Below are 57,671 nucleotides of genomic sequence, written 5' to 3' on the forward strand. Positions count from 1 at the left end.
ACTTGAACCGGGTATGTTATATGCACCGCAGATGCCTTTTGTCTGGGGACATGTTTTTGGTGGGTACAAAAAACGCGGCGATGACGGGGCGAATTTGGGCTATCGCAGCCGGGTTGGTGGCGTGATCGGCGGATACGAAAAGCCGATTGATGACCACAGTATCGGTGTGTTTGGCGGGGCGTCCCTTGCAGGGATGAAAACCGACGAGGCATCGGTCGAAAGTGACAGCAACGGCTTTTTTGTCGGCGGATATGGTGAATATGTTGTCGGCGACTGGGCTATCGACGGGGCGTTGGTCGTCGGCTATCAACGCCATCAGGATAAACGTCTTGTGGTCGATAACCTGACCGGCGAGGAAACCGCACAATCAGATTACAACAGTGTCTATATCAGTCCGTCACTGGCGGTGATCCGGTCGATTGATATCGGCAGCGGGATTGAATTGCGGCCATCTGCCGAGGTTAATTACACCTATGGCTATTACGGTGAATATACCGAAACCGGCACGACATCATCCAATCTTCGGGTTAAGGGGCATGGTGTGGATGTGATCAACGGGCGTTTGCAATTGGCAGCCCGTCAGGCGCTTGCAGATGGCCGGGGCGAGATGGAACTGCGCGGCGGGATGAAATACAGCTATTTCGGTCGTGACAGCGTTGATGTCGGGCTCGGCAACGGTCCGGTTTTACGCTATCAGGGAACCGGTGATACGTCCTCGTACGGGGGATATGTCGGGGGCAATATGCGCTATGACGTGGACCGGCGGATGACGGTTGTCGCAGACATGGAACTGGGGCTTGCAACTGGCGACGAACGCACTGCTTCAGGCTATCTGGGGCTGGAATACCGGTTCTAAAGCGTTACAGCCGCCGCACCCAGTTTGGCAACCCTGCGGCGTAGCCGGTTGGCGTTGTGGCTTTGCCGTGATGATGCAATTGGGCGTTCACGGCATCGGCACGGGTCTGACTTGGTGTTGAATGGAATTTGGCGCGGAATGCGCGGCTAAAATGGGACTCACTGTTAAAACCGCATTCAAAGGCAATGCTGCCGATATTCTTGTGGCTGTAACGCTGTTGGGACAGCAATTGAAAGCTCCGCTGCAAACGGCGATCCCAAAGATAATTTGCCACCCCGCCATGCGGGGCAAAAATGCGATAGATATGTGTTCTTGACATTCGAAAGGTCAGGGCAAGGCTTGCTGGCGTGATGTTTTCGGCAAGGTTGGCATCAATATAGCGGTAGATGACCTTTGCAAGGGCAACTGTTGTTGGCGCGTCAATTTCCTCGGGAAGCAGGCCTTCGCACAGCAAGCATCCTTGCATCAGGCCGAGAGTTCCTTGCACGGCACTAACAGCTTGTTGAGTTGTCATGTCAGGAATGTTCTTCCAAAGATTCTGAAAACCAGTGGCCATGAAGCGGACCATCGGATTGTCCTTGGAAAGCTTCAGTCCATGCAGTGGCGCGAGAATATCCGATATATCTGGTCGCAATTCCCGTGGCAGAACAAGCGTAAGGTTTTCAAAATCACCCGTGATCATGTCGTGGGGGTAAGAAAGATCGATGATAAGCATGTCGCCCGCGACAATGCGCTCATTCTCTTTGGTAAGGCCGCCGCCCTGCAGAAAAAGCTGAACCAGAATGTGGTCCATATCATCATCGATCACTCGGCGGGGATGCCGTGAAAATTGCTGGGCTTGTGATCTGGTGACACCAAAAACCGTTTCCTGAAGGTCGTAAACATCGATCTGTGCAAAAAAATTCGTGAGATGACATTCATGATCGGACATCGTTACATCAAAAAAGATACCGATATTTTCCTGCCATGCGTCAAAACGATGACGTGGCTCGATATCATTGGTGTCAAAGTTTGATACGGGAACCGGTTTCAGTTTTGTCAATCCGGGGACTCTTTCGCATTAATGGCAGAACGATAAATTGGTACAATTAATCGCCCGCACTTTTGCGCCCGGACTAAATCAATGATTGATGTGATTGTTGTTTTTTCTACATTATGGATATATTTTTTGCAAGTTCTTATGGTTTGACAATAGCTTGCTGTGTCATCCTTTCCGGAAGGTTTCGGTCGCTGGTTATTGGCATTGGGAATTGGTTTTGACGCATCAGGCGCAAGGAATTAACCAAATCGCCTGAAGGGTTTGGTTAACCGGCAACATTCGCGATCACCTTGTTGATCGGTATTCCGAACAGTTCGAAAGCGATACAGCTATTTCGTGCCAGGGATCTATCAACCAGCTGCAACCTGACGGACAAGACCAGAAGCGGGAAATGCCGAAGAAAAAGGCCGCCTTGCGATAAACCGGGCGGCCCTTGGTGTTTCGGGGGCGGGGTCTAGCCGAACTCGACATTGTCGGGTGTCAGGTCGTCCTTGGTGATGTCTTCGATAATCACCCCAAAGGTCCATGGGGCGCCGTTGCTGAAATCGATGTAAAGATCGCCGCCATCGGTTTCGGTGGCATGATCAAGCAGGCTGTTGAAATCGGTAATGCCCGATCTGGCCTGAAGATCAGCGGTGAGGAGCAGGGTATCGCCGTCATTGCCGCTTTCGAAATCAACCACACGATCCCGGCTGGAGGCTTCGGCGTCGAAGACGAAAGTATCGTCGCCGATATTGCCCTGAAGCCAGTCATTGCCGCCGCCACCCGAAAGGATGTTGTCGGAGAAGGCTTCATGGGCGATGGGGCCGGCATCAAGTATGTCATGGCCGTCACCGCCATAAAGCGAGACATCATACCATTCGCCGGTGAGCGTATCATTTCCGGCTTCGCCATGGATGTTTTCGCCGACAATGACGTCGTCGCCATCGCGGCCATAGATGGTATCGCCGCCCTTGTTGCCGATCAGGCGGTTATCGTTTTCATCACCGATGATCAGGTCGCTTTGATTGCTGCCATCGACATTTTCGATACTGACGAAATGATCTCCGGTGCGCCCCGATCCGGTTTCAAGATTGATCACCGGTTGCGGACCATATTCACCATAGGGCGCATCATTGCCCCAACCGGCGATGTAGCTGATGGTGTCAATGCCTTCGCCGCCGATAAAGTAGCTTGCGATATCCTCGGAAAAAGCGGAGCTGTGGGTGGCATAGAAAGTATCGTCTCCGCCGCCGCCCATCATGATGTCGCCTTCGCCAGCACCGTTATAGGTTTGGTAAAAGGTGTTGTTGCCGTCATCCCCGATCAGAATGTCGCCATAGCGTGATGCGCGGATATCTTCGATGTTGCTGTAACGGTCGCCATCCGCATCGCCGCCCACACCAATGCCGGTGGCAAGATTGACGATGACGCCTTCCTTGGCCGAGTCATTTGAATAGGAAAATCGAATTTCATCGCGGCCAGGACCGCCGTCAATGACATCGGCCCCCGGGCCGCCATCAAGTTTGTCATTGCCCGACCCGCCAAGCAGCGTGTCGTCACCGATACTTGCATGAAAATGATCATGACCGGCACCGCCATCAAGCGTATCGTTCCCCGGTCCGATCTCATAGAAGCGGTCATGGCCGCCAAGCCCGCGAATATCATCACTGCCCGCGCGCCCAAAAATATGATCGTCCTGCTCTGTTCCGACAAGCACATCTGCGCCGTCGGTCCCATAGATGAGTTCAACCATGGTCCGTCTCCCGCATTGTTTGCTTTGCCCTTGGGAAAAGCTGCGGGGAGAATTCGGCGACTTGATGGCAGCGGGGCGGGATTGACGTCAAAACAGGGGAGACGCCAGAAGGCGGCGGGTTACGCCACCTTCTGTTCGTATTCTTCCTGCTTTTCCATCCAGCGGGTTTCGATCTCGGCCAGTTCGTTTTCGATCTTGCCAAGGTCTTTTTGCAAGGTGGTCAGTTTGGTGGCGTTATCGGGCTCGTAAAGCGCCGGATCGGCCATTTCTGCCTTGATTTTGTCACGACGCGCGGTCAGTTTTTCCATCTGCTTTTCAAGATTTTCAATCTCGCGCTTGATGGGGGCGGCGGCCTTGCGTTTTTCGGCGGCCTGCTGGCGGAGCGCCTTTCGGTTGCCCTTGTCCTCTGGCCGTGCCGGTTCGCCGTTTTCGTTGGCTTCTGCCTTGTCCGCGCGGCGTTCATCACGTGCGCGGTTCAGCAGATACTGGCGATATTCGGCAACGTCGCCGTCAAAGGCGGTGACCGCACCATCGGCAACCAGAATCAGGCGATCCGCACAGGCTTCGATCAGATAGGGATCGTGGCTGATGATGATCACCGCACCTTCATAGGCGTTAAGCGCATGGTTTAGCGCATCGCGGCTGTCGATATCAAGATGGTTGGTCGGTTCGTCAAGGATCAGCATATGCGGGGCATCAAGCGTCATCAGCGCAAACAGCAGACGCGCCTTTTCCCCACCCGAAAGGTCCTTGACCTTGGTGTCGCCTTTCTGGCCTTCAAACGCAAAGCGGCCAAGCTGGGCCCGGACCTTGTGTTCGATGACATCAGGCATCAGGGCTGCCATATGCTGATAAGGGGTTTCATCGGGGCGAAGCTCGTCGGTCTGATGCTGGGCAAAATAACCGATGCGCAATTTGCCCGATGCAACCTTTTCCCCGGCCATCAGTTCAAGCCGATTGGCAAGAAGTTTGGCCAGTGTCGATTTACCGTTACCGTTGGCACCCAGAAGCGCGATGCGGTCATCCATATCAATGCGCAGGCTGATATTGCGCAAGACCGGTTTGCCGGGTTCATAGCCGACATCGCCGTTATGGATATTGATCAGGGGCGGTGGCAGTTCCTTGGGGCTTGGGAAGTCGAACGAAATGCTGCGGTCTTCGACAACGGCAATTGCCGGTCCCATTTTTTCCAGCATCTTGATACGGCTTTGCGCCTGTTTGGCCTTGCTGGCCTTGGCGCGGAAGCGGTCGATGAAGGACTGGATGTGTTTTTGCTGGGCGACCTGTTTTTCGTAATGCTTGGACGCCAGTTCCATCTGTTCACGGCGCGTTTTGGCAAATTTGTCGTAATTGCCGCCATACATCGTCACCTTGCCATCGGTCAGATGGGCAATATGTTTGACCGCCTTGTTCAGAAGGTCGCGGTCGTGACTGATCAGGATGATCGTGCCGGGATAGTTGATCAGATAGTTTTCAAGCCAGATGGTGGCTTCAAGATCAAGGTGGTTGGTCGGCTCGTCAAGCAGCAGCAGGTCGGGTTGCAGGAACAGGGTTGCCGCCAGTGCCACACGCATCCGCCAGCCGCCGGAAAAATCATCGCACGGGCGTTGCTGGGCTTCGGCATCGAAACCAAGACCCGATAGGATCGATGCCGCGCGGGCTTCTGCGGTGTGGGCGTCGATGTCGGCAAGCCGGGTATAGATATCGGCGATCCGGTTCGGATCAGTAACGTTTTCGGCTTCATGCAGAAGGGCCGCACGTTCGGTATCGGCATCCAGAACCGTATCAAGCAGGGATCGCGACCCCGCCGGGGCTTCCTGTGATACCACACCCATGCGGGTGCGGTTAGACAGCGATACATCGCCGCCATCCGATGCGATTTCGCCGGAAATCAGTTTCAAAAGCGTGGATTTGCCGGCCCCGTTACGCCCGATCAGGCCCAGTTTGTACCCGTCGGGTACGGTCAGGGTCACGTGATCAAGGATCATACGGCCGCCAATGCGGTAGGTCAGGTCGGTAATTTGCAGCATTTCGGGTCCGCGTTCGGGAATCGTTTGAAAATCTGTGCTTTCAATAGGGCAGGGAGGGCCGTGACGCAAGGATTCTTGAAACTGTCATGAACACTCGATCACAGGACCAACAGGACAAAATGCGTGCGTGATGGGACGGCAAGGCGCGCAGTTTCACGGGATTTGGCGGCTTTTCTCACCTGTTCAACCCCCGATGCAAGGGGCGCAGGTCTGAATTGCGCGGACCGAACTATGTGTTGCGTTGCGAACCAAGGGCGTTTATATAGCGCCAACCTTAGGGTCTGCGGATGATAAGGAAGCCTTGTCGTCGGCTTTTTTATCTTCCGCAGTCCCTTCTTGGGGGTAACGAATTTTTACAAGTAGCTAGGTGAAACCAATGGCTATCGAACGCACTCTTTCGATCATCAAGCCGGACGCAACGCGCCGCAACCTGACGGGCAAAATCAATGCCGTCATCGAAGACGCAGGCCTTCGCATCGTCGCGCAGAAGCGTGTCGCTCTGACCCGTGCACAGGCCGAAGGCTTCTATGCTGTTCACAAGGAACGTTCGTTCTTTGGCGAACTCGTGGACTTCATGGTTTCCGGCCCGGTCGTCGTCCAGGCTCTGGAAGGCGAAAATGCTGTTGCCAAATACCGCGAAGTTATGGGCGCTACCAACCCGGCCAATGCCGAGGAAGGCACCATTCGCAAACAGTTTGCAGAATCCATCGAAGCGAACTCGGTCCACGGTTCGGACTCGCTTGAAAATGCTGCAATCGAAATTTCCTATTTCTTCGCCCAGACCGACATCGTCGGTTAAGGCTGTCGCTTCCGACATCGTCGGTTAAGCGATACGAAATACGGTTTCCGGTTCGCCGGATAAGAAGCGCCCCGCATCATGTGCGGGGCGTTTTTTTGTGCCTGAAATATACAGCCGATCAGAGCAGGAATGCCGCCATCAATAACAGCAGGACGGCAATTGAAATGACGCTCCAGAGCATGAATTTGGTCCAGTTTTCCCAGCCATGCTGGTGGACCTCAACCAGATTGTTATCGTAGTCGCTTCCCTGCATTGTTTCCTCCCTGACTTGTTACAGGTGTGGCGTGACCCTTGGCGGGAAATACCAAACGCATCGTAACACATTTCAGGGGTGAATAAAGATCGTCAAAATAACGTCAGGCGTTTGTTTTTAGCCAAGAAAAAAGCTGCCGGTTTCGGCAGCTTTGCATTGTTTACCCCGCGATCAGGCGATCACAGCAGGAAGATGGCCATCAGGATCAGAATGGCGACAACAGAAAGAGTGCCCCACTTCATAAAGACGGTATAGCCGTTATAGATGTCGACGTGGGTCTTGGTCAGTTCGTAGTCTTTACCCTGCAAATTAGCCTCCTGCGTTTAGAATTTCTCCAGTGTATAGACGTGAAGTTGTTGCGACGCAAGACGCAGATTAACTGGCAATATCATTCATTTGGCCAATAAAGCCCGATGCGGATGTCAGTCTGTCGGGGCGCAGGAATAGGGCAGGAAGGAACCCGTGGCGCCTTCATTCATCATTCTCAGGGACATTTTATTGGCGTAATCGAGTTCGGCCTCGGTGGTCGGACAGACATGGATGCGCGCGGTGCATCCCGATGCAACAAAGGCATCTTCGCTTTTTAGAAATTCCTCTCCAAGCTCGTTTTTATCCCGGCTCGGTTGAAGCTGGTCGCGAAACGACTGGTAAAACTGGCACTTGCGTTGGGACCAGCTCGGCTCATCGGCGCGGGCTTCATCGGCACAAAGCAGCATCGGTGCCACCAATACAGCAGCCAGAAGGGATGTATGCACCAGGATGGCTTGGGGAATATTCAGTCGCAGCGCGGATAATTTCATGTTTTTGGGGCTCTGATCCGGTGGACAGGTCGCAGGAGAAAAGACCTGAAAAATGCGAATGAAATATGACCAATATCAGAAGCTGCCAGATCATTTTTCGTGATACCAGCAGGCAAAAAAAGGGACAGGTTTTTACCTGCCCCTGAACCATGTGCGGATCGCCCGCCACGGGCGCAGTCAATTCGGTTCAGGCACCGGATTGATTTGCGCGAAATCCGGGGCATCTGCATCCGCAACTGTCACGATCCCGGCTTCATCGACCGAAACCCGGCCCTCGGCGATCCAGCGGATCACCTGCGGGTAAATACGATGTTCCTGTTTCAGGATGCGCTGCGCCAGCGTACCGGCATCATCACCGGGCAGGACCGGCACCACGGCCTGCGCAATGATCGGGCCGCTGTCGACTTCGGGCACCACATAATGCACCGTGCAGCCGGAATATTTCACCCCGGCATCAAGGGCGGCCTGATGAACGTGCAGGCCCTTGAAGCTTGGCAGAAGGGACGGGTGAATATTGATCAGCCGACCTTCCCAGCGCGTCACGAAGCTTTCACTGACCAGACGCAGATAACCGGCCAGAACCACCAGATCGGCACCGGATTCTTCAATCAGGTTGCTGACCGTGCTGTCATAGGCCTCGCGGCCACCTTCAAAGCCCTTGTGCGATATCGCCTCGGCCCGGATACCGGCACGGCGCGCCCGTTCAAGCCCGCCTGCGTCAAGCTGGTTGGAAAACACCAGAACGATTTCCGCCGGATAATCAGGCGTCTTGCAGGCATCAATGATCGCCTGAAGGTTCGACCCGCCGCCCGAAACCAGAACCGCGAGTTTTAGCGGCGTTACTTTTCCCATGCAGCGGCCATGTTTTTGATGATGACCTGCGGGCCATCACCGGCACGCGGGCCGATCACACCGATCTGGCTGACGGTTTCGCCGTGTTCACGCAAAAGCGCTTCGGCCTCATCGGCCTTGTCGGCCGGAACCACAACGCACATGCCAATGCCGCAATTAAAGGTACGCGCCATTTCAACCGACGGGATGCCGCCCTGTTTGGACAGCCATTTGAAAATCGGAAGGAATTCCCACGTGCTGGCGTCAAACACCGCCGTCAGGTTTTCGGGCAAAACGCGCGGGACGTTTTCGGTTAAACCGCCACCGGTGATATGCGCCAGCGCCTTGACCAGACCGGCTTTGTGCGCCGCCAAACAGCTTTTGACATAGATTTTGGTCGGTTCAAGCAGCGCCTCGCCAACATTCTTGCCCGGTGCAAACGGGGCATCATCGCCGTAACCAAGACCGGCCATGTCGACAACCTTGCGCACCAGCGAATAACCGTTGGAATGAACACCACTGGATGCCAGGCCAAGGATCACATCGCCCTCGGCAACGTTCGAACCGTCAAGCAACTCGCCGCGTTCCGCCGCCCCGACCGCAAAACCGGCCAGATCATATTCGCCGTCGGAATACATGCCCGGCATTTCGGCGGTTTCCCCGCCGATCAACGCGCAGCCCGCCTGTTTGCAACCCTCGGCAATACCGGCAACAACGTCGGTTGCCTTGTCGACGGCAAGCTTGCCGGTGGCAAAGTAATCAAGGAACAGAAGCGGCTCCGCCCCCTGGACCACAAGGTCATTGACGCTCATCGCGACAAGGTCGATGCCGACGGTATCGTGTTTGTCGGCCAGAAAGGCGACTTTCAGCTTGGTGCCGACACCATCGGTGCACGAAACCAGAACCGGGTCGTTATAACCGGCAGCTTTCAGGTCGAACAAAGCGCCGAATCCCCCCAAACCACCGGTAACGCCGGTTCTGCTGGTTGCTTTGGCCAGCGGTTTGATAGCATCGACAAGGGCATTGCCAGCATCGATATCGACACCGGAGTCCTTATAGGTAAGGCCGTTGGAGGCGGTCATTGGGTGATCCTCGGCTTAAGCGCATGGATAAAACAAAGCGGGCAACCCGCGTTTTTCATCAGTACGGGCGATCAGGCCGGGTTTTGGCAACCGGGGCTGGAACTTTCGCCTTGGTTACGCCTTTAATCAGGGCAATAAGAAGCCAAAAGTCATCATACTGATAAAAAACGCGGGCTTGATAATTTCCGCTGGGCCGAAAATACTCAAACGTGGGCAATATGCAATGCTCAGGTGCGCATGGGAGAGTTTTCTTTCCAGAATGCTTCACTCGTGCCACAAGAAGCATCAAACCATCGAAAAATGGGCAAAGAGGCAAACGTGCTTACAAGACTCAAAAGTTTCAGGCTGTTGGCAGGTGTCGTCGGACTTTCGGCGTCCTTATCCTTTCCGGTATTTGCGCAGGACATCTTCTCGGTATCGGGGGTGCATGTTGACGAAAGTGCGGAAACCGCCGCCGCCGCACGTGATCAGGCCCTTGCCATCGGTCAGCGCAAGGCCTTCGATGAGGTTGTGGCACGCCTGACATTGCCCGAAGACCGCAGAGGTCTTGGCACGCCAAACCAGAACGACATCAATAATATGGTGCGCGATTTCGGCGTTTCGAACGAGAAAACATCCTCGGTGCGCTATATCGCCGACATGACGGTGCGCTTCAAGGAAAACGAGCTTCGCAACTATTTGCGTTTCCGCGATATCCCGTTTGCCGAATTGCAATCCAAGCCGGTGATCATTGTGCCGGTCTATCATTCGGGCGGTTACACCAGCCTGTGGGATGACCCCAATCCGTGGCGCGATATCTGGAGCCGCAATTTCGCATCGGGCGGTCTGGTCCCGGTCAAGGCACCGATTGGCGATTTGCAGGATATCGGCATCGTTTCGGCCGAGCAGGCTGAAAATGGTGCGATCGACCGCCTGAACGAGCTTGCCCGCCGCTATGGTGCGAATGTCGCCGTCGTTGCCAGCGCCACGGTCCGTGGTGAAACCGGCGCGGAAACGGTTGATGTGACCGCCACCCGATATGACGCGGGCGGTGCGCCACAGATTTTTGGCGTGACCGAAACCACCCAGCCGGGCGAAAGCCTGAACGAAACGCTGGTGCATGCGGCCAAAGGGGTGCAGGACCAGCTTTCGGACGGCTGGAAACGTGCCAACCTGATCAATTACGGCACCGGCGGGCAGTTGATGGTGTTCATTCCGATCACCGGTCTTGATGACTGGGCCAAGATCGAGGAACGCATTATCGGCTCTCCGGTGGTACGCAACAGCCGGGTCGTCGCAATGTCGCGCCGTGAAGTACAGATTGCTGTGGATTATGTCGGTTCGACCGATCAGCTTCGCACCGCCCTGGCACAACAGAATCTGAGCCTGAGCCAGATGGGGGATATCTGGTTCATCCAGCCTGCCGGGTCGGAGCGTTTGCAGGACCTGTCGATTGGCGGATAATGCCGCCTGAGGCTTAACCGTGCAGGATGTTCGCAAATATTTTGGGGGCGGGCATCATCACGGCGACATGACAGCGAAACAAGGGGAAAAACGGATATGACGTTTCGGCAACAGGCCCGTTTCTGGCTGATTTTCATTGTCGGTTTTTTCGTTCTGATCTGGCTTTTTTCCGGCATCCTGCTGCCGTTTGTGGCCGGGATGGCGATTGCCTATTTCCTTGATCCGCTGGCCGACCGGCTGGAAGCACGCGGGATCAACCGGACGATTGCCACGACGATCATCACGGTTCTGTTTTTTCTGATTTTCATTTTCGTGTTGTTGCTGATCGTGCCGATGATCGGCAGCCAGCTTGCAGGCTTCCTTGAAAGACTGCCCGGTTATATCGACACATTGCGGACGACCGTAGCACCGTATGTGCAGCACATCATCGACCGCATCGCGCCCGAAACGCTTGAAGGCATATCGGATTCGGTCAAAGGCCAGACCGCGAACGCGATCAAATGGGTCGGCAACCTTCTGACCAATGTGCTTTCGGGGGGGCTGGCGTTGCTGAACTTCCTCAGCCTTGTGTTCATTACCCCGGTTGTGGCGTTTTACCTGCTGCGTGACTGGGACAAGATCGTTGCCAAGATCGATGGATATCTGCCGCGCCGTTCGGCCGAGGATATCCGCCAATGCGCGCGCGAAATTGATGAAACCCTGGCTGGCTTCGTGCGCGGGCAGGCCACGGTTTGCATTTTGCTTGGCCTGTTCTACGCGCTGGGCCTGACGGCGGTTGGGCTTGAATTCGGCTTTGTCATTGGCCTGATGACCGGGCTCGTGTCCTTTGTACCCTATTTCGGCATGTTTGCCGGGTTCGCCGTTGGCATGGGCGTGGCATTGGCGCAGTTTGGCGTCAGTGTCGATCTGGCGCTGGTCGCCCTTGTTTTCGGGGCCGGGCAGGTGATGGAAGGCAACTTCCTGACCCCGAAACTGGTCGGCGACAAGGTCGGTCTGCATGCGGTCTGGGTGATGTTTGCCCTGCTGGCCGGGGGTGCTGTTTTCGGATTGCTGGGTGTGATGCTGGCCGTACCGGTGGCTGCGGTGATCGGTGTGCTTGTGCGATATGGCTTAAGGCAGTATCTGGATAGCCGGTTATATGATCACGGCCCTGACAATCCGGCCTATGATCCGTTAAAAGACGCCGAGAATTGAGAACACAGTGACCCGCGCACCCCAAAAGACGGCCCCGGACGAAACGCCCGCTGCACCCGAAAAGGGTGGCGACGGCCATATGCCGGAATTATCGCCGCAACAGTTGCCGCTGGAACTGGAATTGCGCCCGGCATTGGGGCGGGCCGATTTCATGGTCGCCGATTGTAATCGCGAAGCCGTTTCATGGATTGATCACTGGCCGGAATGGCCGGTTCCTGCCCTTTGCCTTTATGGTCCGCGCGGATCGGGCAAAAGCCACCTTGCGGAAGTATGGCGGGCACGGTCGGCCGCGCTAAGCGTTTCGGGGCGTGACCTTGTCGGGGCGAATCCGGACGTGCTTCTGGGCGATGCCACCGGGCTTGTCATCGAGGATGCCGATCTTGGCCTCGACGAGACGGTGTGTTTCCATCTTTATAATATGCTCAAAGAACGCGGCGGGCATTTGCTGATGACCGCACAGCAGCCCCCATCGCGCTGGAAAGTCGATCTGCCGGATTTGAAATCACGGCTGGGGGCGGCACTGGTCTGCGAAATTTCCCCGCCCGATGACGACTTGATGGTCGGACTTCTGATCAAGCTGTTCGCCGACCGGCAGATGGCACCTGGCCCGCAGATCATTGCCTATATCCTGCCACGCATCGAACGCAGCTTTGTCGCGCTTACCGAACTGGTGGCCGCGATTGACCGGCAGGCATTGGCGCAAAAGCGCGCGGTGACATTGCCGCTGGTGCGGGCCGTGATGGATGGTCAACAGGATTGACGTAGCAGTCAGACGCATTTTCGATAGGCGAGGCAAGATGTTGCGCGTTATATTCGCCCGATTGCAAATTACCGGATAGTGCATGTGACCCCGCGCAAGACCAAGGTTAAACCGTCCCTGAAATCCAAGACCGATGCACTGGTCCAGTCCGGACATGTTCTGGGCTGGCGCGAATGGATCGGACTACCGGATTTTGACGTGCCGTTGATGAAGGCCAAGGTCGATACCGGGGCGCGGACATCGTCGCTTCATGCGCTTAATCCCCGCATGATTGAACGCGATAACCAAAAATTCGTAAAATTCATCTTGCCGCATTACCGCGGTGACGGGCATGGTCGTATCGAATGCACGGCACCGCTTGTTGAAACCCGCGAGATTCGCAGTTCCAACGGCGAGGCCGAGGAACGTTATGTGATTTCGACCCATATTGCCGTCGGGCATCATAAAATCCGGGTCGAGATTTCATTGGCAAACCGTTCATTGATGGGCTTTCCCATGCTGCTGGGGCGCACGGCAATGAAGGCAGGAAGATTTTTGGTCCAACCGTCAAAATCTTATCTGGCGGGGAAACCGGAACAGGTTTATACGGCGCTGCAATCCGGCACCGTTTCGGAACAATGATCCGACGCTGTCGTTGAACCTTCGACACATTCTGTAACGCTCGACCACGGGAGTCCATTGCATGAAAATCGCAATGCTTGCGCGCAATCCTAATCTGTACTCCCACAAACGGCTGGTCGAGGCGGCCGAAAGTCGCGGGCACGAGATTGATGTCATCAACACCTTGCGCGTGACGATGAACATCACGTCGCTGAAGCCGGAAATCTATTACGGCGGCAAGAAACTGACCGGGTATGACGCGGTTATTCCGCGTATCGGCGTTTCGGTGACGTTTTTCGGACTGGCGGTGCTGCGTCAGTTTGAAATGATGGGGGTTTATCCGTTAAACGAATCCGTGGCGATTGGCCGGTCACGTGACAAGCTGCGCTCCTTGCAGATCCTGTCGCGGCGTGGTGTCGGCCTGCCGGTGACGGCCTTTGCCCATGATCCGAAAAAAACCGACGAGGTTCTTTCGATTGTCGGCGGTGCGCCGGTTGTGATCAAGCTTCTGGAAGGCACCCAGGGCATTGGTGTGGTTCTTGGCGAAACCGAAAAATCCGCCAAATCCGTGATCGAGGCCTTCCGCGGGGCCAATGTCGATATCATGGTGCAGGAATTCATCAAGGAAGCCGGCAATACCGATATTCGCTGCTTTGTAATTGGCGAGAAAGTCATTGCCAGCATGGAACGCACCGGGGCGGAGGGTGATTTCCGGTCCAACATTCATCGCGGCGGTTCGGCGCGTGCCGTGCGTATTACTCCGCAGGAACGTGCAACAGCAGTTGAAGCCGCCAAGGCGATGGGGCTAAATGTCTGTGGTGTCGATATTCTTCGCTCCAACCACGGTCCGGTGGTGATGGAAGTCAATTCATCGCCTGGGCTGGAAGGCATCGAAGGGGCAACCGGCAAGGACATTGCCGGAATGATTATCGAATTCATGGAAAAGGATCACCGCCCCGGCAAGGTGCGGACCAAAGGCAAGGGATAAACTGTGAACGAGATCGGGAAGAAAGTATCCAACGCCAGATCGGCAAAGGTAGCCAGGACCCCGGACTTCGAGATTGGCGATAAAAGGGTGCCTGCGGGCACCCGCCAGATCGTTGATATTCCGATCTCGCTTTTATCCAATCACACGCCGGTCAATCTGACCGTCAATGTGGTGCATGGCAAACGGCCCGGCCCGGTTCTGTTCGTTAGTGGTGCCGTGCATGGCGATGAAATCGTCGGGGTGGAGGTCATCCGCCGGGTTCTGAAATCGCCCGCCCTTCGCGGGATGCATGGAACCTTGCTGGCGGTTCCGGTCGTCAATGCGTTCGGGTTTCTGAACCATACGCGCTATCTGCCCGACCGCCGCGACCTTAATCGATGCTTCCCCGGTCATTCGGCGGGCTCCCTTGCCGCACAGCTTGCCCATCTTTTCCTGACTGAAATTGTCGAACGGTCCGACTTCGGCATCGATCTGCATTCCGCAGCCGTGAACCGCGTGAATCTGCCCCAGATCAGGGTCAATGAAGATGACGAGGATATCATGGCCTATGCCGAGGCCTTCGGTGCCCCGATCATCCTGACCAGTCCGCTGCGCGAAGGCTCGCTGCGCCAGGCCGGCAAGGAGGCCGAAGTGCCGATCCTGCTCTATGAAGCGGGCGAGGGGCTCCGGTTTGATGAAATGTCGATCCGGGCCGGTGTTTCGGGGGTTTTGCGCGTGATGCGCAAGCTTGGCATGACGTCGGGCCGCTCGATCCGTGATCCGAAAGTCCCCCCTTTCAAATCATCCAGCAGTTATTGGCTGCGTGCGCCGGTCGGCGGGATTTTAAGGACCTTCAAGATCGCGGGCGAGTTCGTCAACGAAGGCGATGTGGTGGCCGCAGTTTCCGATCCGTTTGGCCTTCGCGATGCAGAGGTCGTGGCGAAACATGCCGGATTGATCATCGGGCGGACCAATCTGCCGATTGTCAATCAGGGCGATGCGCTTTTCCATGTGGCGGCGATCAAACGGTCATCGGAATTGCAGGAACGCATGGACGCCATCGAAACCCATCTGCAATCCGATCCGCTGCTCGACGAGGATGAAATCATCTAAGACGTCGTTTTTAAGTGCTTTTTGCGCATGATAGCTGCCATATCGAAGCTACTGGCGGATCACGCCCGGCAATGTTATAGCAAGGTTTATGGAACCAATTACAAATACAGAAGAACTGCGCGCGTTGTGCGAAAAGCTCCGGCAGTTCGAATATGTCACGGTCGATACCGAGTTCATGCGCGATTCGACCTATTGGCCGCAGCTTTGCCTCGTGCAGCTTGCAAGTCCCGAACCGTCGGATAATGGTGCGGCGGTTGATCCGCTGGCCGAGGGCATTGACCTTGCCCCGCTGTTCGACCTGATGCAGGACGAAAGCGTGGTCAAGGTGTTTCACGCCGCCCGTCAGGATATCGAGATTTTCGTCCATCTCAGCGGCAGGGTCCCGCACCCGGTATTTGATACCCAGGTGGCGGCGATGGTGCTTGGCTATGGCGATCAGGTCGGTTACGAGACGCTGGTCAACAAGGTGGTGCGCAAGAATATCGATAAATCGATGCGCTTTACCGACTGGTCGCACCGCCCGCTTTCAACCAAGCAGCTCAGCTATGCGCTGTCGGATGTGACGCATCTTCGCGTGATTTACGAGGCCTTCCACGAACGCCTCGAAGCCAATGGCCGGGCCTATTGGCTGGCCGAGGAAATGGAACGCCTGACCGATCCGTCGATCTATTCGATTGATCCGAAAGAAGCATGGCTTCGGCTTAAAACCCGCTCCAACAGCCCGAAATTCCTGGCGGTGGCGCGCGCGCTTGGCGAATGGCGCGAGACCGAGGCACAGCGCAAGAACCTGCCGCGTAACCGTGTTCTGCGCGATGATACGCTGCTTGATATCGCCGCCCGGCAGCCATTGACCGACAAGGATCTCGACAAGACCCGTGGTGTTGGCCGCAATTTCGGCAGCAGCAAACCCGGTCAGGCGATCATCGAAGCCATTCAGGCCGCGCTTGACAGCCCGCAGGAAGATTGGCCACAACCAAAATTCCGCCCCGACCTTCCATCGGGCATCGGCCCGACGGTGGAACTGCTCAAGGTGCTGCTCAAACTCTGTTCCGAGGAAAAGGGCGTCGCCCAGCGGCTGGTGGCATCCAGCGACGATTTGCAGAATATCGCGGCTGATGACAATGCCGACGTCCCGGCGATGCATGGCTGGCGGCGCGAATTGTTCGGGCAATATGCGCTGCAACTCAAACACGGACAGATCGGGCTCAAGCTCAAGAACGGTGAAGTGGTGTTTGTCGAACTCGACGCCAAGGACTAAGTCCGCGACCCAATCGAAGACATGAAAAAACGAGCCAGCTTTGGCCCGTTTTTCGTTTTTGCAACAGGGGAGGAAGCCCGGTTTTAGAACCCCGGTTTTAGAACATCGTGTTGTCATGCGCCTGTTCGGCCGGGACCGGCTGGGCGACGTCCCAGTGTTCGATGATCTTGCCGGTATCATCAAGTCGGAAGATATCCATTACCGCACTTTCGCCTTCTGCCGAAAGGGACCTGACATGGGTGACCACCAGATTACCCTCGGCGACAGTACGGACGATTTCGGCATGGATCGACGCATCAGAATTCAGCCAGCCGGTAATGCCCTCGCGGAAGCCGTCAATGCCATCGGCAACAAACGGGTTATGCTGAATGTATTCATCGCCGATATATTTCGTGATCGCGCCGTCAACATCGCGCTGATTGAAAACCATGTCATAAAACGCGACGACATTGGCGGTGTTGCGGTCTTCGACCTCGCCCGCATGGGCGGGCAAGGCGAAGCCGATGGCAACCAAGGTGACGACCAGGCTGGCAGCAAGGATTGTTTTGGCGCGGCTCATTTAAGCGCCTCTTTCAGAAAGTCCGCGGTGCTTTGCGGTGCGCGACCAACAACCTTGGCGAAATCATCGCTGGTCTGTTCATAATCGCCATTACGCGTGCCGACATACATGCCGCTTAGCGCCTCAACCAGATGGCCGGGCAGGCCAAAGCTTGCCAGAATGCCGGTATGGACTTCGGGCGGCAGATCGACATAACGGATCTCCTTGCCGATTGCGTCGGCGATGATGGCGGCGATATCGGCAAAGCCGATCGGCGTGCCAGAAAGCTCGTAGGTCTGATTGACGTGATCGGCCGGGTTGGCAAGGACGGCAGCGACGGCTTCGGCAAGGTCGTTACGCGGAATGTAGCTGACCTTGCCATTACCGGCAGGCGCACCAAAATCGCCGGTTTCAAGTGCATGCGGAACACCCGCCATCAGAAGGTCGGTATAGAAGCTGTTGCGCAGCACCGTGAAGGACAGGCCGCTTGCCTTGATGTAGCTTTCGGTGTCGGCATGGATCGCGGCATAGGTAAACGGGCTTTCAGGGCGCGCATCGATAAAGCTGGTATAGACCAGATGGCTGACACCGGCTGCCTTGGCGGCATCAACGGCGGTACGGTGCTGTTTGATGCGGGTTTCAACATCGGTTTCACCCGAAATGATCAGCGCGATATCAATGCCTTTGAACGCATTTGTCATCAGGGCAAGATCATCAAAATCGCCATGGCGGACATCGATGCCTTTGGCGGCCATTTCCTGTGCCTTGGCAACATTGCGGACACTTGCGGCAATCTGATCGGCGGAAACGCGGGTCAGCAGATGTTTGACGACAAGACTTCCGAGCTGGCCGGTTGCGCCGGTAACAAGGATTTTCATGGTTTCATTCTCCGGTAATCGGGGGTGGGCATTGGCCCGTCAATGGAATGAAACTGCACCTGATTTCCCATATGATCAATTCGATCAAGGTGATAGTATTCATGTATGAATATCGATGAATTGGACCTTGATTATCGTTTGCTGCGGCTTTTCCTGACCATCTATGAAGAGGGATCAGTAACAGCCGCCGCCAACCGCCTTGGCGTCGGGCAACCCACCGTCAGCCACGGGCTTGACCGGTTGCGCCAGATTGTCGGCGATCCGCTTTTTGTCCGGTCGGGCCGGGGGATCACGCCAACCGCCCATGCCGATGAAATGGCCGGGCGGGTGCGCATCCTGTTGCAGGATTTGCGCAACCTTGCCCGCGTTGATGCCTTCGATCCGAATGATCCGGCCCAATCAGCCCGCTTTGTAATCGGCACCAACGATTACGAGGTGGCGGTGATCATGCCCGAGCTGTTTCGCATCATCCGCGGTTATGCCGCCGATATCCGGCTTCGGATTTTACCGATCCATGGTGATGTAAACGTGATTGACCGGCTGCGTAGCGGTCAGCTTGATCTGGCGATTGGCCTGCATATGACTGAAAATGTTGGCGATATCGCGCAACAGACCCTGTTTCGCGAACATATGGCGTGCTTTTACGATGCCGATTGCCATGATGTGCCACCCGATACGCTCGATCAATATTGCGCCGTGCCCCATGCGCGCGTGATCATCGGCAATAACGAACATTCGGCGGTGGACGAGATGCTCGATGCCTGCGGACGCAAACGCCGCACGGTTTTGCAGGCATCGACCTTTGCCAGCATCGCCAGCCTGATCCGCGGGACGGACGTGATCGCATCGCTGCCCTCGCGGCTTGAACGCGATGTCATGGCGGGCTTTGCCAAATGCACCTTCCCGCTTGATTTCCCTGAATACAGCTTCGCCCAGTCCTGGCATGTCCGCAACGCCGCCAGCGCCCCGCATAAATGGCTGCGCGGCGAGATTTTCAGGGTAACGCGAAAGCTGGTTTAACCGACCGCGGCTCCCGTAATCCTGATCCCGCCAACCCAACGTTCGCCGGTGTAAAGTTCCATGAAATTCCGGGTGCCGGAAAGGATTTCGTGGCCGGTTTCAGTCAGTGACAATATCTGTTCGGGCCAGGGCGTGTGCGGTTGATTGTCGGCGAAGTCAAAAAGCGGTGAGCTGGTTTGCTTCATATCGGCCAGAATTTCCCGGAACATCAGATCGCCCAGAAACGGTAGCGGTTCGTAAGACAGCATAAGATGACCAAAAACCTTGCCGGCCGGAAGCGGACCGAAATCGGCAAGGATTTGCAGGGTCAGTTCCTGCGTCAGGCCAAGACCGTTTCCGGGATCGGGCAATTCGCGCAGATGGCGGTCAAGGGCTGCGATCATGCAGGGGATCGGCGATTGGCCGTTATCGATTATGGCGCGCAGCGCATCGGGCTTTGAGGCACGGATCGCGGGCCAGACCGTTTGACCGCATTCCAGCATGGCATCCGAAACCGGTGCACGGGCATTTTCCCAGCACCAGATCAGCAATTCGGGCGAAAGCTGACCTAGGCCGATGAAACGCTCGACCCCGGGCACCCGATCAACACAGATCAGATCAAGCCGGGTTTGCGGGCGAAGGTTCGCGATGAAATCAAGCAGGAAGACGAGGATCAGCTGATCGTAGCTGTCATGTTCAAACCACAGCACGACATGATCGTAATCGCCCAGTGTGGCCAAGCCCGCATATTCGCGTTGCAGGCGCGAAAGTGCATCGGGAAAATCGATGCGATAGGATGATGCAATGAAACGCGCACGGGTTTCGATGAAGTCGGGCAGGGGCACATCCGGCACCGGCCCCTGACAGAAGGGATCGGAAAATTCCATGAAAGCACCGGCAAACCCGGCCAGTTTCAGGCAATGCGAAATATCCGAGCCACAGCGCAGATGTAGGGTTTGCGCCGTATCGAGCGTTGGCAGGTGGCCCGATGCGATCTGGCGCTGATGTTCGGTAATCCGGTCGATATGGGATTTCAGTTTCGGCCAGCTGGCAAAACCGTTTTCGCGCGCGATGACAAGCTGGCTATCGGCCAGTTGCAGATCCTCAATGCTTTTGCCGGGCAGGTGGATACTGATGCGGGTTTGGGCATCGCCCTGTTGGGCGCGGGCGGATTTCAGCAGCTCCTTGGCGCGCTTGCGCTGCTGCTCAAGGTTAAGGCGGCCGTCAAAGATTCCGGATTTCGATGTGCGCGAAGCAGACATACGATTCCCCTGTGCTTAAGCCTGTGTCCGCCAGACAGGCAAGGAAACCGTGTGGTTCATATGTCGATTAGACCGGGCGCAGCCCTTTCCGCGGACGGGGTGCTTTGGGAAGCAAGGGCACCATAGCATTGCGGGCTTTCCGGTTCAAAATAAATGAACCGGAAAGCCCTGAATAAACAGAAGGAAACGGGATCAGGGCTGGGGAAGCTGATCGACAATCACGACCCTGCTGTCGCAATCCATCAGTTTGGCAAGCTTCGATAAACGCTGTTCAACGACTTCACCGTTGAGTGCCGCGAAGTCCCTGTGCATCTGAAGTGTAAGCGTCTTGTCTTCATGAACAAGCGCCGTACCGGGAAGGATGCCTTCAACCCCGCCCGAAAGGGTATGGCCAAGGCGGATGGCGTGACCGTAAAGGCGGCCAATCGCGCGTGTGTCTTCGTCAAGCAGACGGTCGCTTGACTCGTCACCCTTGAAATTGCCGGTATAGCGTGACCCGATGGTATAAGCGAGGAACACCCGGTCATGATGGTTCAGGTCAAGATAGGGATGATGCAGAATGCGGTTATAGCTCTGGATCGCGCGGTAATCGGGGTGTTCGCTCCATCCAACGTCGCCGATGATGCAGGCGGCAAGGCGCAGACGGCCAAGATTGCCAGGCTGATCGCGGAAAATCGGTGCCGACCAGCGATACAGTTCTTCCCCATGCTGATGGAACCTCTCGCCGTCTTCGGCAAAGCTGAGACAGGCATCAAGCAACGGATCGCGTTCGCGCAATTCATCGGGCAGGGCTTCGTACATCCAGCCTTCGCGAAGCCCGTGACTGGAAAACACGACCTCCTTGGCCTGCATGCGTTCAAGCAGCAGGTTCATGACAAGCCCCGCATGAGGCAGGCTATCGATACGGCGTTTGGAAACACCGCCCACCTTGTCAAGCGACACGCGGCTCTGCTGTGATATGATATGCGTCAGTTCGGCGATTTCGGCACGTGGCATGGTCAGGTTATGCACTACCGAAATCGGATAGTTTTCCTGGGCGATATAAAGCTTGGCAATCGAACGCCACGAACCGCCAACCGCAATCAATGGTTTGCCCGCCCCTTCATGCAGCCAGTCGATGCTTTCAAGGTGGGTTTTGACTTCGGCTTCCAGACGGGCACGGTCCGAACCAAATACCGCATGCAGGCGCATGGCACCCAACGGAACGCTGACGCGTTTTTTGATCTCGCCTTCATCAAGCAATACCAGTTCCAGCGACCCGCCACCGATATCACCAACAATGCCGGTTGCGCGCCGATCCCCCGAAATCACGCCAAGGGCGGAAAGGCGGGCTTCTTCAAGGCCGTCAATGACCTTGACGGTCAGGCCGGTCTCGGCAAGGACCCGGTCACAAAAAGCCTGTCCGTCGCTGGCAGCACGGACAGCCGCGGTCGCAAGGATGTCGACCCGTGTGACCTTCATCGCGCGGAGCAACCGGGCAAAACGCCGCAGGGCGGCGGTTGCCATTTCAACACCTTCGGGGTTGAGACGGCCGGTGTTTTCGGGGTCGCGCCCCAGACCGCACATCACCTTTTCGTTAAAAATCGGGGCCGGTGCGCGTGTCATGCCATCAAACACAACAAGACGCACCGAGTTCGAGCCAACATCAATGATGGCGATACGGTTGGAAACCCTTTGGTCAGTCAGCATGCGGTTGGTTGAACCTGCCTGTTTTCTTAGTCATCAAGCTGCAGCACGGGGACATTTGGATCTTCCTCGCTAAGCGCGCTGCCACGGCCCGAAAGTGACGGGTTGGTCATGAAATACTGGTGAGAGGAGAAAGCATTTTCATCGGCTTCGCACCGCTCGTAAGTCCCGTCGGGCTGCAGGTACCAAGCCTGCGCCGTATCTTTCAGATTTGCAATCATGATCTGTTCGACAATCTGGCGCTGGCAGGTGGGGTTTTCCACCGGGACCAGTGTTTCGACACGACGGTTAAGGTTGCGCGGCATCCAGTCGGCAGATGAAATAAACGCCTTGGCCTTGCGCGACGGCAGTTTTGCGCCGTTTGCAAAGACGACAATGCGCGAATGTTCAAGGAAACGACCGACGATGGATTTGACCCGAATATTTTCCGATAACCCCGGCACACCCGGCCGCAAACAGCAGATTCCGCGCACGACCAGTTCGATATGAACCCCGGCCTGGCTGGCGCGATAAAGCGCGTCAATCACCACCGGATCAACAAGGCTGTTCATCTTGGCCCAGATGCCCGCCGGTTTGCCCGCCTGACAGTTTTCGATCTCCTGATCGATATGGGCAAGCAGGGTCGGGCGAAGCGTATGCGGCGCGATGGCAATCTTTTCAAGCGACCGCGGGGTCGCATAACCGGTCATGAAATTAAAGATGCTGGCCGCGTCACGACCCAATGCCGGATCGCACGAGAAGAACGAAATATCGGTATAGAATTTCGCGGTGATCGGGTGATAGTTGCCGGTCCCGAAATGGACATAGGTCCGAAGCCCGTGGCTTTCGCGCCTGACCACCAGTGACACCTTGGCATGCGTTTTCCAGTCAAGGAAGCCATAGACCACCTGACAACCGGCACGTTCAAGATCGGCCGCCCAGCGCAGGTTGGCTTCCTCGTCAAAGCGGGCCTTGAGCTCCACCATCGCCGTTACCGATTTGCCCGCTTCGGCAGCCGCAATCAGGGCCTTGACGATCGGGCTGTTTTCCGATGTGCGATAAAGGGTCTGCTTGATGGTGACGACTTCGGGGTCACGCGCAGCCTGCAACAGGAACTGCACGACGACGTCGAAATCCTCGAACGGGTGGTGAACCACCAGATCCTTTTTGCTGATCGCGGCAAAGCAATCGCCGCCAAAGTCGCGCACCCGTTCAGGATAACGCGCGCCATAGGGCGGGAACAGTAGATCATGATGCAGATCGGAATCGATCAGCTGTTTGACATCGACAAGCCCGACAAGCCCGTCGACCTTGACGACTTCTTCGGGGGCGACAGAAAGTTCGTCGACCACGAAATCCAGAAGGTCTTCTGGCATCTCGGCATTGACTTTAAGTCGGATGATGCTGCCGCGGCGCCGACGCTTCAGGGCGGTCTTGAAAACGCGTACCAGATCTTCGGCTTCTTCTTCGATTTCAACGTCCGAGTCACGGATAACGCGAAACAGGCCGTGTTCGATCATGTCGAAACCGGGGAACAGCTTGTTAAGGTAAAGGACAATCGCCTGTTCCAGCGGCAGATACCGTTCGGTCCGGCCCGGCATGCGCAGGAAACGGCCGATTTTCGGCGGTACCGGGATCAGCCCGCGCATGTTGTGACCATCCGCCGGGTCAAACAGCTGCATGACGATCGCAAAGCCAAGGTTCGGAATGAACGGGAAGGGATGGGACGGATCAATCGCAAGCGGCGTTAAGGTCGGGAAGATTTCGCGCATGAAATAGCCGTCAAGCCATTTGCGGTCGGTCTGGGTCAAATCATCCGGTCTGATCACCGAAATCCCGTGCTTGTCCATCTCGCTGCTAAGCTGCTGCCAGATGCGCTGCTGATCCTGCATCAACTGGCTGGCATCATATGTGATGGCGCGCAGCTGCTCGGACGGGCTCATGCCATCCTGGCTGACCTTGGTCATGCCCGCACGCAGTTGCCCGACCAGGCCTGCAACGCGCACCATATAGAATTCGTCAAGGTTGCTGGCGGAAATCGACAGGAACCGCAAGCGTTCCAGCAACGGATGCCGTTTGTTCTGGGCCTCTTCAAGGACGCGGCCGTTAAAGGCCAGCCACGAAAGTTCGCGGTTTATAAAGCGCTTGTCCGAATCAAGTGTGATGGCGCTTGATTGAATAACGGCGGCGTGGGTCACGCTGTGCCTCCTGCGAAAGTGGGTTTGTGTCCTTGAAATAAAGCGACAGGTCCCGGTTGCGATTGGAGTATAGGATAACTGCTTGTCGGGGTGCAATTTTCTTAAATTTTTAAGTCAGTTTTCTTGGTGGCTTCACAGCGCCCGATGTGGCATGCAAAAGTCTGCTTTCCTTAAGATCACCGGATACCCGATTTTATGAAGACATTGCTTCTGCTCAGGCATGCAAAATCAAGCTGGACCGATCCGTCCCGATCCGATCACGACCGGGAACTGAACCGGCGCGGCGAAAAGGCGGCCCCGGTGATGGGGCGCTATTTGCATGAACAGGGGCTGGTGCCCGATCTGATCTGGTGTTCAACCGCCGAACGTGCGGTCCAGACATTAACCCTGCTGGGGCGCGATTTTGCCAGTGCATCCGACGTGATCTACAACGAAGACCTTTATATGGCGACCGAGGCCGTGCTGCTTGAAAGCCTTGGGCACACCCATGACGAGGCCCGCTGTGTAATGATGATCGGCCATAATCCGGGACTTGCCGATTTCGCCGCCCGGCTGTTTGGCGAGGGCGATGGCGAGGCATTGCTGGAAATGAACCGTAAATATCCGACCTGCGGTCTTTGCCAGTATGAATTTGATGTTGATCATTGGGCGGACGTTCGGTTTGAAGCCGGGCGCCTGATTCGCTTTGTCAAGGTCAAGGATTTGCAGGGGGGCGGTGCGCCGCCGACCTGAAATTCCGGCCCGCAATGCAGACCATTGCGACGGGCACTTGACGGCGGGGCTTTGGCAGCGTTTTATACCGCAGAATTTCAAGCGCCGCGTCGCGCAAACAGACAGATCACCCGATTTAAGCCCCCCGAATTGACCGGGGTGGCTGGTTTGCGGTGCTTTTTTGTTTGACAGCGCGGTGCAGCCATGCACCTTTGCGCCAAATTTGTGGCCCAAAATACCAAGCATACAAAGCAACCTGGAAAGACCATGCATCCTTATCGTTCACACAATTGTAATGCGTTGCGCGCCTCTGACGCCGATGCGGAAGTGCGCCTGTCCGGCTGGATCCACCGCAAGCGCGACCACGGCAACCTTTTGTTTGTCGATTTGCGCGACCATTACGGCATCACCCAGATCGTGATCGATATTTCAAGCCCGCTTTTCGCGGTTCTTGAAAAGTCGCGTGCCGAAAGTGTGATCACGGTGGACGGCAAGGTCGTCAAACGTACCGCCGAAACCGTCAACCCGAACCTGCCGACCGGCGAGATCGAGGTTTATGCCTCGAACATCGAAGTCCAGTCGTCGGCCGACGTTCTGCCGATGCCGGTCTTTGGCGATGCCGAATATGGCGAGGAAATCCGCCTGCGTCACCGTTACCTTGATCTGCGCCGCGAAAGTGTTCATTCGAACATCGTTCTGCGCTCGCGCGTGATTTCGGCAATGCGTCAGAAAATGACCGCACAGGGATTTTTGGAAATCCAGACCCCGATCCTGACGGCAAGCTCGCCGGAAGGTGCGCGTGACTTCCTGGTACCGTCGCGCATGCATCCGGGCAAGTTCTATGCCCTGCCGCAGGCTCCCCAGCAGTTCAAACAGCTTCTGATGGTTTCGGGCTTTGACCGTTACTTCCAGATCGCACCGTGCTTCCGCGATGAAGACGCCCGTGCCGACCGTTCGCCGGGGGAATTCTATCAGCTCGATTTCGAGATGGCCTTTGCCACCCAGGACGACGTGTTTGACGCGATCGAGCCGGTTCTTCATGACATCTTTGTCGAGTTCGGCGGTGGTCGTGACGTAACGCCGCTTCCGTTCCCGCGCATTCCGTTTGATGAATCGATGGCGAAATATGGCTCTGACAAGCCCGACCTTCGCAACCCGATCATCCTGTCTGACGTGACCGAAGCCTTCCGTGGTTCGAATTTCGGCATCTTTGCCTCGAACATCGAAAAGGGTTCGGTGGTTCGCGCCATTCCGGCACCGGGGGCCGCAGGCCGCCCGCGCAGCTTCTTTGACAAGCTCAATGCCTGGGCCCGCGAAGAAGGGGCGGCTGGTCTTGGTTACATCGTTTATGATGAAAACGGCGAAGCCAAAGGCCCGATTGCCAAGAACCTTGACGCCGAACGTATCGCAAAGATCAAGGAAGTTACCGGCGTTGCCAATGGCGATGCGGTCTTCTTTGCCTGTGACAGGGAACTGGCAGCCGCCAAATTTGCCGGCAAGTCGCGCGACAAGGTTTGCGATGAACTGGGTCTTCGTGAAGACGGCATGTTCAAATTCTGCTGGATCGTTGATTTCCCGATGTACGAGGAAGACGACGACGGCAAGATCGAATTCAGCCACAACCCGTTCTCGATGCCGCAAGGCGGTCTTGAGGCCCTTGAAAGCATGAACCCGCTTGATATCAAGGCGTGGCAGTATGACATCGTCTGTAACGGTATCGAACTGTCGTCCGGTGCCATTCGTAACCACCGCCCGGACATCATGTACAAGGCGTTCGAGATTGCCGGTTATGGCAAGGACGTCGTTGATGACCGCTTTGGCGGCATGATCAACGCGTTCAAATTCGGCGCCCCGCCGCACGGTGGTTCTGCCCCGGGTGTGGACCGTATTGTGATGCTTCTGGCTGACGAGCCGAACATTCGCGAAGTCATTGCCTTCCCGCTGAACCAGCAGGCGCAGGATCTGATGATGAATGCCCCGGCCGAGGTCGATGACCGCCAGCTTAAAGAACTGCATCTGCGGGTGCAGCTTCCGCCGAAAATCAAAAAAGACTGATTTCAGACTGCTGACAAAGTCCTCGCCAATTGCGGGGACTTTTGATTCAATGGGGCATGCTTAAAAAGAAAGAAGCCCATCAGGAAGAACTTGAGATGGTGACGCTGTCATCTCTGGTGCCTTCGGATCATTTGCTGCGCAATATCGACGCGGTGATCGATTTCAGTTTCATTCATGACCGGGTTGCACATTTGTATTGTGCCGACAACGGACGCCCGGCGCTTGATCCGGTGCTGTTGTTCAAGATGCTGTTTGTCGGCTATCTGTTTGGCATTCGCTCGGAACGGCAATTGCTGCGCGAGATCGAGGTCAATGTGGCCTATCGTTGGTTTTTGCAGCTTCGCCTGACCGACAAGGTGCCCGATGCCAGCACGATCAGTCAGAACCGGCGGCGACGGTTCAATGACAGCGACATCTGTCAGGAGATTTTCGACGAGATTGTCGAACAGGGTATCCGGGCGGGCCTTGTCGATGGCACAGTACTTTATAGCGACAGCACGCACCTCAAGGCCAATGCCAACAAGAACCGCTTCGACCGTCAGGTGGTCGAGAAGTCTCGTGCGGACTATCTTGCCGCCCTTGATGCCGATATTGCGCAGGACCGGGCTGATCATGGCAAGAAGCCGCTCAGGGAGAAAGCGCGTCAGTCTGTCTGTTGCCAAAGAAACAAAGATCAACCGTACCGATCCCGAGAGCGGCTATATGGTGCGCGATGGCAAGCCGAAGGGTTTTTTCTATCTTGATCACCGCACTGTCGACAGTGCCCATGCACTGATCACCGATATCCATGTCACGCCGGGCAATGTCCATGACAGTATGCCCTATCTGTCACGTCTGGACCGGCAGCGCGCCCGGTTCGGCTTCGATGTGCGGGCAGTGGGGCTGGATGCCGGTTACTTTACCGCCGGGATCGCCAAGGGTCTGGAAGACAGGGAAATTGAGGGCGTGATCGGCTATCGCCGTCCGACCCATCGCAAGGGATACCTGCGCAAGAAAGACTTTGAATATCTGCCTGGGATCGATGGCTATCGATGTCCGCAAGGGGAAATCCTCAATTACAGCACCACCAACAGATCCGGATACCGGGAATATAAAAGCAGCCCGAGGGTCTGCAAAAGCTGTCCGCTGCGCGATGCCTGTACGCAAAGCCGCAATCACACCAAGGTTGTGACACGCCATGTCTGGCAGGACAGCCTTGAAAAGATCACAGCCAACCGTCTCAGCCCCTGGGGCAAGCGGATTTATGAGCGACGCAAGGAAACGGTAGAGCGCAGTTTTGCCGATGCCAAGCAATTGCATGGGCACCGATACGCACGCCTGCGCGGGCTTGCCAAGGTGCGTGAGCAATGCCTTCTGGCGGCAACGGCCCAGAACATGAAGAAGATCGCCCTGATCCTGACGCGCAAGGGGGCGTTTTGTGACATGCTTTTATGGATTGTGAGCAATTGGGCCAGAAAACACGGGATTTTGCCTGCCTTTGCCGAATGATCTGGCAAACAGCAAGGCTTTCTCCTTAAAAAGACACTGCCCCATAAAAAAACGAACCCCGACAAAAATGATGGGGTTCGTCAGCAGTCTGGGGAACCAGCAGTGGCCCCCGTTCTTTTTTATCCGCAGTGTGGGGCGTTAGCTGCGCGGTTTGAGGTTTTCCGGGTCGTAAAGCGGCTTGTAGCCGATGCCGACGACTTCGACCGGGTAAATCTCGTCAAAATAGGAGACGGTCAGTTTGCGGCCTTCCTGGCAATAATCCCACGGCAGATAGGCCAAGGCGATGTTTTTGCCGATGCTGGGGCCGAATGCGATGGAGGTCGTATAGGAACGACGGCCCAGTTCATCAATCAGGGTTTTGCCGGTGTCCGGGTCCATGACCGGCAGATTGCCGACCGGGTAGCGGGCGACGCCATTGGCATCCACATTGTCGGTCATGACGAGGGTGCAGAGCATGGCGGGTTGATGGTCGCGTTCGCGATATTCGACATGCTTTGCCTTGCCACGGAAATCGGCCTCTTTGACCTTGGGACGGGCGAGGGCGGCTTCGATCAGGTTATATTGCGTGTGCAGATCGGCGTTTTGCAGGCGCAGTGATTTTTCCAGACGGCGCGAGTTGGCATAGGTTTCAACACCCACGGCCATCACGCCAATGCCGCGCAGCGCATCCCAGACAGCAAGACCGTCTTCGTAGCGCATATGAAGCTCCCACCCCTGTTCCCCGACATAGGAAATGCGGAATGCGGTGACGGTTTTACCCGCAATGCTGATCTGGCGGATGGCGGCAAACGGGAAGTTTTCGATATCGAGTTCTTCGGGGGCTGTGACAACCTTTTTGAGGTTTTCACGGGCGTTCGGGCCCCAGATACCAGTCGTGGTGAATTTTTCGGTGACGTCGGTGATGGTAACGTCCCAACCCTTATCCTGTGCCATGCGGCGCATATAGATCAGGTCACGCGGGCCGGCATCCGCCCCATTGACCAGACGGCAGCGATCAGCCATGCGGAAGACGGTAAAGTCGGCACGGACCATGCCCTCGTCATCGAGCATGTGGGTATAGATGCCCTTGCCGATATTGGCATCCCCGCCGATTTTGGCCGCACAGAGCCATTCCATGAGTTCGACATGATCCGGGCCTTCGATATCGGTCATGTGGAAGTGCGACAGGTTGATGATGCCGCAATCGTCACTCATGGCGAGCTGTTCGGCGTTGGAAACGCGCCAGAAATGGCGGGTATCCCATTCATTTTCGCGCACCGGAACGCGGTCGGCGTATTTTTCCAGCAGATGTTCGTTGGCGGCATAACCGTGCGCACGTTCCCAGCCGCCCAGTTCCATGAAATAGCCGCCAAGTTCGACTTCGCGTTCATAGAAGGGGGAGCGGCGAATGCCGCGGGCTTTTGAAAATGGCTCGCGCGGGTGGACGGGCGGGTTATAGATCTTTTTCGCGGTTTCCCAGCAGCGGTCGTAAATGTATTTCTCGTCAAGCTGGAATTCATTGAAGCGGGCGAAATCAATTGCATGGTGATCGACATGGGTGCGGCCATGGGTCATCCAGTCGGCAATCAGTTTGCCCATGCCCGGCCCGTCCTTGATCCAGATGCCGACCGCATACCAAAGGCCGCGCAGCTTCTGGCTTTCGCCCATCGAAGGGCCGCCATCAGCCGAGGTTTGCAGAAGACCGTTAAAGGAATGGCTTTCGTTAAAGCCAAGTTCGGTCAGGATCGGGGTCAGTTCCATGGCGCGTTCAAGCGGTTCGATGACGTCTTCGAGTTCAAGATCGCGCTGCGAGGGGGACAGGCGGGCCTGATCCTTTTCAAGGATTTCGCGCGGATGGACCAGACGCGGGTTTTCTTCGTAGTAATAGCCCCATTCGATCTGGCCGCCCTCGGTGCTTTTGGGATCGCCGGTATCGCGCATATAGGCGGAATTCCCCTGATCGCGCAAAAGCGGCATGCCGATTTCAACACCGGTTCCGGCAAATTCGTTATAGGGCCCGAAGAAGGTCAGCGGGTGGTCAACCGGCATCACCGGCAGGTCTTCGCCCGCCATTTCGGCAATCAGGCGGCCCCAAAGCCCGGCACAGACGACGACATAATCGGCATGGATCGTGCCGCGTTCGGTTTTGACACCCGTGATGCGGCCATTTTCGGTGATCAGTTCAAGGGCGGAGGTGTTGGCAAAAATCTTGAGCTTGTTGCTTGCCACACCCTGATCGATCAGCTTTCCGGCTACGGTTTGCGAACGCGGGATGACAAGGCCGGCATCCGGGTCCCACATGGCCCCCTGAATCTGGTCTTCTTCGAGAAGGGGGAATTTTTCCTTGGCCTCGGCAGCGGTAATGATTTTGACATTGGTGCCGAATGCCTTGCCGGAATCAACGCGGCGTTTGAGTTCGGCCATGCGGGCATCATCGCCGACGCGCGCAACTTCGATCCCGCCGATGCGGGCGTAATGGCCCATCTTTTCATAGAAGTCTATGGAATACATCGTTGTCCAGCAGGACAGCAGATCATGGCTTGTCGCAAAGCAGAAATCGGACGCATGCGCGGTCGAGCCGATATCGGTCGGGATGCCGGATTTGTCGATGCCGACAATATCGTCCCAGCCATTTTCGATCAGATGGTGCGATACCGATGCACCGACAATACCGCCGACGCCGACGATAACGACTTTTGCCCTGTTCGGAAATGCGGCCATTTCTCTCTTTCCTTCTTATTGCGATGGTTATCTGGTGTCGGCGGCGGCGGAATTTTGGCGGTATTAATTTTGGCGGTATTGCTGGGTGAAGAATTATTGAGTGAAGACTACGGTGCGGTTTTTATTGAGCATCACGCGACCTTCGAGGTGATATTTGACACCACGGGCCAGAACGCGGGCTTCGATATCGCGCCCGGTGGCGACGAAATCCTCGGCCGACATGGCGTGGCTGACGCGTTCGGTTTCCTGTTCGATGATCGGGCCTTCGTCGAGGTCCGGCGTGACATAGTGCGCGGTCGCCCCGATCAGTTTTACCCCGCGTTCATAAGCCTGATGATAGGGTTTGGCCCCCTTGAAGGACGGCAGGAACGAGTGGTGAATATTGATGATCATGCCATAAAACTGGCTTGAAAGATCGTTGGTCAGGACCTGCATATAGCGGGCAAGGACGACCAGTTCGGATTTGGTTTCCTTGATCAGATCGGCAAGTTTGGCTTCCTGTTCGATCTTGTTTTCCTTGTTCACCGGCCAGTAATGGAAGGGGATGCCTTCCTGATCGGAGATTTTGCGCGCATCTTCGTGGTTCGAGACGATGGCGGCGACTTCGGCATCAAGCCAGCCGACCTTGATCTGATAAAGCAGATGCAGCATCGCGTGATCGAATTTGGAGACCATGATGATGATCTTGGGACGGCGGGACAGATCATCGATCTTGAGCTTCATATTGAAGCGGTCAACCGCCGGGTTCAGCATCAGTTCGATTTCGGCCTTGCTGACATTTTCCGGTGTGCTGGTGGCGATGCGCAAAAAGAACTGGTTGGTCTGACGGTCCCAGAACTGGTTGGATTCAATGATATTGGCCCCGCGCGATGCCAGGGCAGAGGCGACGGTTGCGACAATGCCCGGCTGGTCGTCACAGGCGATACGCAGGGTATAGGAATGTTCGCTCACTGGAGTGCTCCGTTTCAAAGGGGTGTTTGGCGTGTCAGAGCTGACGCTTCAGTTCGGGAAGAATGTCGAACAGATCACCCACAATGCCATAATCCGCGACCTGAAAGATCGGTGCATCTTCGTCGGTATTGATTGCAACGATGATTTTGGAATCCTTCATGCCCGCAAGGTGCTGAATGGCACCCGAAATGCCACATGCGATGTAAAGATCGGGGGCGACCACCTTGCCGGTCTGGCCGACCTGCAAATCATTTGACGCATAACCGGCATCGACGGCGGCACGGGATGCACCGATGGCAGCGCCGAGTTTGTCGGCAACCGGTGTCATGACGTCCCTGAACTTTTCGGCGGAGCCAAGGGCACGGCCGCCCGATACGATGATCTTGGCGGAGCCAAGTTCCGGGCGATCATTTTTCGACAGGATATTTTCAAGGAAGGTCGAAAGACCGGTGCCGTCTGATCCGGCATCAATGGTTTTGACCGGGGCCGGGGCGTTATCGCCACTGGCGGCGGCGAAGCTTGTGGTGCGGATCGTGAGGACCTTTATCGCATCGGTCGTCTGCACGGTTTCAATCGCATTGCCGGCATAGATCGGGCGTTTGAAGGTATCGGGCGATACGACTTCGATCACGTCGGAAACCTGCATGACATCAAGAAGGGCGGCAACGCGGGGCAATACGTTTTTGCCCGTGGTGGTGGCTGGCGCGAGGATGGTGTCGTAATCGCCTGAAAGATTGACAATCAGGGCGGCGGTCGGTTCGGCAAGACGCTGTTCAAGCGCGTCGCCTTCGGCAAGCAGAACCTTGCGAATGCCCGAAAGTTTTGCCGCCGCATCGGCCGACGAATTCGCATTTTTTCCGGCGATCAGAATGTCGATATCGCCACCGATCAGGGATGCGGCACTTAATGCCTTGGCGGTCTGATCGGATAGGGATTGATTGTCGTGTTCTGCAAAAAGAAGAATGGCCATTTTTATCTCCGCCCGGTTCAGATGACGCCAGCTTCGGCTTTGAGCTTTTCGATCAGATCGGTCACACCGGCGACCCTGATCCCGGCGGTGCGACCGGCGGGTTCTTCGACCCGGATCAGGCGAAGGCGCGGGGCAACCGTGACGCCAAAATCATCGGGCGTTTTGGTTTCCAGCGGCTTTTTCTTGGCCTTCATGATGTTGGGAAGCGACGCATAGCGCGGTTCGTTCAGGCGAAGATCGGCAGTCACAATGGCGGGCAGGGTGACTTCGATCGCCTGAAGGCCGCCATCGACTTCGCGGGTGACCTTGGCGGTGGCATCGCCAAGGTCAAGTTCGGAGGCAAAGGTTGCCTGCGACCAGCCGAGCAGGGCGGAAAGCATTTGCCCGGTCTGATTGGCGTCATCGTCAATCGCCTGTTTGCCAAGAATGACGAGGTCTGGATTTTCGACCGCAACCACGCCTTTGAGCAGTTTTGCGACAGATAGCGGCTCAACCGGTCCGTCGACCGTGATCAGGATGGCGCGATCCGCCCCCATGGCAAGGGCCGTGCGCAGGGTTTCCTGCGCCTGTGCCGGGCCGATGGAAACGGCGACGACTTCGTTCGCCTTGCCGGATTCTTTCAGGCGCACGGCTTCTTCGATGGCAATTTCGTCAAACGGGTTCATCGACATTTTGACATTGGCAAGATCGACACCAGTGCCGTCTGCCTTGACGCGGATTTTGACGTTGTAATCAACAACCCGCTTTACAGGTACGAGAACCTTCATCTTCGTCCTTCCTGATAAAATCGCGGTTTGGGGATTTCATCCTTTCGCCGCGAAATCGCATTATTGGTATTGTTGAAAAATAGCTTGGCGAATTTTTGCGCCGGAAAATAGAATGTTTGCGTCAAAGCGGGATTATCGCTACGACAGATACAGCAACCTTGTCTGCATCGGAGGGTCTAGGGCCATGTATTCCGGATCTCAAAGCGTCAAAGCGGGGCGTCCTGCGAATGCGTCTGGTGTGGGCAAGTCGAACCACGAAAAGCCGCGGCTTTCGGTCGGGTTCATTCTGGCGAAGCGGTTTACGCTGTGTGCCTTTGCCAATTTTGTCGATGTGCTCAGACTGGCGGCTGATGAAGGGGATCGCAGCCGACCGATCCTGTGTAACTGGACGGTGGTGTCCGACACCATGGACCCGGTGCCGTCAAGCAGCGGTATTATCGTTCAGCCCAAGGAACGGCTGGGCGACCCAAGGCGGTTCAATTATATCGTCGTGGTCGGCGGGCTTATGGAAGAAACGCCCAATCTGGGGGCGGCCTATCACAAGTTTTTGCACGAGGCGGCGGAGGCCGGTATTCCGCTTGTCGGGATATGCACGGGGGCGTTCCTGTTGCACCGGGCGGGGTTGCTTGACGGGTATCGGTGTTGTGTCAGCTGGTTCCATCATTCCGATTTCATCGAACAGTTCGAGGGACTTGATCCGGTTGCCGATCAGATTTTTGTCGTTGACCGGGATCGGCTGACCTGTTCGGGCGGGGTCAGTTCGGCCCACCTTGCAGCCTATCTGGTGGACAAGCATGTCGGGCGGGCACAGGCCAGCAAAAGCCTGCATATCATGATCATTGATGATGCGTTGCAGGCGGAAAAGCCGCAGCCGGGTATTCCGCTTGACCTCAAGACGCAGGACCCGATTGTGCAGCGGGCGTTGCTGATCATGCAGCAGAATATCGACACCCCGATTTCGGTGCAGGAAATTGCGCGCCGGATGGGCAACAGCAAGCGCCAGATCGAACGGCATTTCAGGCTTTCGCTTGATACATCGCCGCAGGTGGCGTTCCTCAATATCCGGCTTGATATGGCCCATTACCTGATGGCGAAAAGTCAGAAGTCGGTGGCACAGGTTGCGGTGGATTGCGGATTTTGTGATTCTTCGCATCTAAGCCGGATGTTCCGGCGGCGCTATGGCTGCACGCCACAGGAATTGCGCCGCCCGGTATCCGATCAAGTATCTGATGCGGTGCCGGTTCTGGAAGAGGCGTAACTTTCGCCTTCATTTCGAAGTTAACATGAAAACGCCGCCCGGAAGATCAGCCTTCCGGACGGCGTTTTTCAGTGATCAAAGACCGTGATCAGCGCGGTTCGCTGGCAAGTCCGCGCCAGATGGCAACGCACATCACAAGCAGAACAATCGTAAACGGCAATCCTGTTGAAATCACCATGGATTGCAATGATTTCAGACCACCCGCCGATAGCAGCAGGACGATTGCGACCAGACCTTCGAACACACACCAGAAGACGCGTTGCGGCATTGGTGCATCGACCTTGCCACCGGCTGCAATCGTATCAATGACCAGCGACCCGGAATCCGAGGAGGTGACAAAGAAAACAATCACAAGCACGATCCCGATGAAGGACGTGATCGATGCCAGCGGCAGTGCATCAAGCATGGTGAAGAGCTGCACCGGAAGGTCGGCTTCCTGAACGGCGGTATAGCCGTCACGAACGACCTGACTGATGGCGGAGCCGCCAAAGATCGACATCCACAGAACGCAGACCAGCGACGGGATCAGCAGAACGCTGATGATGAATTCACGCACGGTACGGCCACGGCTGACACGGGCGATGAACATGCCGACAAACGGTGACCAGGAAATCCACCATGCCCAGTAGAACGAGGTCCAGCCCTGCATGAAGTTGACATCGTCACGACCGACCGGGCTTGAAAGAGCCGGAAGGTATTGAAGATATGCCCCAAGGAAGTCAAAGACATCGGTCACCAGAAGCAGGGTTGGTCCCGCGACAAGCACGAACAGGAACAGCAGGAAGGCGATCCCCATATTGATTTCAGACAGCAGCTTCACCCCGGCTTCGAGACCGCGAACGACCGAGAACAGGGCGATGGAAGTGATGCCGACAATCAGGATCACCTGCCATGTGGTATCGATGGGCATTCCGAACAGCTTGTTAAAGCCGGAATTTGCCTGAACCGCACCAAGACCAAGCGAGGTGGCAAGACCGAAAAGTGTCGCAAAAACAGCAAGAATATCAATGATATGCCCCGGCCATCCCCAGACGCGTTCACCGAAGATCGGATAGAAGGCGGAACGGATGGTCAGCGGCAGACCCTTGTTATAGCTAAACAGCGCAAGGCTGAGTGCGACGATGGCATAGATCGCCCAAGGGTGAAGGGCCCAATGGAAAATCGATGCCGCCATGCCCAGACGAACGGCTTCGTCCTGTGTGGCGGCTGCACCCAGCGGGGCCCAGTCGGTGCGAATGCCATCGGCACCCACGGCAGTCCCGCCCAGAGAAGACGAGAAGTGGCTTAGCGGTTCCGAGACACCATAGAACATAAGCCCGATCCCCATGCCGGCCGCAAACAGCATGGAGAACCAGCTTAGATAGCTGAAATCAGGTGTTGCGTCCTTTCCGCCAAGCCGGACTTTGCCATAGGGGCTGACGACGACGACAAGGCAGAGAATTACGAAAATGTCGGCGGCACCGATGAAGAACCAGTCGAAGCCTTTGGTGACTTCTGAAAACAACAGGCTGAAAACCGAATTTGCCTGTTCTGGCATCAACAGTGTGTAGGCAACGAACGCGATGACGGTCAGGGCGGAGACGGCAAAGACGGGGTTATGGATATCGAACCCGATGGGGCCCAGTTTGCCTTCGATATTGTCCTGACCAATATTGTAGTCTGTATCAATCTGGCCTTCTGGTGGCGTTTCTTCCGCCGATGTTTTTACGTCACTCATGAAGCTTCTCCTGTTATGAACCTGCGAAAAAATTCCGTCAGGAGAGATCCTTTGATTGGACCCTTCTTGTGATTTGGATAAAAGGATGCCGCGCACGCCAATAGGCGAGCTCATTTATGCTGTTGGTAACGTGCGGGGCGTAAGGCAGAGGTCTGGAGTTCTAGAGTTCGACCTCGATGTCCGACAAAGGTGTCGAACAACAAATCAGGACTTTGCCCTGATCTATTTCGCGCTGGCGGATGCCGCCACCGTGTTGCATATCGACTTCACCGGAAATCAGTTTTGACTTGCATGTACCGCAGATGCCGCGCTGGCAGGAGGACATCGGCAATATCCCCGCCTCGCGTGCCGCCGAAAGAACGGTCATGCCCGGACCACATTCGACAACGTGGCCGGTTTTGGTGAAGCTCACCCGGAAGGTCTGGCCGCTGATTTCCGGGGCCGCGACAGGCTCTTCAAATGTTCCGGCTGTTTCCGCGCCGAAGTCGAAGCTTTCCTCGTAATATTTCTCCATGTCGAAACCGGCATCGCGCAACATGTTGCCAACACCTTCCATGAAGGGGGCTGGACCGCAACAGAACACCTTGCGGTCCTTGAAATCGGGCAGCATCAACGACAGCATCTGAATGTTGAAGCGGCCGGTATAGCCGGTCCAACTGTGATGGGCGGCGGCGGTGCTGCAGGTGAAGGCAATTCGGAGGCCCGGGTTCTGGGTGGCAAGAAGCGACAGTTCCTTGTGGAAAATGATGTCGGCCGGGGTTCGTGCCGCGTGGATGAAATACAGATCGGACGGTTCGGACAGATCGCAGGCCGTGCGGGTCATCGACATCATCGGGGTGATGCCGCTGCCTGCCGAAATGAACAGGAGCTTTTCCTCGCCAGTTGCATCGGTGGTGAATTCACCGAACGGGCCGGAAACATTCACTTCCTTGCCGGGCATCATATAGTCATGCAGCCAGTTCGAACCGGGACCGCCGGGCACACGTTTGACCGTGATCTCGATCCGGTAGGGGCGGGCGGCTGACCCCGAAATCGTGTAACTGCGCGTGACCATGCCTTCGACGGGCAGTTCAAACGTCATGTATTGGCCCGGATAGAAGCGGAATGCGCGGGGTTCGCGGGCTGAAAAGACGAATGTTTTTACATCATGGGTTTCCTGCCGCACCTGCCGACAGACCAGAACGTCATCATTTTCCGGGTCCCAAAGCGGGATGCGGGTGGCCTCGGTAAAGTTTTCATCGTCCCCGGACGGGGCGGCTTGCCCGGGTGCCGGTGGATTGGTCTGGGTCATCATTTGGTGGCCGCCCCGGATTTGTCTTTGGCCAGATGTTGATTCATCCGGGCGATATACCAGTCACAGAATGCTTCGACATGCGGCTCGGTAAAGCGTGAATAGGGGCCGGGCTCGTAGGATGGCTGTTCACTGCCAAGCTGGGCAATACGGACAAGATCGGCGTCCTGCTGGTTGGTCATTTTCCAGACCTGGGTCAGGTTATCGAGATTGTAATCTTCGCCTTCGATGGCGTCCTTATGGACAAGCCATGTGGTGCGCACCAGCGTGCGGTCGGCTGATAGCGGCAGGACCGAGAAGGTGACGATATGGTCGCTCATGAAATGGTGCCAGGAATTCGGATGCGTCCAGAAGCTGAGCCCGCCCAGCTTTGGATCGGTGAATTTGCCCAGCAGCTTTTTCGAGGCGACCTTGGTATCGAGCGTCTGTGATTCACCTTCCCACATCAGGGGCAGGCGCATGGTGCGGAAGCCGGTGACATCGGAAAGGTGATCTTCTTCTGCGGATGGCAGGCCGCAGGATTCCCAGCGTTTATGATCGCTTTCAATCGCGTTGGTGTATTTCTTGACGTCTTCGGACCGGCGTTCGTCCATCTCATCAGGGGAGAAACCAAAACCGAATTCGGAAAGCGGCACGGTCAATTGCGGATGGTTGGCTTCGCAGTGATAGCATTCGCGGTTGTTTTCCATCGTCAGCTTCCAGTTGCCTTCCTCGATCAGGTCAGAGGTGAAGGCAACCTTGCAATTGGCGATGTCGTGCGGGGCGATATAGGGCGTCATCACGCTGGCCATATCGTCGATGTCTTTGGGGGCTTCATCGGCAAGGCAGATGAAAATCAGTCCGGCGATGGAACGGATATGGACAGCCTTTAGCCCGTGACAGCTTTTATCAAAGCCAGCCCCCATATGTTCGGCCAGGATCAGATCGCCGTCTTCGTTATAGGTCCAGCCGTGATAGCGGCACACGATATTGCCGATTGTCGTGGCCCGTTCGTCGATCAGCTTTGCCCCACGGTGGCGACATACATTGTGAAACGCGCGGATTTCCATATCGTCGCCGCGCAAAAGCAGGATCGATGCGCGGCCTACCTCGACCGTGATGCAGTCACCCGGTTCGGGCAGTTCCGGCTCGACCGCGACGAAAATCCAGTGCCGGTTGAAAATGACCTCTATATCCAGATCAAGGATTTCCGGGGCATTGTAAAATGGCGCTTCAAGGCTTTTGCCTTTCTCGCGGCGCGACACGAGTTCTTGTATGTCAGAAGAAAAACGCATGATCGGTACCTCAACTTATGAGGGTGTCACGGGAGAAGGACTTTGTCGGTCCTTGCGGAATGAGTGAATGATGGACCTGTCTTGGGTGCAAGGAAACAGGAAGCAGTGATTTTCCGTCTTCGGACGACATCATTGGCCGGTTTCAGGTGTTTGTCACGGCAACGAACAGACAAGGCAAAAGCACATGGAAATGCTTCCCGGTGGCGCAGTTCGGCCCTTGCCCGGTTGGTCACAACAGGGGGGCAGATACTTGAAAAACAAGCGCCCGCAAACGGGATGCCTGTCTTGTATGCGGCGCGTGCTGTCAATTGCACCCAAAGTCTCCCTCTTTTCATGCGGCAGGTAACCTGCTCTTCATTCGCCCTTGATGAACAATAGGCGATTAAAAAGATTTGAAAATCTATTGCGAATTGGACGGCAGGTGGCAGGAACCTTGAGGCAATCACACAGTAAAATTGCGACGCAAGAGTGTAACATTGGGTGTCAGATCGCCATGATCGGTTGTTATCCGTTGAAAACAGGGCGTTTTGGTTTCGCCGGTCGTATCAGGGACAGGAATGATTCCTTATGGAATATGGCGTCCTGGGCGGGGTTTTGTGACGGGTGTTCCGTTAGAGGGCGGGAACATCAAAATCGTACCGACGTTTTAAAATCGCCCACATCTGTCTGGGCCTGATTTTTCTGCCAGCAATGACATTTCGTGAAAACAGGTTAGACTGTTGCGCAATCTGGATTTTCTGATCAAAGAAGATCGGCCGATCAACAATCTTTCCAGTCCCTGGTCCTGACCCTGACAACCACAAAACCCGGAAGCCACCATATCATGTCTCATTCTTCCAAAGGCGCCATTTATATGGCTGCTGCCGCCAATCTTTTGATCGCTGTTGCCAAGTTTGGCGGGGCGGCGGTTACCGGGTCTGCCGCGATGATGTCAGAAGGGATCCATTCGCTGGTTGATACCGGAAATCAGGGATTGCTTCTGCTTGGCATCCGGTTGTCGAACAAGCAGCCCGACAAGCAGCATCCGCTTGGTTATGGCAAGGAAACCTATTTCTGGTCGTTTCTGGTGGCGGTGATGATTTTTGGCCTTGGGGCGGGGGTTTCGATCTGGGAAGGGGTGGACAAGATCATTCATCCCCATGCGCTTGATATTCATATGGTTGCCAGCATCGGCGGGTTCGATGTCATGACCTATCATGTCGTGCTGTCGATCCTTGTGGTTGCCATGCTGCTGGAAGGGTTGGCGTTCCGGACAGCCTACCGGGCCTTTGTCACGCAACATCCCGATACGCCAGTTTTGAAGGCCATTCACGATACCAAAGATCCGACCGTGATCGTCATCCTGTTTGAAGACAGTGCGGCCATGCTTGGCCTGATCGTTGCCTTTTTCGGGATATCGGCGGCATATGTTCTTGATATGCCGCTTCTGGACGGGATTGCATCGGTTGCGATTGGCGTCATTCTGGCGGTTACGGCGTTCTTCCTTGCGGTGGAATGCAAGGGATTGCTGATCGGTGAAAGTGCTACGGCCGAAACCCGGTCAAAGATCACTGCAATGGTGAATGCCATTCCCGGGATCAAGCGCGCCAATGAAATCATTACACTGCATCAAGGTCCGCAAAGCCTTATGGTGTGCATCAGTGTCGATTTTCAGGACAATATCAGTTCGAACCAGATAGAGGCGACCGTTTCCCAGGTCGAAGCCGATATCCGATCCACCATTCCCGGTGTCGCGAAGGTGTTTATCGAAGCGCAAAACTGGCGGTCGCATCAGGAGCTTCTTGCTCAGTGATCTGGCGCAGTGATTGGGCGCAATGATCGGGTGCAACGATCCCGCCATTCAGCCGATCATCTGTGCAGACGCAGATTGACCGGCCCTGTTGCAAATAGTATGAGGAATTCAAACAAATCATAACGTTTGAGGGCAGGGTGGTCGTGTCACAATCGGAACTTAAATCTTCCGCCGCATGGATTGCCGTGGATTGGGGAACATCCAACGTTAGGGCATGGGCGATGGATGATCGTGCCAATATCCTTGATCAGGTCTCAAGCCCGCTTGGCATGAATGCGATTGCGGCGGATGCGGCACTTGGGTTTGAGGGCGTTCTGATCAATCTGATTGGTCGGTGGTTGCCGTCCGGGGTATCTGATCGGATGCGGGTTGTGATTTGCGGCATGGCCGGGGCAAAGCAGGGGTGGCTTGAAGCGCCGTATTGTTCGGTGCCGGTGCGCCCGGATGAATTGGCATCCGGCGCGGTACGCCCGGTCCTTTCCGATCAAAGGATTGATGTTGCGATCCTGCCGGGGCTTAAGCAGGTCGATGATCCCGATGTGATGCGGGGCGAGGAAACCCAGCTTGTCGGGTTTATGGCCTCGCAGCCGGGATTTGATGGTTGGGTCTGTTTGCCGGGCACCCATTCGAAATGGGCGCGGGTTTCGGGCGGAGCGATCCTTGGATTTAAAACCTATATGAGTGGCGAGGTTTTTGCCCTGCTTTCCGGGCAATCGATCCTGCGCCATTCAATGGATGATCGATGGGATGATACCACTTTCGAGGCCGCGATACGCGATGCATCCGATGCACCGACCGGTTTCCTGCATAAGCTGTTTACGGTGCGTGCAAGCGGGCTGGTCGGCAATGCGAATGCCGCAAATGTTGCGGGTGCTGCGGTTCTTTCCGGGGCTGTGATCGGTTCGGAAATTGCCGATGTCGTTGGCGCGCTGGACGGAAATGCGCAGATTGCCCTGATCGGGGATGGCAAGCTTGCCGGTTTGTATCGCAAGGCGCTGGCGGTGCATGGTTTTGATGCGCATGCCGTTGATGGACAGGCGATCACGATTGCCGGTCTTGCGGCCGCGCATCAGGTCATCCGCAACGCATAACAGTATTTTGGTTTTTTAAGGTTTCGCAGGTGTAACATGGCATATCCGACTTCGGTAAATTCACAGATCACGGACGCGGTGGAAACGGTTTCCCATCGCAAGCTGATTGCCATCCTGCGCGGGGTGAAACCCGATGAGGCGGCCGGGATGGCACGCGCGCTTGTGGATGCCGGGATCACCATGATCGAGGTGCCGCTCAATTCCCCCGAACCGCTTAAAAGCATTGCGGCGATGAAGGATGAAGTTGGCGCGGCGGCATTGATCGGGGCGGGGACGGTTTTGACAGCTGAAGACGTCGAACGGGTCAGGTCGGCCAAGGGTGAATTCATCGTATCGCCCAATTGCGATATCGAGGTGATCGCCAGAACCAAGGAATTGGGCCTTGGATCGTGGCCCGGTGTTCTGACACCGAGCGAATGTTTTGCCGCGATCAGGGCCGGTGCAAGCGGGCTTAAAATCTTTCCGGCCAGCATCATCGGTGCGGAGGGCATCAAGGCAATGCGTGCCGTATTGCCAAAAGACATGCCGGTCTATGCGGTTGGCGGGGTCGGGCCGGATGATTTTGTGACCTATGCCAAGGCCGGGTGTGACGGGTTTGGGCTTGGATCGGGTATTTATAAACCGGGCATGACGGCGGATGATGTTTCAAAAGCCGCCAAAGCCTATGTCGCGGCGCATGATGCGGTGTTTGGCGATTAAGACCTTCCGGAGTGTGGAAGGCTGTTTGACCGGGGCGTCATTGCCGGGCTAAATTCCTGCCATTGCAAGAATTCCAAAATGGGAGGATCCATTGGATCTGGGAATCAAGGGCCGCAAGGCGATTGTCTGTGCGTCATCAAAGGGACTTGGGCGTGGTTGTGCGATCAAGCTGGCGGAAGCCGGTGTTGATCTGACGCTGAATGCGCGTTCCGAAGGGCCGTTGAATGAAACCGCGGACTATATCCGCGATACATATGGGGTGAAAGTCACCACGGTTGCGTGTGACATCACCACCGAAGAGGGGCGCAACAAGGTTCTGGCGGCCGAAGGCATGCCCGATATTCTGGTCAATAATGCCGGTGGCCCGCCGCCCGGTATCTGGTCCGATTGGGGACAGAAGGAATGGGAGGCGGCGGTTCAGTCCAACATGCTGACGCCGATCCTGTTGGCGACGGCGGTTTTGCCGGGCATGATTTCGCGCAAATGGGGCCGGATCGTCAATATTACATCGGGTTCGGTCAAATCGCCGATCCCGCATCTGGGGCTTTCGAATGCCGCACGCGCAGGCCTTACCGGTTTTGTTGCCGGAACCGCACGCCAGGTGGCCAAGGATGGCGTGATCATGAACAACCTGTTGCCAGGTCAACATGATACGGATCGCATCAATGCATTGATGACCAATCGGGCGAAGAACGAGGATATCAGCCTTGACGAGGCACGTGCCAAAACGCAGGCGGGTCTGCCGACCGGGCGTTTTGGCGATCCGATTGATTTCGGGGCGACCTGTGCCTTCATGTGCAGTGAACACGCAAAGTTTATGGTTGGTCAAAACATTCTGCTTGATGGTGGTGCCTTCAACTCGACCATGGGCTGATATGTCGTCTTTCGCTACAGGGCGGTCTGCAAATGCCCGGCGCAAAGGGTGGTGCTAGCATGGCGTCATTCACCTTTGTCTATGTGTTGCGCGAGCGGGATATGCCCCGCCCGCGCACCTATGTTGGCTGGTCAACCGATGTCGAGGCCCGGCTAGCGACGCATAACAGCGGCAAGGGAGCCAAGACGACACGCGGGCGGCAATGGGAGCTTGTTTATGTCGAACGGTTCCGCACCTTTGGCGAGGCGATGAGCCGCGAATGGCATTTAAAGCGTGACCGGAAATTGCGCAAAATGCTGGCAGGGGGCGTGTGATAAACAAATCAGGGCTTGAATATTTGCGCGCAGTCGCAGATATCTGGGCCAACAGTTTCAAACCATCAGGACGACATCATGCCGGTACAACGCAAAAATCCGCTGAAGCTCAATAACCTGCAGCTGCGCACGCTTGTGCTGGCGCAGATTATCGCCAAGGACCCGAATTCGGGATCGATTGACGAAGCCACGGGTGATGCGACCCTTTTGCGTATTCCGCATGCGCATGGGGATCATGTTCATGTCGGGAAATTCGTGGTTGCCGCGCGCGACGCCAGCGGGTTTGCCAATCCGGCGGTCTGGGTTGCTTTGGCCCGCAAGGGACTGGCGCGCGAAGGTTATCCGGCCAGCATCGTCCTGACCCGCGAGGGCATGGAATATGATACCGGCCTTTCTGAGAATTTTGTCGAAGAATCAGATCATTGATCTGTCAATCCAGACCAGCAAAAGCCCCGATCCGTCGGGGTTTTTTTATTCCAGAATGAACTGCCCGTTTTTGATTTTTACGAAATAGGCATCGCGTTTGCCGTCACCGAATTGGTCAAACATCAATTCCTGATGCAGGCCCTGTTGCGGTGGCAGGGTCACAAGCGCATCCGAAAGCGGTTGATCGGGTGCCCGGGTCTCAAGGGCTGCGACCAAAACGGTCATCGCATCATAGGCCAGGACACTGGTATAGCCGGGCTGTTCGTTGAACTTATTCCGGTAATCGGCGACAAATTTCTGATAGTGCGGGTTGGTGGCGTAACGATCATAGGTTTGCAGCAGTTCCATGCCTTCGACGGCATCCCCGCCGAAGGTGATCAATTGTTCCGTTCCGGCCCATTCGGCGGTCGAAAGCGGGATGTCACGATCAATTTTGCGGATTTCCTTTGCCAGTTCGGCGCTATCGACACCATTGGCAATAAAGATGATCGCATCGGGACTATCGGCGCGTAATTGCCGTGCGACATCCTGTTTGGTGGTATCGGCGGTGTTGAACCAGACTTTCGAGACAACCCGCCCGCCAAGCTTGTCAAAGGTCAGCAGGAATTCACGATACCAGCTTTCGGTGAAAGCTTCGTTTTCACCGTCCAGTGCAAGCGAGATGCGCATGCGCCCCTTGTCGATATTGCGTCTGGCATAGGCATCGGCATTTTCACGCGTTGTCGAATTCATCCGGAAAAAGTTATCGCGAAGACCGGTGAATTCCGCAGCCGAGGCGGTGGGCGATATGGCCACGATATCAAGTTCGTTGATCACCGGCAGCATCGCCATGCCGATCGAGCTGATGATCGGGCCGATGATCGCGGTGACGCCAAGTTCCTTGAATTCGCGGACTGCGGCCTGTGCGGTTTCCGGATTTTTCTGATCATCGCGGGCAATGATTTCAAGCGACCGCCCATGAATGCCGCCTTTTTCGTTGACCTGCTGGGCGGCAAGTTCCATCGCGTGAAGGGCCGCGATCCCGGTGTCGGCACCGTCACCGGAAATACCGGCGATGAAACCGATTTTGATCGGGCCGCTGTCATCGCAGCCAAACAGCATCATGGCCGCGGCGGCGATGGTGCAAAAACGGACGGAAAATCGGATGGGAAATCGGGTGCCATTTGCCGGTTTCGAAGCGTGTTTTTGTTGCTTTTTCATGTTGTGCCGAACCGGTTAAAAAGGTGTTTTCTGTTTTGTCGTCCGAGATTTCGATATGGCGCGCGCGGATCGCGACTTCAAGCTTCGCGAAAGCGGGACATTGACCTTATCCGAAATCCCGGCGGGCCTGCATCACCCGGCCGATTGTTGTCAGGACGCATAACGCGCCAAAAATAGCCGCGATATGATTAAACCATTGCGGGAAAACGCATATCAGCACAAGGACAAAGATGGTTTCGCTGCCCTCTGTAATGCCGGTCAGGTAATAGAAGCTTTTTTTGCCCTGTTTTTCATGGTTGCGCCCGGTTTTGGCCGCGATGATCGCATAGGCCAGAAAACTTGATCCTGTGCCGACAAAGCAGAAAATCAGGAATGCCGCCATCAGGGCATGTTCGGGCCGTCCGATGGCAAAGGCCAGAATGATACCCGAATAAAACAGGAAATCGGCGACAATATCGTAATAACCGCCAAGGTCGCTTTCCTGCGACTTTGATCCGGCATGGCGGGATCGTGGCTGGGTATGGCGGGCAACGGCGCCGTCCAGACCATCCATGATGCGGCTGAGCAAAATCAGGCCAAGGGCGATGTGATCAAGCCGGAAGGCAAGTGCGGCGGCGGCCAGGAGACCAAAGACAAAACCAAGGCCAGTCACCATGTTGGGCGTAATGCCGCTTCCCGATAGGCGGCGGGCGACGGCATTGAGCGGCTTGTCGATCAGCGGGCGCAGACGGGCATCAAACATTCTGGTTTCCGGTTAAATCATTGCAGACACATCATAATCCTATCACGGTCTGTTGGGAAATCATGCACGCGTGATGATACCGGTTTGAAATTGTCCGATTGACGGGGCGTTGAAAACGGGATTGGCTGTTGTCTGTATGGCAATTCAATTTTATCGGGGCGCTCCATATGTCCGTTTCGAACGTTATCCCGACTTCTTCCTTTGCGGTAGACGGTATCCGCAAGGATGTCCGCGATATCGGGGCGTCGCTGATCCGCGAAGTCGCCCATCTGGGAATGGGGCGGGGAAATATCGTGCCGCTGTGGTTTGGCGAACCCGATCAGCCGACCCCGGAATTCATTCGCAAGGCGGCGATTGCGGCCCTTGAAGCCGGTGACACGTTCTATCAACCCAATCGGGGTATTACGCCGCTTCGCGATGCGCTGGCGGTTTATGGCAATCGTCTTTATGGCACGGCACTGGATCGTGAAAACATCACCGTGACGGTATCGGGGTTAAATGCCCTGATGATTGCGATGCAGTCGATCCTGAAAGCGGGCGACAGGATGGTGACCACAGCCCCGATCTGGCCCAACATTGTTGCCATGCCAAAGGTCCTCGGCGCGCAGGTGACAACGGTTCCGTTGCACGCCGGGATTGATGGCTGGCAGCTTGATATCGATGAATTCATTGCCGCCTGTGCGCCCGATACGCGCGCCATTCTGATCAATTCGCCGAATAATCCGACCGGCTGGGTCATGCCCGCGGAGGACCAGAAAAAGCTGGTCGAATTTGCCACCGAACGGGGTATCTGGCTGATTGCGGATGAGGTTTATGCGCGCCTGATCTATGACGGATCGGACGTGGCACCGTCATTTGTGCCCTATGTCAGTGACGATACGCGGATCATGGTGATCAACAGTTTTTCCAAAAGCTGGGCGATGACGGGCTGGCGGCTGGGCTGGATCACTGCACCCAAGGGTGTCGGCGGGGAGCTTGAAAAACTGATGGAATTTAGCGTGTCCTGCCCGGCGGGGTTCATTCAGCAGGCGGGCATTGTGGCGCTTGAGCAGGGCGAGGAATTTGTCGCGAGTTCGCGCGCCAGATATAGCCGTGCACGCGCGGCAATCATCGAACGGTTGCGCGACATGAACCGCATCCACCTGCCCGAAGCAGACGGCGCGTTTTATGCGTTTTTCCGGGTTGATGGGGTTGAGGATACGCTTTCCTTTGCCAAGGAGCTATTGCTGTCCGAGGGCATCGGCCTTGCGCCCGGCGAGGCATTCGGGCCAGAGGGAGCGGGCCATATCCGTGCCTGTTACGCGGTATCGGAAGACCGCATTCACAAGGCGATGGACGGACTGGCGCGGTTTTTGGCGCGTTAGGTTTGATCTTGGCCGAGCGACATATGGCCGATGGAATAGATCGTCGCGTTGCCGATTGTTTCCGGGGCAGGCAGATCAAACCACAGGCGAAAATCAACGCGTGTCCAGCATGTCGGATCAAAACCGGTGACAATACCGGCGAGATTGTTTTGCACGGGGGGCGTCGATTTTCCGATGGTAGTGCGAAGTGATTCAGGATTGGTGCCGGGCGCGATTGCTGACGTCATGCGGCTGGCGAAGCGGGCATTTTTGAAACCTGCCGCCAGATCGCAATCCCAGACGATCCAAGTTTTGGCCGATGGGCGGCCAAAGGATTGGGTAAGACCGGTGAAACCGGGGCCGCAGAGAAAGTTGCTGATGCCCTGTGGATCGTTCCAGACGTAGAACGGTGCATACAGGTTTTCCTGATTGCCTGTGGCGGTATCTGATTTTTGTGTCGAAAGGTAGGCTTTGAATTTCAGACGCGCGAAACCGTCCAGCATCGGGCCTTTTTCAGCGATGCGGCGATCAATGATGGTCATGTCGTAATCGGCAGGCAGGGTGAAGCTGTATTGCATGGCGATCATGATGCGTACTCCTTGACGGTAACCGGATCAAACCAGTGGACGGATGCGCCGTCCGCGATTGCCTGAATGCTGAGATAGCTGAAAGTCATGTCATCGGTGGCACCGTGCCAGTGGCGTTCATGAGCAGCGAACCAGATGCTGTCGCCGGGGTGAAGATCGACGATTTCGCCGCCCTCAACACAGGCGCGCCCCTTTCCCGAGAGGACATAAAGCAGTTGTCCGCGCGGATGGCTGTGCCAGTGGGTGATGACACCGGGGCCGACAATTGCGCGCATGGCTGTATTTTCGCCGTCAACGGAGCTTTGCAAAAGGGGCTCTACCTTAAACGGGCCGGTCGAAATGCCGTCTGGCGCAGTGACGATATCGGTGTTGGCGCGACGAATTGTCATATGTTCGGGCACGCGATGGTGCTGTCCGCCCAGCGGATTTTCTTTGGGCATTTTTGACCTCCGTTCCGTTCGGGATTTCAAACCGTGAAGATCAGGATTGGGCGATATCGGTTGCCATTACGCCGTTCCCGAATGACCAGTCCTCGTAGGCGGTGGTGGTGATCACGATCATGACGTCGGCGGGGCGTATATCGGCTTTTTGCGCCAGCAGGTCGGTCAGGCGTTTGTAGAAATTCCGTTTTGTTGCGGTATCGCGTGGCTTGCCTGCGGTAATGGCAAACAGGATGAAATCGTCACTGCGCAGGCCTGAAAGGTAATTCGGGTCAAAGTCGAGTTCGGCAGCGTCATGCTGATGAATGACCTGAAACCGGTCATCTGCGGGGACGTGAAAGGTTTCCGTCAGGGCCTGATGCAGCGCATCGGAAACGGCGCGCAGATATTCGGCTGATTTGCCTTTGCGAAGCGAGATACGGGTGAAGGGCATGATGGGCCTCTTAGGATCATGTGGCGGAAGGACTTGACGTGTTCTTTATCGCAGCGCAATTTAATCCTGAAAATCAGATTATTTTGAAGTAATAGTTCCGAAAAACAGGATTGAGAGATGCGGCGCGTAAATTTTGATCTTGATGTGCTACGCAGTTTCGTCACGGGCATGGACCTTGGCAGTTATGCGCGTGCGGCGGATCGTCTGGGCCGTTCGACATCGGCGGTGAGCGCGCAGATGAAAAAGCTTGAAGAACAGGCTGGCACGGCGATCTTTCGCAAATCCGGGCGTAATCTGGCGCTGACGGATGCCGGGCAAACCATGCTGTCTTATGCGCGCCGTTTGCTTGACCTGAATGACGAGGCGGCAACCGCCCTGCATGGTGCGGACCTTGAAGGCTGGGTCAGGCTGGGTTTGCAGGAAGATTTTGGTGAAGCGCTTTTGCCCGCCATTTTGGGGCAGTTTGCCCGCGCCCATCCCAAAGTGCGGATCGAGGCACGGGTTGGCCGTAATGCCGATTTGATCGAACGGATCGAAAAGGGTCAGATTGATCTGGCGCTGACATGGGGGCAGCCGGGGATGGATAGGGCATCCGCGCCCTATATTGCGCGCATTGCCGAAGTCCCGATGTGCTGGATCACGGCAGCGGGGCAAGACGGGGGCGCGTTTCTGGCCCCGGATGATGTTGGGGCGCGGCAGATGAATTTGGGCGATGATCCCCTGCCGCTTGTTGCGTTCGAGCCGCCCTGTCTGTTACGCGATTGCGCGACAACGGCGCTTGATCGGGCCGGGGTGGCGTGGCGGATGGCGTTCGTCAGTCCCAGTCTTGGCGGGTTGTGGGCGGCAACCGCGGCCGGGCTTGGCGTCATGGTGCGGACGCCGATCGGATTGCCCGCCAATCTTCGTGTCATTGACGGGGGGCTTCCGGCGCTGCCGTCGCTTGACCTTAACCTTTTGGGTTCTGAGAGCGAGCCAAGCGATATCGTGCAGCGGCTGGCCGATATCCTGATGGGATCGGTGCGCGATGCGATGCCGGGGTATCTGGAACGGTTAAATGCAGCCTAGTTATAGAGACAGGTGATATTACTGCCTTGCCGGGCGAAAAAGGCGGCCTGGTGTTTCAGGCGTTCGCGGGCGTCGTCATCGATGTTTCCGTCATCGCCGCTGCTTTCGAGTTCGATCACGGTGGCGTCGCGGCGGGCAAGGCCCAGAATGTCGGGGGCGATGCCGGGCATGTGGAAGATGATGTCCGATGTTTCAATCGCGCGTGCAATGCCATGGGCAAGGTCAAAGGCATTTTCGGCCGTGACATCGGCATGCAGGATCTGGCCGCCCGGAACGGTGGCGGAACTGCCTTCGGGGACGAAGCGGGTCAGGGCGGCGTCAAGGTCCTGCGGGGTGCTTTGCGTCAGATGGGTGTCTTGTAATCCGTTCTGGAAAAAATGTGTCCAGAACCGTTGTCTTGCGACATTGTCGGGCAGGTGGGCGGCAACGCGACGGCGTGCGCTGCGGGCGAGGCTTGCCAATTGTGACATCGAGGCGGGCAGGGTGGTTTCAAGGCGTTGGCGGATGATGCGGGCCAGTGCCGGGGCGCAGCCGCCCGTCGAGATCGTGACCATCACCGGTGCCCGGTCAAGGATTGCCGGGACGATGAAATCGCAATGTTCGGTCTTGTCGACGACATTCAAAAGGATGTTGCGCCGTTTGGCCGCGACCTTGACCCGGCGGGTCAGATGCATGTCATCGGCGGCGTCAAAGATCATCACCGCGCCATTTAGCATGGTATCGACAAACGGGGCTGCTTCCCAACGGATCGCGCCGGTATCGACCATCGTTGCGATGTCGGTGCACAGTTCCGGGGCGATGACGGTAATATCGGCCTGGCTTCGCAGCAAAAGGCGGAGTTTGCCCGCCGCGACCTCGCCCCCGCCCAGTACCACCACCTTTTTGCCGGTGACATGGACGAAGGCCGGAAAGAAGGGGAAGGTTTCCCGGTTTTCCGTTTCAGGACCATACAGGTTTTCGGGATTGGCCGGTTTATACTGCTGCTTATTCTGCGGCGCGCGGTAATGCGTCATCAAGAATCTCCTTGAGTTCGGGCAGGCAGGAGCCGCATCCGGTTCCGGCTTGCAACAGGCGACCGATATCGGCGGTGCTGACCGCATTCTGATCATGGATGGCGCGTGTGATGGCCGCCAGCCCGACCGAGAAGCACGAACAGATCAATCGATCATTGATGGCCCCGGCATCGGGCATACGCCCGGCAAGCAGGGCATTGCGTTCCGGGCCGCTGATCGCATCATTGCCCAGCAGTGCCGATATCCAGTCGCGGCCAAGGGCGGGGCGATCCGGGCCGACAAAAAGTGCGCCGGTGATACGGTCGCCATTCAGGCGGGCATAGCGATGAACGCCTTTTTTGCCGTCGTTATATTCAATGATGTGTTCGATGGCGTTTTCATCACCGGTATTGTTGGCCGCCGTCGGTAGCATGGATTTGAACAGGCAGGGCCTGTCACCGGCGATTTCATAAATCATGCAGCCGGGGCCGGTGGCCGCCACCCAGTAAGGCAGGTTTGAAAGATCAACCGGCGTGTTGGAAAACAGCAATCCCTGCCACAGCGGTTCAAACGGTTCGATGGAAACCGGGATATGTTTGGTTTCCGGTTGCCCGGAATAGGGATCAACATGGGCGGTTGGCAAACGCCCGATACCGCCCGCCGATGAATAAACATCGTTCCAGTGCATCGGCATGAAGACTTCGCCGGGCATCTGGGCGTCTGATACAGACACGCGCATCAATGCGGTGCCGCGTTTGCTTCTGATCCGGGCAAGGCCGCCATCGGTCAGCTTGTAACGCTTGGCATCAAGGATATTGACCTCCAGCAACGGTTCGGGCCGATGGGCCGAAAGGCGGGCGGCCGTGCCCGTACGGGTCATGGTGTGCCATTGGTCGCGGTAGCGTCCGCTATTGGCGATCAGCGGGAATTCCGTGCCGGGTTGCGACATGGGCAGTTTGTGCGCAACCGCCAGCATACGGGCCCGCCCGTTTGACGTGGTGAAAATGCCATTGCCATACAGGCGTTCGGCCCCGCCAGCGGGTTGATGTTTGCGCGATGCCGGCCATTGGAAGGGTTCCATGGCGTCATAGGTTGATTTCTTTGCCTTGTGCCACTGGCCGATGTCAAAGGCGCGCATGCCGTCATTTTCAAATTCGGAAAGCGCGGCATGTTCGGCGAAAATATCGGCAGGATCGCGGTATTTGAACGCCTTGCCATATCCCATGGCGCGTGCGACCTGCGTCATGATCCACCAGTCGGGTTTGGCTTCGCCCTGTAGTTCGCGGAACGGGCGTTGGCGGGAAATGCGGCGTTCGGAATTGGTAACCGTGCCGGATTTTTCGGCCCACCCGGCAGCGGGAAGTTTGATATGGGCATAACGCAGCGTGTCGGTATCGTTCACCGTGTCGGACACGATGACAAGCGGGCAGCGCGACAGGGCAAGACGGACGCGGTCCGCATCGGGCAGGCTGACGACAGGGTTGGTTGCCATGACCCAGACGGCCTTGATTTCACCGCGTTCGATGGCGCGGAACATATCAACCGCCTTGTATCCCTCGCCCGGTTCCAGAATATCGGATTTCCAGAACCGGCGGACCCGGTCAACGTCGTTAACATCGTTCGGGTCCATATGGGCGGCAAGCTGGTTGGCAAGGCCGCCAACCTCGCGCCCGCCCATGGCGTTTGGCTGGCCTGTGACGGAAAACGGGCTTGAACCCGGTTTGCCGACCCGTCCGGTCGCCAGATGGGTATTGATGATCGCATTGACCTTGTCAGAGCCGCTGCTGGACTGGTTGACACCTTGTGAAAACACGGTGACCGTGCGGTCAAAGGCGGCAAACCAGTTAAAGAACGTTTCCAGTTTCCCCAGACCCGAGCCGTCATGATCGGCGTACTCACTGATCTCGGAAGGATAATCGAGGCCGCATTTTTTGGCTGTACTCTCGATATCGGGGCAGTCCGCGCGTGCCTCGGCGACGGCGGTTTCATAGCCGCTGACATGGCGGGCGACATATTGAAGGTCGCAATGACCGTTCTGGTCAAGCCATGCCAGCAGGCCGTTAAACAGGGCAACGTCGCTGCCCGGTTTGATTGGCAGGTGCAGATCGGCGATGTCGCAGCTTGCGGTTTTGCGCGGATCGATCACGACGATTTTGGTGCCGTGCTTTTCCCTGGCTGCGCGCAAACGCTGGTTCAGGACCGGATGGCACCATGCCAGGTTCGATCCGGTCAGAACGACCAGATCGGCAATTTCCAGGTCTTCGTAACATCCCGGTACAACATCGGCACCAAAGGCACGTTTATGCCCGACCACGGTTGATGCCATGCACAGCCGGGAATTGGTATCGATATGCGGCGACCCGATGAAGCCCTTGATCAGCTTGTTGGCGATATAATAATCCTCGGTCAATAACTGACCGGAAACATAGAACGCCACCGATTTCGGGCCGTGTTTCTGAATGGTTGCGCGCAGGCGATCCGCGGTTTCCTGTGTTGCCGTTGGCCAGTCGACGGTTTTGCCATCGATTTCGGGTTTCAGCAGGCGGAAATCGCGCTTCATCTCGGCGGTGATCGTATCGATCAGGGCGGCACCCTTTGAACACAACCGGCCCCGGTTGGCCGGGTGATCGGGGTCGCCCCCGACCGCCCAGCCGTCCCGGGTGGGGGAGACGATCAGGCCGCAGCCAACGCCGCAATAAGGACAGGTGGTTTTAACCTCACCCCGCATGGCGCAGACCGATTTGTTCCGCCGTCAGGCCGATATGAACCGTGCCGTCAATGACGCGCAGTTCCACCTTGGCCGCACAGCCGTCATCGGGGCCCTGTGCCTCGCCGGTTTCAAGCGAAAAGACCATGTTATGCAGCGGGCAGGTGACGAAATGGCCATGCACGATCCCCTGTGCCAGCGGCCCGTCCTTGTGCGGGCAGCGGTCCAGAAGGGCATAGACCTGATCATCAAGGGTTCTGAAAATCGCGATGCGATCAGTTTCGGTCTGGAAGGTGCGCGCGCCCTGAAGCGGGATATTGGCGACCGGTCCGACATTTACCCAGTTTACGATATCCGTCATTGCCGTTACTCCGCTGCGATCAGGGAAAGGGATTTGAATTCGTGCGCATCCACGCCCTGGCTGGCGCGTTCGGCCCACGGATCAACCTGTGCCGTTTTCTGGCTTTCCATGAAACGTTCAAACAGGGCAGCGCGATTTTTGGCATCATCGACCACACGTTCCTGAACATGTTTCAGACCAACCCGTTCGATCCAGGGTGCGGTGCGTTCCAGATAGCGGGCTTCTTCGCGGTAAAGCTGGATGAAGGCACCGCAATATTCTTTTACTTCCTGATCGGTTGTGACCTTGCACAGAAGTTCGGTCGCACGGACATGAATGCCCCCATTGCCACCCACATGCAGGTCCCAGCCGCCATCGGTTGCGACAACGCCGAAATCCTTGATCGTGGCTTCGGCGCAGTTACGCGGGCAACCTGATACGGCCATCTTGAATTTGTGCGGCATCCACGAACCCCACGTCATTTTTTCAAGGTCGACGGCCATGCTCATGGACATCTGGGTGCCAAAACGACACCATTCCTGCCCGACACAGCTTTTGACCGTGCGAAGGGACTTGCCATAGGCGTGCCCCGAAACCATCCCGGCCGCATTCAGATCGGCCCAGACGGCAGGCAGGTCTTCTTTTTTTACACCCAGAAGGTCAATGCGCTGCCCGCCGGTGACCTTGACGGTCGGAATATCGAATTTATCGGCGACATCGGCAATGGCGCGCAATTCGCGCGGGTTGGTCAGGCCACCCCACATGCGGGGCACCACCGAATAGGTGCCGTCTTTCTGAATGTTTGCATGGACGCGTTCGTTAATGAAGCGCGACGCACCATGATCGACATATTCCCCCGGCCATGCGGCGAGCAGGTAATAGTTGAGTGCCGGGCGGCAGACATGGCAGCCGTCCGATGATTTCCATTCCAGTTCCTGCATGACGGCAGGCATTGATTTCAGTTCCTTGGCCTTGATCAGGCGACGGACATTGTCATGGTCATGATCGGTACAGGTGCAGATCGGTTTGACCGCAGCCGCCTGATAATCACCGCCAAGGGTTGCCGCCAGAAGGTTTTCGACAAGGCCGCTGCATGAACCACAGGATGCGGATGCCTTGGTATGGCCTTTGACCTCGTCAAGCGTTGTCAGGCCCTTTTCGGTGATGGCCGAAACGATGGTTCCCTTGCAAATGCCGTTGCAGCCACAAATTTCTGCGTCGTCTGGCAGGGCGGCAACGGCATCAAGAGGGTTTCCGGCGGATCCCCCGGCGAAGGCCTGACCAAAGGCGAGGGTATCGCGAAGCTCGGTCACGTCCTGACCATCCTTCATCAGCTGGAAATACCAGCCGCCATCGGATGTATCACCATAAAGGACGGCACCCTTGATCCTGCCGTCTTCCAGAACGATGCGTTTGTAAACGCCGCGTCCGGCATCGCGGAAGACGATTTCTTCGGTTTCGCCGCCGCCGGAAAAATCACCGGCGGAAAAGACATCAACCCCGGTGACTTTCAGCTTGGTCGAGGTGACCGAACCGGCATAGCCATCGGTTGCGATTTCGGCCAGATGATCGGCACAGGATTTTGCCATTTCAAACAGCGGTGCAACAAGGCCGTAGCACTGGCCGCGATGCTGCACGCATTCGCCAACGGCAAAGATATCCGGATCACTGGTGGTCATGACATCGTCAACGACAATGCCGCGTTCGACGGTCAGTCCCGCGTCTGCGGCAAGGCGCCCGTTGGGGCGGATGCCAACAGCCATGACCACCAGATCAGCCGGGATCATGCGCCCGTCCTTAAGCCGGACGCCGGTTACGCAATCGGTGCCGACGATTTCGGCGGTGTCGGCCTCGGTAATGACATTGATGCCCCGACGGCCGAGTTCCTGTGCGAGAAGGTAACCCGCCGACGGATCAAGCTGGCGTTCCATCACATGGCCCGCCAGATGCAGGACCGTGACCGACATGCCGCGCGCCTGCAGGCCGACGGCGGCCTCAAGACCCAGAAGGCCACCACCGATTACGACGGCGGGGCCGCCATTTGCCGCGGTTTTCAGCATGGTATCGACATCATCGACATCGCGGAAGGTGACAACGCCCGAAAGCTTGTGGCCGGGGACCGGGATCATGATCGGGTCGGAACCGGTGGCCAGCAGAAGCTGGTCATAGGCGGTTTCGGTGCCGCTTCTGGAAATGACGACCTTGCGGGCGCGGTCGATTTCAACCACCGGATCGCCGGAAAACAGATGGATGCGGTTTTCCTGATACCATTCGGCGGTATTGATGACGATATCGTCGAATTCCTTTTCGCCCGACAGAAGCGGGGAGAGCATGATGCGGTTATAGTTCACGCGTGGCTCGGCCCCGAAAACGGTGATTTCGTATTTGTCAGGGGCGCGACCGAGGATTTCCTCGACGGTGCGCATGCCGGCCATGCCGTTGCCGATGACGACAAGGCGGGGTTTCTTGGTAAGTGCTGCAGGGACGTGGTTCATTTGTCTCTGGCTCCTGATCGCGGGAAGCGAATTGGCAAAAAAAAACGCCCGGTGCGCACTGCCTGTCAAAAAGGCAATCTCGCAACGGACGTCGTTATCCGGGTGAACCCGCCATTGGATTCTATATATGGGTTTGGCATTTCTGCCGTGGCAGCAGGCGACCTTGCCCGCGCTCTTGTCCCTTACTATACAAGTTGCGTGCCAGAACTGCAGATTGCGACGAAAAACTTGCAAAATACTGATTTAAAATAAGATTTTTGATGCTCACGGGATAAGCAAGAATTGCACGAAACCTGTGATTGTTTAAAAAATAACCACACGCAAAATGATGAGATTAAAAAATGTGCAAATATGCTGCTTTCAGGCGGGGGGAGTTTTTCGTCTGTGCAGTTGCGGTGGATAAATTGTATTGAATTTCAGGGAATTATTTGAAAATTTCCGCGTTGCGAAAAAATTGGCGCGCGGTTTGCAAAACTTGTTTCGTGTGAGCCGCTTCGACGGAAGCAGGCCCAATGACGGGTGACTCACAGTTCTTCGTCCAATGGCGGGCGATCAGACGTTTGATTTTGGCGCGCAACGATGGCGCAGCCGCAGTCGAAACGAATGACGGGCCGCCAGCGGAATCCATCTGATGAAGCGTGCGGCCCTT

51 protein-coding genes (1 of these 51 running past the window's edge) are annotated in these 57,671 nt (G+C 56.3%); 22 read left to right on the plus strand and 29 right to left on the minus strand.

Features of this window, described 5'->3' with window-relative positions:
• A protein-coding gene (locus BC440_RS15435; protein WP_071240446.1) for an autotransporter domain-containing protein crosses the window boundary here: on the plus strand, positions 1 to 856 show its end. It extends 1,307 nt beyond the left edge of the window; 856 of the gene's 2,163 nt are visible here — the last part of the coding sequence; its start codon lies beyond the left edge, outside the window; its stop codon occupies positions 854 to 856.
• 4 nt (positions 857 to 860) lie between these two features.
• Here BC440_RS15435 and BC440_RS15440 read toward each other — a convergent pair whose 3' ends face one another.
• From BC440_RS15440 to BC440_RS15450, 3 genes are all read right to left on the minus strand, one after another.
• Entirely contained in the window at positions 861 to 1,898 is a 1,038-nt protein-coding gene (locus BC440_RS15440; protein ID WP_071240447.1) for a helix-turn-helix domain-containing protein, read from the minus strand.
• Positions 1,899 to 2,349: 451 nt separating this feature from the next.
• Positions 2,350 to 3,630, minus strand: coding sequence for a calcium-binding protein (locus BC440_RS15445; protein ID WP_071240448.1), 1,281 nt, complete (start codon positions 3,628 to 3,630; stop codon positions 2,350 to 2,352).
• A gap of 119 nt (positions 3,631 to 3,749) precedes the next feature.
• Positions 3,750 to 5,660 carry an ABC-F family ATP-binding cassette domain-containing protein gene (locus tag BC440_RS15450; RefSeq protein ID WP_071240449.1) on the minus strand — a complete coding sequence of 637 codons (1,911 nt, stop codon included), beginning with the start codon at positions 5,658 to 5,660 and terminating at the stop codon, positions 3,750 to 3,752.
• Positions 5,661 to 6,036: 376 nt separating this feature from the next.
• Between BC440_RS15450 and ndk the strand changes: the two genes are divergently transcribed.
• Positions 6,037 to 6,459 (plus strand): nucleoside-diphosphate kinase, encoded by a 423-nt coding sequence (gene ndk / locus BC440_RS15455; RefSeq protein WP_007091418.1) that lies wholly within the window; start codon positions 6,037 to 6,039, stop codon positions 6,457 to 6,459.
• A gap of 118 nt (positions 6,460 to 6,577) precedes the next feature.
• Here ndk and BC440_RS22975 read toward each other — a convergent pair whose 3' ends face one another.
• The 5 genes from BC440_RS22975 to purM all read right to left on the minus strand — a co-directional run bounded on the left by BC440_RS22975 (position 6,578) and on the right by purM (position 9,425).
• Positions 6,578 to 6,712, minus strand: a complete 135-nt coding sequence (locus tag BC440_RS22975) for an aa3-type cytochrome c oxidase subunit IV (RefSeq protein ID WP_110252298.1) — start codon at positions 6,710 to 6,712, stop codon at positions 6,578 to 6,580.
• A gap of 179 nt (positions 6,713 to 6,891) precedes the next feature.
• Positions 6,892 to 7,020, minus strand: a complete 129-nt coding sequence (locus tag BC440_RS22450) for an aa3-type cytochrome c oxidase subunit IV (protein ID WP_007091417.1) — start codon at positions 7,018 to 7,020, stop codon at positions 6,892 to 6,894.
• A gap of 114 nt (positions 7,021 to 7,134) precedes the next feature.
• On the minus strand, positions 7,135 to 7,512 hold the full coding sequence (locus tag BC440_RS15460) for a hypothetical protein (RefSeq protein ID WP_071240450.1): 378 nt from the start codon (positions 7,510 to 7,512) through the stop codon (positions 7,135 to 7,137).
• 177 nt (positions 7,513 to 7,689) lie between these two features.
• Complete coding sequence (gene purN / locus BC440_RS15465) at positions 7,690 to 8,364, minus strand: phosphoribosylglycinamide formyltransferase (protein ID WP_071240451.1); 675 nt, start codon at positions 8,362 to 8,364, stop codon at positions 7,690 to 7,692.
• Entirely contained in the window at positions 8,352 to 9,425 is a 1,074-nt protein-coding gene (purM, locus tag BC440_RS15470; RefSeq protein ID WP_071240452.1) for a phosphoribosylformylglycinamidine cyclo-ligase, read from the minus strand. Before purM ends, purN begins: the two co-directional genes overlap by 13 nt.
• Before the next feature lie 318 nt (positions 9,426 to 9,743).
• On the opposite strand from purM, the gene BC440_RS15475 reads away from it, so the two are divergent.
• The 7 genes from BC440_RS15475 to rnd all read left to right on the plus strand — a co-directional run bounded on the left by BC440_RS15475 (position 9,744) and on the right by rnd (position 16,760).
• Positions 9,744 to 10,868: a DUF2066 domain-containing protein gene (locus tag BC440_RS15475; protein WP_247643584.1), complete on the plus strand. Its 1,125-nt coding sequence runs from the start codon at positions 9,744 to 9,746 to the stop codon at positions 10,866 to 10,868.
• Positions 10,869 to 10,964: 96 nt separating this feature from the next.
• Positions 10,965 to 12,062, plus strand: coding sequence for an AI-2E family transporter (locus BC440_RS15480; protein ID WP_007090849.1), 1,098 nt, complete (start codon positions 10,965 to 10,967; stop codon positions 12,060 to 12,062).
• A gap of 7 nt (positions 12,063 to 12,069) precedes the next feature.
• Positions 12,070 to 12,822 (plus strand): DnaA/Hda family protein, encoded by a 753-nt coding sequence (locus BC440_RS15485; protein WP_007090850.1) that lies wholly within the window; start codon positions 12,070 to 12,072, stop codon positions 12,820 to 12,822.
• Between the two features lie 84 nt (positions 12,823 to 12,906).
• Positions 12,907 to 13,443 carry a RimK/LysX family protein gene (locus BC440_RS15490; protein WP_007090851.1) on the plus strand — a complete coding sequence of 179 codons (537 nt, stop codon included), beginning with the start codon at positions 12,907 to 12,909 and terminating at the stop codon, positions 13,441 to 13,443.
• Between the two features lie 61 nt (positions 13,444 to 13,504).
• Positions 13,505 to 14,410 carry a 30S ribosomal protein S6--L-glutamate ligase gene (gene rimK / locus BC440_RS15495; protein ID WP_007090852.1) on the plus strand — a complete coding sequence of 302 codons (906 nt, stop codon included), beginning with the start codon at positions 13,505 to 13,507 and terminating at the stop codon, positions 14,408 to 14,410.
• A 3-nt stretch (positions 14,411 to 14,413) separates the two neighbouring features.
• Entirely contained in the window at positions 14,414 to 15,502 is a 1,089-nt protein-coding gene (locus tag BC440_RS15500; protein WP_007090853.1) for a succinylglutamate desuccinylase/aspartoacylase family protein, read from the plus strand.
• 88 nt (positions 15,503 to 15,590) lie between these two features.
• Positions 15,591 to 16,760: a ribonuclease D gene (gene rnd, locus BC440_RS15505; RefSeq protein WP_071240454.1), complete on the plus strand. Its 1,170-nt coding sequence runs from the start codon at positions 15,591 to 15,593 to the stop codon at positions 16,758 to 16,760.
• A 97-nt stretch (positions 16,761 to 16,857) separates the two neighbouring features.
• On the opposite strand, the gene BC440_RS15510 is transcribed toward rnd, so the two are convergent.
• Together BC440_RS15510 and BC440_RS15515 are read right to left on the minus strand one after the other, a co-directional pair.
• Positions 16,858 to 17,319, minus strand: a complete 462-nt coding sequence (locus tag BC440_RS15510) for a nuclear transport factor 2 family protein (RefSeq protein ID WP_071240455.1) — start codon at positions 17,317 to 17,319, stop codon at positions 16,858 to 16,860.
• Entirely contained in the window at positions 17,316 to 18,176 is an 861-nt protein-coding gene (locus tag BC440_RS15515; protein ID WP_071240456.1) for an SDR family oxidoreductase, read from the minus strand. The genes BC440_RS15510 and BC440_RS15515 overlap by 4 nt, the downstream gene beginning before the upstream one ends.
• Positions 18,177 to 18,281: 105 nt before the next feature.
• Between BC440_RS15515 and BC440_RS15520 the strand changes: the two genes are divergently transcribed.
• The gene (locus BC440_RS15520; protein ID WP_071240457.1) at positions 18,282 to 19,196 is read left to right on the plus strand and encodes a LysR family transcriptional regulator; all 915 of its coding nucleotides are present in this window, start codon (positions 18,282 to 18,284) and stop codon (positions 19,194 to 19,196) included.
• Here BC440_RS15520 and BC440_RS15525 read toward each other — a convergent pair.
• From BC440_RS15525 to BC440_RS15535, 3 genes are all read right to left on the minus strand, one after another.
• Complete coding sequence (locus BC440_RS15525; protein ID WP_071240458.1) at positions 19,193 to 20,437, minus strand: DUF1835 domain-containing protein; 1,245 nt, start codon at positions 20,435 to 20,437, stop codon at positions 19,193 to 19,195. The genes BC440_RS15520 and BC440_RS15525 overlap by 4 nt on opposite strands.
• Positions 20,438 to 20,629: 192 nt before the next feature.
• Positions 20,630 to 22,126: an exopolyphosphatase gene (gene ppx / locus BC440_RS15530; protein WP_007090859.1), complete on the minus strand. Its 1,497-nt coding sequence runs from the start codon at positions 22,124 to 22,126 to the stop codon at positions 20,630 to 20,632.
• 26 nt (positions 22,127 to 22,152) lie between these two features.
• Complete coding sequence (locus tag BC440_RS15535; protein WP_071240459.1) at positions 22,153 to 24,300, minus strand: RNA degradosome polyphosphate kinase; 2,148 nt, start codon at positions 24,298 to 24,300, stop codon at positions 22,153 to 22,155.
• Between the two features lie 195 nt (positions 24,301 to 24,495).
• Here BC440_RS15535 and BC440_RS15540 point away from each other — a divergent pair, with 195 nt between their 5' ends.
• From BC440_RS15540 to BC440_RS15550, 3 genes are all read left to right on the plus strand, one after another.
• The gene (locus tag BC440_RS15540) at positions 24,496 to 25,032 is read left to right on the plus strand and encodes a histidine phosphatase family protein (RefSeq protein ID WP_071240460.1); all 537 of its coding nucleotides are present in this window, start codon (positions 24,496 to 24,498) and stop codon (positions 25,030 to 25,032) included.
• A gap of 246 nt (positions 25,033 to 25,278) precedes the next feature.
• Complete coding sequence (aspS, locus tag BC440_RS15545; protein ID WP_071240461.1) at positions 25,279 to 27,066, plus strand: aspartate--tRNA ligase; 1,788 nt, start codon at positions 25,279 to 25,281, stop codon at positions 27,064 to 27,066.
• 56 nt (positions 27,067 to 27,122) lie between these two features.
• Positions 27,123 to 28,554, plus strand: a protein-coding gene (locus tag BC440_RS15550; protein WP_247643585.1) for an IS1182 family transposase whose coding sequence is annotated in 2 segments (ribosomal slippage) — positions 27,123 to 27,718 and positions 27,717 to 28,554 — 1,434 coding nt in all. Because the reading frame shifts where the segments join, the coding sequence is not laid out codon by codon here.
• A gap of 138 nt (positions 28,555 to 28,692) precedes the next feature.
• Here the strand turns inward: BC440_RS15550 and BC440_RS15555 are convergent.
• From BC440_RS15555 to BC440_RS15570, 4 genes are all read right to left on the minus strand, one after another.
• Positions 28,693 to 31,254: an FAD-dependent oxidoreductase gene (locus tag BC440_RS15555; RefSeq protein ID WP_071240462.1), complete on the minus strand. Its 2,562-nt coding sequence runs from the start codon at positions 31,252 to 31,254 to the stop codon at positions 28,693 to 28,695.
• Between the two features lie 93 nt (positions 31,255 to 31,347).
• Positions 31,348 to 32,205, minus strand: coding sequence for a formyltetrahydrofolate deformylase (gene purU / locus BC440_RS15560; protein ID WP_071240463.1), 858 nt, complete (start codon positions 32,203 to 32,205; stop codon positions 31,348 to 31,350).
• 34 nt (positions 32,206 to 32,239) lie between these two features.
• The gene (locus tag BC440_RS15565; RefSeq protein ID WP_071240464.1) at positions 32,240 to 33,175 is read right to left on the minus strand and encodes an FAD-binding protein; all 936 of its coding nucleotides are present in this window, start codon (positions 33,173 to 33,175) and stop codon (positions 32,240 to 32,242) included.
• Positions 33,176 to 33,192: 17 nt separating this feature from the next.
• A complete protein-coding gene (locus BC440_RS15570; protein WP_071240465.1) occupies positions 33,193 to 33,942 on the minus strand; it encodes an electron transfer flavoprotein subunit beta/FixA family protein in 750 nt (249 codons plus the stop codon).
• A 184-nt stretch (positions 33,943 to 34,126) separates the two neighbouring features.
• Between BC440_RS15570 and BC440_RS15575 the strand changes: the two genes are divergently transcribed.
• On the plus strand, positions 34,127 to 35,200 hold the full coding sequence (locus BC440_RS15575; RefSeq protein ID WP_210766362.1) for a GlxA family transcriptional regulator: 1,074 nt from the start codon (positions 34,127 to 34,129) through the stop codon (positions 35,198 to 35,200).
• A gap of 88 nt (positions 35,201 to 35,288) precedes the next feature.
• Here the strand turns inward: BC440_RS15575 and BC440_RS15580 are convergent, their stop codons facing one another.
• The 3 genes from BC440_RS15580 to BC440_RS15590 all read right to left on the minus strand — a co-directional run bounded on the left by BC440_RS15580 (position 35,289) and on the right by BC440_RS15590 (position 39,482).
• Complete coding sequence (locus BC440_RS15580) at positions 35,289 to 36,917, minus strand: BCCT family transporter (RefSeq protein ID WP_071240466.1); 1,629 nt, start codon at positions 36,915 to 36,917, stop codon at positions 35,289 to 35,291.
• A gap of 160 nt (positions 36,918 to 37,077) precedes the next feature.
• Positions 37,078 to 38,211, minus strand: a complete 1,134-nt coding sequence (locus BC440_RS15585) for a hybrid-cluster NAD(P)-dependent oxidoreductase (protein WP_175484499.1) — start codon at positions 38,209 to 38,211, stop codon at positions 37,078 to 37,080.
• The gene (locus tag BC440_RS15590; protein ID WP_071240467.1) at positions 38,208 to 39,482 is read right to left on the minus strand and encodes an aromatic ring-hydroxylating dioxygenase subunit alpha; all 1,275 of its coding nucleotides are present in this window, start codon (positions 39,480 to 39,482) and stop codon (positions 38,208 to 38,210) included. Before BC440_RS15590 ends, BC440_RS15585 begins: the two co-directional genes overlap by 4 nt.
• Before the next feature lie 823 nt (positions 39,483 to 40,305).
• Between BC440_RS15590 and BC440_RS15595 the strand changes: the two genes are divergently transcribed.
• The 6 genes from BC440_RS15595 to BC440_RS15620 all read left to right on the plus strand — a co-directional run bounded on the left by BC440_RS15595 (position 40,306) and on the right by BC440_RS15620 (position 44,678).
• A complete protein-coding gene (locus BC440_RS15595; protein ID WP_063092669.1) occupies positions 40,306 to 41,274 on the plus strand; it encodes a cation diffusion facilitator family transporter in 969 nt (322 codons plus the stop codon).
• A gap of 143 nt (positions 41,275 to 41,417) precedes the next feature.
• The gene (locus tag BC440_RS15600; RefSeq protein ID WP_071240552.1) at positions 41,418 to 42,365 is read left to right on the plus strand and encodes a 2-dehydro-3-deoxygalactonokinase; all 948 of its coding nucleotides are present in this window, start codon (positions 41,418 to 41,420) and stop codon (positions 42,363 to 42,365) included.
• A gap of 36 nt (positions 42,366 to 42,401) precedes the next feature.
• Positions 42,402 to 43,064 (plus strand): 2-dehydro-3-deoxy-6-phosphogalactonate aldolase, encoded by a 663-nt coding sequence (locus BC440_RS15605; RefSeq protein ID WP_071240468.1) that lies wholly within the window; start codon positions 42,402 to 42,404, stop codon positions 43,062 to 43,064.
• A gap of 91 nt (positions 43,065 to 43,155) precedes the next feature.
• Positions 43,156 to 43,938: an SDR family oxidoreductase gene (locus tag BC440_RS15610; protein ID WP_071240469.1), complete on the plus strand. Its 783-nt coding sequence runs from the start codon at positions 43,156 to 43,158 to the stop codon at positions 43,936 to 43,938.
• A gap of 59 nt (positions 43,939 to 43,997) precedes the next feature.
• Positions 43,998 to 44,252: a GIY-YIG nuclease family protein gene (locus tag BC440_RS15615; RefSeq protein ID WP_037989785.1), complete on the plus strand. Its 255-nt coding sequence runs from the start codon at positions 43,998 to 44,000 to the stop codon at positions 44,250 to 44,252.
• 78 nt (positions 44,253 to 44,330) lie between these two features.
• On the plus strand, positions 44,331 to 44,678 hold the full coding sequence (locus BC440_RS15620) for a hypothetical protein (protein WP_037989728.1): 348 nt from the start codon (positions 44,331 to 44,333) through the stop codon (positions 44,676 to 44,678).
• Positions 44,679 to 44,723: 45 nt separating this feature from the next.
• Here BC440_RS15620 and BC440_RS15625 read toward each other — a convergent pair whose 3' ends face one another.
• Positions 44,724 to 45,878 carry an ABC transporter substrate-binding protein gene (locus BC440_RS15625; RefSeq protein ID WP_071240470.1) on the minus strand — a complete coding sequence of 385 codons (1,155 nt, stop codon included), beginning with the start codon at positions 45,876 to 45,878 and terminating at the stop codon, positions 44,724 to 44,726.
• A 106-nt stretch (positions 45,879 to 45,984) separates the two neighbouring features.
• On the minus strand, positions 45,985 to 46,620 hold the full coding sequence (locus tag BC440_RS15630; RefSeq protein ID WP_071240471.1) for a CDP-alcohol phosphatidyltransferase family protein: 636 nt from the start codon (positions 46,618 to 46,620) through the stop codon (positions 45,985 to 45,987).
• Between the two features lie 167 nt (positions 46,621 to 46,787).
• Between BC440_RS15630 and BC440_RS15635 the strand changes: the two genes are divergently transcribed.
• Entirely contained in the window at positions 46,788 to 47,984 is a 1,197-nt protein-coding gene (locus BC440_RS15635) for a pyridoxal phosphate-dependent aminotransferase (RefSeq protein WP_071240472.1), read from the plus strand.
• On the opposite strand, the gene BC440_RS15640 is transcribed toward BC440_RS15635, so the two are convergent.
• Genes BC440_RS15640 through BC440_RS15650 form a run of 3 tightly spaced genes read right to left on the minus strand, consistent with a single transcriptional unit; the run spans position 47,981 to position 49,423 of the window.
• Complete coding sequence (locus BC440_RS15640; RefSeq protein ID WP_071240473.1) at positions 47,981 to 48,550, minus strand: DUF4865 family protein; 570 nt, start codon at positions 48,548 to 48,550, stop codon at positions 47,981 to 47,983. The two genes, BC440_RS15635 and BC440_RS15640, sit on opposite strands and share 4 nt — an antisense overlap.
• Entirely contained in the window at positions 48,547 to 48,990 is a 444-nt protein-coding gene (locus BC440_RS15645) for a cupin domain-containing protein (RefSeq protein WP_071240474.1), read from the minus strand. The genes BC440_RS15640 and BC440_RS15645 overlap by 4 nt, the downstream gene beginning before the upstream one ends.
• Positions 48,991 to 49,030: 40 nt before the next feature.
• Positions 49,031 to 49,423, minus strand: coding sequence for a tautomerase family protein (locus BC440_RS15650; RefSeq protein ID WP_071240475.1), 393 nt, complete (start codon positions 49,421 to 49,423; stop codon positions 49,031 to 49,033).
• A 117-nt stretch (positions 49,424 to 49,540) separates the two neighbouring features.
• Here BC440_RS15650 and BC440_RS15655 point away from each other — a divergent pair, with 117 nt between their 5' ends.
• Positions 49,541 to 50,488 (plus strand): LysR substrate-binding domain-containing protein, encoded by a 948-nt coding sequence (locus tag BC440_RS15655; protein WP_071240476.1) that lies wholly within the window; start codon positions 49,541 to 49,543, stop codon positions 50,486 to 50,488.
• Here BC440_RS15655 and BC440_RS15660 read toward each other — a convergent pair.
• Genes BC440_RS15660 through nirB form a run of 4 tightly spaced genes read right to left on the minus strand, consistent with a single transcriptional unit; the run spans position 50,485 to position 57,022 of the window.
• Positions 50,485 to 51,501: an NAD(P)-dependent oxidoreductase gene (locus tag BC440_RS15660; RefSeq protein WP_071240477.1), complete on the minus strand. Its 1,017-nt coding sequence runs from the start codon at positions 51,499 to 51,501 to the stop codon at positions 50,485 to 50,487. The genes BC440_RS15655 and BC440_RS15660 overlap by 4 nt on opposite strands.
• A complete protein-coding gene (locus BC440_RS15665) occupies positions 51,473 to 54,208 on the minus strand; it encodes a nitrate reductase (protein ID WP_071240478.1) in 2,736 nt (911 codons plus the stop codon). The genes BC440_RS15660 and BC440_RS15665 overlap by 29 nt, the downstream gene beginning before the upstream one ends.
• The gene (gene nirD, locus BC440_RS15670) at positions 54,198 to 54,548 is read right to left on the minus strand and encodes a nitrite reductase small subunit NirD (RefSeq protein ID WP_071240479.1); all 351 of its coding nucleotides are present in this window, start codon (positions 54,546 to 54,548) and stop codon (positions 54,198 to 54,200) included. Before nirD ends, BC440_RS15665 begins: the two co-directional genes overlap by 11 nt.
• Positions 54,549 to 54,553: 5 nt before the next feature.
• A complete protein-coding gene (gene nirB / locus BC440_RS15675) occupies positions 54,554 to 57,022 on the minus strand; it encodes a nitrite reductase large subunit NirB (protein ID WP_071240480.1) in 2,469 nt (822 codons plus the stop codon).
• Positions 57,023 to 57,671: the final 649 nt, after the last annotated feature.

Source organism: Thalassospira sp. MIT1004 (assembly GCF_001858545.1).
GTDB classification, from domain to species: Bacteria; Pseudomonadota; Alphaproteobacteria; order Rhodospirillales; family Thalassospiraceae; genus Thalassospira; species Thalassospira xiamenensis.

Excerpts from the sequence above, each read along its gene's own strand:
- rimK (WP_007090852.1), top strand. The coding sequence starts at position 13,505 with ATGAAAATCGCAATGCTTGCGCGCAATCCTAATCTGTACTCCCACAAA.
- BC440_RS15445 (WP_071240448.1), bottom strand. The coding sequence starts at position 3,630 with ATGGTTGAACTCATCTATGGGACCGACGGCGCAGATGTGCTTGTCGGA.
- BC440_RS15620 (WP_037989728.1), top strand. The coding sequence starts at position 44,331 with ATGCCGGTACAACGCAAAAATCCGCTGAAGCTCAATAACCTGCAGCTG.
- BC440_RS15570 (WP_071240465.1), bottom strand. The coding sequence starts at position 33,942 with ATGAAGGTTCTCGTACCTGTAAAGCGGGTTGTTGATTACAACGTCAAA.
- BC440_RS15450 (WP_071240449.1), bottom strand. The coding sequence starts at position 5,660 with ATGCTGCAAATTACCGACCTGACCTACCGCATTGGCGGCCGTATGATC.
- BC440_RS15480 (WP_007090849.1), top strand. The coding sequence starts at position 10,965 with ATGACGTTTCGGCAACAGGCCCGTTTCTGGCTGATTTTCATTGTCGGT.
- purN (WP_071240451.1), bottom strand. The coding sequence starts at position 8,364 with ATGGGAAAAGTAACGCCGCTAAAACTCGCGGTTCTGGTTTCGGGCGGC.
- BC440_RS15640 (WP_071240473.1), bottom strand. The coding sequence starts at position 48,550 with ATGATCGCCATGCAATACAGCTTCACCCTGCCTGCCGATTACGACATG.
- BC440_RS15565 (WP_071240464.1), bottom strand. The coding sequence starts at position 33,175 with ATGGCCATTCTTCTTTTTGCAGAACACGACAATCAATCCCTATCCGAT.
- BC440_RS15520 (WP_071240457.1), top strand. The coding sequence starts at position 18,282 with ATGAATATCGATGAATTGGACCTTGATTATCGTTTGCTGCGGCTTTTC.
- BC440_RS15615 (WP_037989785.1), top strand. The coding sequence starts at position 43,998 with ATGGCGTCATTCACCTTTGTCTATGTGTTGCGCGAGCGGGATATGCCC.
- BC440_RS15585 (WP_175484499.1), bottom strand. The coding sequence starts at position 38,211 with ATGATGACCCAGACCAATCCACCGGCACCCGGGCAAGCCGCCCCGTCC.
- BC440_RS15630 (WP_071240471.1), bottom strand. The coding sequence starts at position 46,620 with ATGTTTGATGCCCGTCTGCGCCCGCTGATCGACAAGCCGCTCAATGCC.
- ppx (WP_007090859.1), bottom strand. The coding sequence starts at position 22,126 with ATGCTGACTGACCAAAGGGTTTCCAACCGTATCGCCATCATTGATGTT.
- BC440_RS15655 (WP_071240476.1), top strand. The coding sequence starts at position 49,541 with ATGCGGCGCGTAAATTTTGATCTTGATGTGCTACGCAGTTTCGTCACG.
- BC440_RS15635 (WP_071240472.1), top strand. The coding sequence starts at position 46,788 with ATGTCCGTTTCGAACGTTATCCCGACTTCTTCCTTTGCGGTAGACGGT.
- BC440_RS15625 (WP_071240470.1), bottom strand. The coding sequence starts at position 45,878 with ATGAAAAAGCAACAAAAACACGCTTCGAAACCGGCAAATGGCACCCGA.
- BC440_RS15510 (WP_071240455.1), bottom strand. The coding sequence starts at position 17,319 with ATGAGCCGCGCCAAAACAATCCTTGCTGCCAGCCTGGTCGTCACCTTG.
- aspS (WP_071240461.1), top strand. The coding sequence starts at position 25,279 with ATGCATCCTTATCGTTCACACAATTGTAATGCGTTGCGCGCCTCTGAC.
- BC440_RS15665 (WP_071240478.1), bottom strand. The coding sequence starts at position 54,208 with ATGCGGGGTGAGGTTAAAACCACCTGTCCTTATTGCGGCGTTGGCTGC.
- BC440_RS15540 (WP_071240460.1), top strand. The coding sequence starts at position 24,496 with ATGAAGACATTGCTTCTGCTCAGGCATGCAAAATCAAGCTGGACCGAT.
- BC440_RS15525 (WP_071240458.1), bottom strand. The coding sequence starts at position 20,437 with ATGTCTGCTTCGCGCACATCGAAATCCGGAATCTTTGACGGCCGCCTT.
- nirB (WP_071240480.1), bottom strand. The coding sequence starts at position 57,022 with ATGAACCACGTCCCTGCAGCACTTACCAAGAAACCCCGCCTTGTCGTC.
- BC440_RS15660 (WP_071240477.1), bottom strand. The coding sequence starts at position 51,501 with ATGACGCATTACCGCGCGCCGCAGAATAAGCAGCAGTATAAACCGGCC.
- BC440_RS15580 (WP_071240466.1), bottom strand. The coding sequence starts at position 36,917 with ATGAGTGACGTAAAAACATCGGCGGAAGAAACGCCACCAGAAGGCCAG.
- rnd (WP_071240454.1), top strand. The coding sequence starts at position 15,591 with ATGGAACCAATTACAAATACAGAAGAACTGCGCGCGTTGTGCGAAAAG.
- purM (WP_071240452.1), bottom strand. The coding sequence starts at position 9,425 with ATGACCGCCTCCAACGGCCTTACCTATAAGGACTCCGGTGTCGATATC.
- BC440_RS15460 (WP_071240450.1), bottom strand. The coding sequence starts at position 7,512 with ATGAAATTATCCGCGCTGCGACTGAATATTCCCCAAGCCATCCTGGTG.
- BC440_RS15555 (WP_071240462.1), bottom strand. The coding sequence starts at position 31,254 with ATGGCCGCATTTCCGAACAGGGCAAAAGTCGTTATCGTCGGCGTCGGC.
- ndk (WP_007091418.1), top strand. The coding sequence starts at position 6,037 with ATGGCTATCGAACGCACTCTTTCGATCATCAAGCCGGACGCAACGCGC.
- BC440_RS22975 (WP_110252298.1), bottom strand. The coding sequence starts at position 6,712 with ATGCAGGGAAGCGACTACGATAACAATCTGGTTGAGGTCCACCAGCAT.
- BC440_RS15595 (WP_063092669.1), top strand. The coding sequence starts at position 40,306 with ATGTCTCATTCTTCCAAAGGCGCCATTTATATGGCTGCTGCCGCCAAT.
- BC440_RS15650 (WP_071240475.1), bottom strand. The coding sequence starts at position 49,423 with ATGCCCTTCACCCGTATCTCGCTTCGCAAAGGCAAATCAGCCGAATAT.
- BC440_RS15575 (WP_210766362.1), top strand. The coding sequence starts at position 34,127 with ATGTATTCCGGATCTCAAAGCGTCAAAGCGGGGCGTCCTGCGAATGCG.
- BC440_RS15515 (WP_071240456.1), bottom strand. The coding sequence starts at position 18,176 with ATGAAAATCCTTGTTACCGGCGCAACCGGCCAGCTCGGAAGTCTTGTC.
- BC440_RS15605 (WP_071240468.1), top strand. The coding sequence starts at position 42,402 with ATGGCATATCCGACTTCGGTAAATTCACAGATCACGGACGCGGTGGAA.
- BC440_RS15645 (WP_071240474.1), bottom strand. The coding sequence starts at position 48,990 with ATGCCCAAAGAAAATCCGCTGGGCGGACAGCACCATCGCGTGCCCGAA.
- nirD (WP_071240479.1), bottom strand. The coding sequence starts at position 54,548 with ATGACGGATATCGTAAACTGGGTAAATGTCGGACCGGTCGCCAATATC.
- BC440_RS15590 (WP_071240467.1), bottom strand. The coding sequence starts at position 39,482 with ATGCGTTTTTCTTCTGACATACAAGAACTCGTGTCGCGCCGCGAGAAA.